The sequence below is a fragment of the Bradyrhizobium sp. NBAIM14 genome, assembly GCF_020193895.1.
In the GTDB taxonomy this organism is placed as follows: domain Bacteria; phylum Pseudomonadota; class Alphaproteobacteria; order Rhizobiales; family Xanthobacteraceae; genus Bradyrhizobium; species Bradyrhizobium yuanmingense.
Genome location: NZ_JADYVQ010000025.1, coordinates 1 through 55,108, shown reverse-complemented (window position 1 = coordinate 55,108; position 55,108 = coordinate 1). Strand labels below are relative to the sequence as shown.

The 55,108-nt window shown below is 65.1% G+C and carries 58 protein-coding genes and 1 pseudogene (1 of these 59 cut by a window edge); 37 read left to right on the top strand and 22 right to left on the bottom strand.

What is annotated here, in order from left to right; genetic code table 11:
• Nucleotides 1–224: the final stretch of an aldo/keto reductase gene (locus tag I6F28_RS33755; RefSeq protein WP_225113049.1), read on the top strand. 754 nt of this gene lie to the left of the window's left edge; 224 of the gene's 978 nt are visible here — the last part of the coding sequence; its start codon lies off the left edge, out of view; it ends in the stop codon at nt 222–224.
• A 3-nt stretch (nt 225–227) separates the two neighbouring features.
• The gene (locus I6F28_RS33750; RefSeq protein WP_109142195.1) at nt 228–1,070 is read left to right on the top strand and encodes an amidohydrolase family protein; all 843 of its coding nucleotides are present in this window, start codon (nt 228–230) and stop codon (nt 1,068–1,070) included.
• A 182-nt stretch (nt 1,071–1,252) separates the two neighbouring features.
• Here the strand turns inward: I6F28_RS33750 and I6F28_RS33745 are convergent, their stop codons facing one another.
• Together I6F28_RS33745 and I6F28_RS33740 are read right to left on the bottom strand one after the other, a co-directional pair.
• On the bottom strand, nt 1,253–2,482 hold the full coding sequence (locus tag I6F28_RS33745; protein ID WP_225143202.1) for an ABC transporter substrate-binding protein: 1,230 nt from the start codon (nt 2,480–2,482) through the stop codon (nt 1,253–1,255).
• A gap of 115 nt (nt 2,483–2,597) precedes the next feature.
• Nucleotides 2,598–3,524 (bottom strand): class I SAM-dependent DNA methyltransferase, encoded by a 927-nt coding sequence (locus tag I6F28_RS33740; RefSeq protein WP_109142197.1) that lies wholly within the window; start codon nt 3,522–3,524, stop codon nt 2,598–2,600.
• A 66-nt stretch (nt 3,525–3,590) separates the two neighbouring features.
• Here I6F28_RS33740 and I6F28_RS33735 point away from each other — a divergent pair, with 66 nt between their 5' ends.
• From I6F28_RS33735 to I6F28_RS33715, 5 genes are all read left to right on the top strand, one after another.
• Nucleotides 3,591–4,628: a ligase-associated DNA damage response exonuclease gene (locus I6F28_RS33735; protein ID WP_225143200.1), complete on the top strand. Its 1,038-nt coding sequence runs from the start codon at nt 3,591–3,593 to the stop codon at nt 4,626–4,628.
• On the top strand, nt 4,625–6,286 hold the full coding sequence (locus I6F28_RS33730; RefSeq protein WP_225143198.1) for an ATP-dependent DNA ligase: 1,662 nt from the start codon (nt 4,625–4,627) through the stop codon (nt 6,284–6,286). The genes I6F28_RS33735 and I6F28_RS33730 overlap by 4 nt, the downstream gene beginning before the upstream one ends.
• Before the next feature lie 135 nt (nt 6,287–6,421).
• Nucleotides 6,422–6,727, top strand: coding sequence for a DUF6460 domain-containing protein (locus I6F28_RS33725; RefSeq protein WP_035996474.1), 306 nt, complete (start codon nt 6,422–6,424; stop codon nt 6,725–6,727).
• A 27-nt stretch (nt 6,728–6,754) separates the two neighbouring features.
• Entirely contained in the window at nt 6,755–7,489 is a 735-nt protein-coding gene (locus I6F28_RS33720) for an MBL fold metallo-hydrolase (protein WP_225143196.1), read from the top strand.
• Nucleotides 7,490–7,491: 2 nt separating this feature from the next.
• Nucleotides 7,492–8,817, top strand: a complete 1,326-nt coding sequence (locus I6F28_RS33715; RefSeq protein WP_225143194.1) for an MATE family efflux transporter — start codon at nt 7,492–7,494, stop codon at nt 8,815–8,817.
• Between the two features lie 123 nt (nt 8,818–8,940).
• On the opposite strand, the gene I6F28_RS33710 is transcribed toward I6F28_RS33715, so the two are convergent.
• Both I6F28_RS33710 and I6F28_RS33705 read right to left on the bottom strand, forming a co-directional pair.
• A complete protein-coding gene (locus tag I6F28_RS33710; protein WP_225143192.1) occupies nt 8,941–10,038 on the bottom strand; it encodes a quinone-dependent dihydroorotate dehydrogenase in 1,098 nt (365 codons plus the stop codon).
• Complete coding sequence (locus I6F28_RS33705; RefSeq protein WP_035996479.1) at nt 10,035–10,379, bottom strand: DUF952 domain-containing protein; 345 nt, start codon at nt 10,377–10,379, stop codon at nt 10,035–10,037. Before I6F28_RS33705 ends, I6F28_RS33710 begins: the two co-directional genes overlap by 4 nt.
• 292 nt (nt 10,380–10,671) lie before the next feature.
• On the opposite strand from I6F28_RS33705, the gene I6F28_RS33700 reads away from it, so the two are divergent.
• Nucleotides 10,672–11,328, top strand: coding sequence for a S24 family peptidase (locus I6F28_RS33700; protein WP_225143190.1), 657 nt, complete (start codon nt 10,672–10,674; stop codon nt 11,326–11,328).
• Nucleotides 11,329–11,337: 9 nt separating this feature from the next.
• Here I6F28_RS33700 and I6F28_RS33695 read toward each other — a convergent pair whose 3' ends face one another.
• From I6F28_RS33695 to I6F28_RS33685, 3 genes are all read right to left on the bottom strand, one after another.
• On the bottom strand, nt 11,338–12,981 hold the full coding sequence (locus tag I6F28_RS33695) for a lysine--tRNA ligase (protein WP_225143188.1): 1,644 nt from the start codon (nt 12,979–12,981) through the stop codon (nt 11,338–11,340).
• 350 nt (nt 12,982–13,331) lie between these two features.
• Nucleotides 13,332–16,760, bottom strand: coding sequence for a tetratricopeptide repeat protein (locus I6F28_RS33690; protein ID WP_225143186.1), 3,429 nt, complete (start codon nt 16,758–16,760; stop codon nt 13,332–13,334).
• 369 nt (nt 16,761–17,129) lie between these two features.
• Nucleotides 17,130–17,717 (bottom strand): PadR family transcriptional regulator, encoded by a 588-nt coding sequence (locus tag I6F28_RS33685; protein ID WP_036020538.1) that lies wholly within the window; start codon nt 17,715–17,717, stop codon nt 17,130–17,132.
• A gap of 197 nt (nt 17,718–17,914) precedes the next feature.
• Between I6F28_RS33685 and I6F28_RS33680 the strand changes: the two genes are divergently transcribed.
• The 4 genes from I6F28_RS33680 to I6F28_RS33665 are packed head-to-tail and all read left to right on the top strand — an operon-like array spanning nt 17,915 to nt 23,626.
• Nucleotides 17,915–18,301: a nuclear transport factor 2 family protein gene (locus I6F28_RS33680; RefSeq protein ID WP_035996505.1), complete on the top strand. Its 387-nt coding sequence runs from the start codon at nt 17,915–17,917 to the stop codon at nt 18,299–18,301.
• Between the two features lie 39 nt (nt 18,302–18,340).
• Nucleotides 18,341–20,131 carry an acyl-CoA dehydrogenase C-terminal domain-containing protein gene (locus I6F28_RS33675; RefSeq protein ID WP_225143184.1) on the top strand — a complete coding sequence of 597 codons (1,791 nt, stop codon included), beginning with the start codon at nt 18,341–18,343 and terminating at the stop codon, nt 20,129–20,131.
• Between the two features lie 53 nt (nt 20,132–20,184).
• Nucleotides 20,185–21,393 (top strand): acetyl-CoA C-acetyltransferase, encoded by a 1,209-nt coding sequence (locus tag I6F28_RS33670; RefSeq protein WP_157285676.1) that lies wholly within the window; start codon nt 20,185–20,187, stop codon nt 21,391–21,393.
• Nucleotides 21,394–21,412: 19 nt separating this feature from the next.
• The gene (locus tag I6F28_RS33665) at nt 21,413–23,626 is read left to right on the top strand and encodes an FAD-dependent oxidoreductase (protein ID WP_225140707.1); all 2,214 of its coding nucleotides are present in this window, start codon (nt 21,413–21,415) and stop codon (nt 23,624–23,626) included.
• 129 nt (nt 23,627–23,755) lie between these two features.
• Here I6F28_RS33665 and I6F28_RS33660 read toward each other — a convergent pair whose 3' ends face one another.
• The 3 genes and pseudogenes from I6F28_RS33660 to I6F28_RS37930 form a co-directional block, all read right to left on the bottom strand.
• On the bottom strand, nt 23,756–24,100 hold the full coding sequence (locus I6F28_RS33660) for a hypothetical protein (protein WP_225143182.1): 345 nt from the start codon (nt 24,098–24,100) through the stop codon (nt 23,756–23,758).
• A 374-nt stretch (nt 24,101–24,474) separates the two neighbouring features.
• Nucleotides 24,475–24,783, bottom strand: a complete 309-nt coding sequence (locus I6F28_RS33655; protein WP_225143180.1) for a hypothetical protein — start codon at nt 24,781–24,783, stop codon at nt 24,475–24,477.
• A gap of 254 nt (nt 24,784–25,037) precedes the next feature.
• Nucleotides 25,038–25,255: pseudogene (locus I6F28_RS37930) on the bottom strand (thioredoxin domain-containing protein); the annotation flags it as partial.
• Nucleotides 25,256–25,391: 136 nt separating this feature from the next.
• On the opposite strand from I6F28_RS37930, the gene I6F28_RS33650 reads away from it, so the two are divergent.
• The 3 genes from I6F28_RS33650 to I6F28_RS33640 all read left to right on the top strand — a co-directional run bounded on the left by I6F28_RS33650 (nt 25,392) and on the right by I6F28_RS33640 (nt 28,036).
• Nucleotides 25,392–25,886 carry a MarR family winged helix-turn-helix transcriptional regulator gene (locus I6F28_RS33650; protein ID WP_035996519.1) on the top strand — a complete coding sequence of 165 codons (495 nt, stop codon included), beginning with the start codon at nt 25,392–25,394 and terminating at the stop codon, nt 25,884–25,886.
• Nucleotides 25,887–25,985: 99 nt separating this feature from the next.
• Nucleotides 25,986–27,356, top strand: a complete 1,371-nt coding sequence (locus tag I6F28_RS33645) for a glutamate--cysteine ligase (protein ID WP_036020556.1) — start codon at nt 25,986–25,988, stop codon at nt 27,354–27,356.
• Nucleotides 27,357–27,469: 113 nt separating this feature from the next.
• A complete protein-coding gene (locus tag I6F28_RS33640) occupies nt 27,470–28,036 on the top strand; it encodes a PAN domain-containing protein (RefSeq protein WP_035996547.1) in 567 nt (188 codons plus the stop codon).
• A 109-nt stretch (nt 28,037–28,145) separates the two neighbouring features.
• Here the strand turns inward: I6F28_RS33640 and I6F28_RS33635 are convergent, their stop codons facing one another.
• The 4 genes from I6F28_RS33635 to I6F28_RS33620 all read right to left on the bottom strand — a co-directional run bounded on the left by I6F28_RS33635 (nt 28,146) and on the right by I6F28_RS33620 (nt 31,573).
• Entirely contained in the window at nt 28,146–28,712 is a 567-nt protein-coding gene (locus I6F28_RS33635) for a nucleotidyltransferase family protein (RefSeq protein ID WP_225143178.1), read from the bottom strand.
• 11 nt (nt 28,713–28,723) lie between these two features.
• Nucleotides 28,724–29,503 carry a signal peptidase I gene (lepB, locus tag I6F28_RS33630; protein WP_225128513.1) on the bottom strand — a complete coding sequence of 260 codons (780 nt, stop codon included), beginning with the start codon at nt 29,501–29,503 and terminating at the stop codon, nt 28,724–28,726.
• Nucleotides 29,500–30,927, bottom strand: coding sequence for a metalloprotease TldD (gene tldD, locus I6F28_RS33625; RefSeq protein ID WP_109145594.1), 1,428 nt, complete (start codon nt 30,925–30,927; stop codon nt 29,500–29,502). Before tldD ends, lepB begins: the two co-directional genes overlap by 4 nt.
• Before the next feature lie 112 nt (nt 30,928–31,039).
• Nucleotides 31,040–31,573 carry an invasion associated locus B family protein gene (locus I6F28_RS33620; RefSeq protein ID WP_035996576.1) on the bottom strand — a complete coding sequence of 178 codons (534 nt, stop codon included), beginning with the start codon at nt 31,571–31,573 and terminating at the stop codon, nt 31,040–31,042.
• Between the two features lie 458 nt (nt 31,574–32,031).
• Here I6F28_RS33620 and coxB point away from each other — a divergent pair, with 458 nt between their 5' ends.
• The 9 genes from coxB (at nt 32,032) to I6F28_RS33575 (ending at nt 39,131) form a co-directional block, all read left to right on the top strand.
• Nucleotides 32,032–32,886 (top strand): cytochrome c oxidase subunit II, encoded by an 855-nt coding sequence (gene coxB / locus I6F28_RS33615; protein ID WP_035996579.1) that lies wholly within the window; start codon nt 32,032–32,034, stop codon nt 32,884–32,886.
• Between the two features lie 83 nt (nt 32,887–32,969).
• Nucleotides 32,970–34,586: a cytochrome c oxidase subunit I gene (ctaD, locus tag I6F28_RS33610; protein ID WP_036020563.1), complete on the top strand. Its 1,617-nt coding sequence runs from the start codon at nt 32,970–32,972 to the stop codon at nt 34,584–34,586.
• A 61-nt stretch (nt 34,587–34,647) separates the two neighbouring features.
• On the top strand, nt 34,648–35,592 hold the full coding sequence (locus I6F28_RS33605) for a heme o synthase (protein WP_035996584.1): 945 nt from the start codon (nt 34,648–34,650) through the stop codon (nt 35,590–35,592).
• Nucleotides 35,589–35,765: a cytochrome c oxidase system small membrane protein gene (locus I6F28_RS33600; protein WP_035996586.1), complete on the top strand. Its 177-nt coding sequence runs from the start codon at nt 35,589–35,591 to the stop codon at nt 35,763–35,765. The genes I6F28_RS33605 and I6F28_RS33600 overlap by 4 nt, the downstream gene beginning before the upstream one ends.
• Nucleotides 35,766–35,770: 5 nt before the next feature.
• Entirely contained in the window at nt 35,771–36,424 is a 654-nt protein-coding gene (locus I6F28_RS33595; RefSeq protein ID WP_225113005.1) for a cytochrome c oxidase assembly protein, read from the top strand.
• A 78-nt stretch (nt 36,425–36,502) separates the two neighbouring features.
• Nucleotides 36,503–37,399 (top strand): cytochrome c oxidase subunit 3, encoded by an 897-nt coding sequence (locus I6F28_RS33590; RefSeq protein WP_035996590.1) that lies wholly within the window; start codon nt 36,503–36,505, stop codon nt 37,397–37,399.
• A 97-nt stretch (nt 37,400–37,496) separates the two neighbouring features.
• Nucleotides 37,497–37,898 carry a DUF983 domain-containing protein gene (locus tag I6F28_RS33585; RefSeq protein WP_035996593.1) on the top strand — a complete coding sequence of 134 codons (402 nt, stop codon included), beginning with the start codon at nt 37,497–37,499 and terminating at the stop codon, nt 37,896–37,898.
• A complete protein-coding gene (locus I6F28_RS33580) occupies nt 37,895–38,650 on the top strand; it encodes an SURF1 family protein (RefSeq protein WP_225113006.1) in 756 nt (251 codons plus the stop codon). Before I6F28_RS33585 ends, I6F28_RS33580 begins: the two co-directional genes overlap by 4 nt.
• 115 nt (nt 38,651–38,765) lie before the next feature.
• Nucleotides 38,766–39,131 (top strand): nuclear transport factor 2 family protein, encoded by a 366-nt coding sequence (locus tag I6F28_RS33575; RefSeq protein WP_035996598.1) that lies wholly within the window; start codon nt 38,766–38,768, stop codon nt 39,129–39,131.
• 1 nt (nt 39,132) lies between these two features.
• Here I6F28_RS33575 and I6F28_RS33570 read toward each other — a convergent pair whose 3' ends face one another.
• A complete protein-coding gene (locus I6F28_RS33570; protein ID WP_036020569.1) occupies nt 39,133–40,470 on the bottom strand; it encodes a histidine kinase in 1,338 nt (445 codons plus the stop codon).
• An 86-nt stretch (nt 40,471–40,556) separates the two neighbouring features.
• Here I6F28_RS33570 and I6F28_RS33565 point away from each other — a divergent pair, with 86 nt between their 5' ends.
• The 6 genes from I6F28_RS33565 to I6F28_RS33540 all read left to right on the top strand — a co-directional run bounded on the left by I6F28_RS33565 (nt 40,557) and on the right by I6F28_RS33540 (nt 46,044).
• Nucleotides 40,557–41,201 (top strand): response regulator transcription factor, encoded by a 645-nt coding sequence (locus I6F28_RS33565; protein ID WP_028178165.1) that lies wholly within the window; start codon nt 40,557–40,559, stop codon nt 41,199–41,201.
• Between the two features lie 553 nt (nt 41,202–41,754).
• Nucleotides 41,755–43,173: a threonine synthase gene (gene thrC / locus I6F28_RS33560; protein ID WP_225143176.1), complete on the top strand. Its 1,419-nt coding sequence runs from the start codon at nt 41,755–41,757 to the stop codon at nt 43,171–43,173.
• Entirely contained in the window at nt 43,170–44,459 is a 1,290-nt protein-coding gene (locus tag I6F28_RS33555; RefSeq protein ID WP_036020577.1) for a M16 family metallopeptidase, read from the top strand. The genes thrC and I6F28_RS33555 overlap by 4 nt, the downstream gene beginning before the upstream one ends.
• 35 nt (nt 44,460–44,494) lie before the next feature.
• Complete coding sequence (locus tag I6F28_RS33550) at nt 44,495–45,082, top strand: GNAT family N-acetyltransferase (RefSeq protein WP_035996611.1); 588 nt, start codon at nt 44,495–44,497, stop codon at nt 45,080–45,082.
• Between the two features lie 100 nt (nt 45,083–45,182).
• Nucleotides 45,183–45,833 (top strand): hypothetical protein, encoded by a 651-nt coding sequence (locus tag I6F28_RS33545; protein ID WP_035996613.1) that lies wholly within the window; start codon nt 45,183–45,185, stop codon nt 45,831–45,833.
• Nucleotides 45,834–45,849: 16 nt separating this feature from the next.
• On the top strand, nt 45,850–46,044 hold the full coding sequence (locus I6F28_RS33540) for a hypothetical protein (protein ID WP_128265946.1): 195 nt from the start codon (nt 45,850–45,852) through the stop codon (nt 46,042–46,044).
• 18 nt (nt 46,045–46,062) lie between these two features.
• Here the strand turns inward: I6F28_RS33540 and I6F28_RS33535 are convergent, their stop codons facing one another.
• The 5 genes from I6F28_RS33535 to I6F28_RS33515 form a co-directional block, all read right to left on the bottom strand.
• Nucleotides 46,063–46,548 carry a F0F1 ATP synthase subunit B family protein gene (locus tag I6F28_RS33535; RefSeq protein ID WP_035996616.1) on the bottom strand — a complete coding sequence of 162 codons (486 nt, stop codon included), beginning with the start codon at nt 46,546–46,548 and terminating at the stop codon, nt 46,063–46,065.
• Nucleotides 46,549–46,553: 5 nt separating this feature from the next.
• The gene (locus tag I6F28_RS33530; RefSeq protein ID WP_036020580.1) at nt 46,554–47,114 is read right to left on the bottom strand and encodes a F0F1 ATP synthase subunit B; all 561 of its coding nucleotides are present in this window, start codon (nt 47,112–47,114) and stop codon (nt 46,554–46,556) included.
• A gap of 60 nt (nt 47,115–47,174) precedes the next feature.
• Nucleotides 47,175–47,405, bottom strand: coding sequence for a F0F1 ATP synthase subunit C (locus tag I6F28_RS33525; protein ID WP_008541273.1), 231 nt, complete (start codon nt 47,403–47,405; stop codon nt 47,175–47,177).
• Between the two features lie 52 nt (nt 47,406–47,457).
• Nucleotides 47,458–48,207: a F0F1 ATP synthase subunit A gene (locus I6F28_RS33520; RefSeq protein WP_035996621.1), complete on the bottom strand. Its 750-nt coding sequence runs from the start codon at nt 48,205–48,207 to the stop codon at nt 47,458–47,460.
• Between the two features lie 98 nt (nt 48,208–48,305).
• The gene (locus I6F28_RS33515) at nt 48,306–48,680 is read right to left on the bottom strand and encodes an AtpZ/AtpI family protein (protein WP_225143174.1); all 375 of its coding nucleotides are present in this window, start codon (nt 48,678–48,680) and stop codon (nt 48,306–48,308) included.
• A gap of 359 nt (nt 48,681–49,039) precedes the next feature.
• On the opposite strand from I6F28_RS33515, the gene I6F28_RS33510 reads away from it, so the two are divergent.
• Nucleotides 49,040–49,555: a hypothetical protein gene (locus I6F28_RS33510; RefSeq protein WP_225143219.1), complete on the top strand. Its 516-nt coding sequence runs from the start codon at nt 49,040–49,042 to the stop codon at nt 49,553–49,555.
• Nucleotides 49,556–49,568: 13 nt separating this feature from the next.
• Nucleotides 49,569–50,042, top strand: coding sequence for a secondary thiamine-phosphate synthase enzyme YjbQ (locus I6F28_RS33505; RefSeq protein ID WP_036020587.1), 474 nt, complete (start codon nt 49,569–49,571; stop codon nt 50,040–50,042).
• Between the two features lie 63 nt (nt 50,043–50,105).
• On the opposite strand, the gene I6F28_RS33500 is transcribed toward I6F28_RS33505, so the two are convergent.
• Nucleotides 50,106–51,731 carry an MFS transporter gene (locus I6F28_RS33500; RefSeq protein ID WP_225128591.1) on the bottom strand — a complete coding sequence of 542 codons (1,626 nt, stop codon included), beginning with the start codon at nt 51,729–51,731 and terminating at the stop codon, nt 50,106–50,108.
• 344 nt (nt 51,732–52,075) lie between these two features.
• Between I6F28_RS33500 and I6F28_RS33495 the strand changes: the two genes are divergently transcribed.
• The 3 genes from I6F28_RS33495 (at nt 52,076) to I6F28_RS33485 (ending at nt 53,403) form a co-directional block, all read left to right on the top strand.
• Nucleotides 52,076–52,747, top strand: a complete 672-nt coding sequence (locus I6F28_RS33495) for a response regulator transcription factor (RefSeq protein WP_036020594.1) — start codon at nt 52,076–52,078, stop codon at nt 52,745–52,747.
• Nucleotides 52,748–52,938: 191 nt separating this feature from the next.
• On the top strand, nt 52,939–53,148 hold the full coding sequence (locus I6F28_RS33490; protein WP_036020622.1) for a hypothetical protein: 210 nt from the start codon (nt 52,939–52,941) through the stop codon (nt 53,146–53,148).
• 18 nt (nt 53,149–53,166) lie between these two features.
• Nucleotides 53,167–53,403 carry a hypothetical protein gene (locus tag I6F28_RS33485; RefSeq protein WP_225143172.1) on the top strand — a complete coding sequence of 79 codons (237 nt, stop codon included), beginning with the start codon at nt 53,167–53,169 and terminating at the stop codon, nt 53,401–53,403.
• 24 nt (nt 53,404–53,427) lie between these two features.
• On the opposite strand, the gene I6F28_RS33480 is transcribed toward I6F28_RS33485, so the two are convergent.
• Nucleotides 53,428–53,601, bottom strand: a complete 174-nt coding sequence (locus I6F28_RS33480) for a hypothetical protein (protein WP_157785976.1) — start codon at nt 53,599–53,601, stop codon at nt 53,428–53,430.
• A 349-nt stretch (nt 53,602–53,950) separates the two neighbouring features.
• On the opposite strand from I6F28_RS33480, the gene I6F28_RS33475 reads away from it, so the two are divergent.
• Complete coding sequence (locus tag I6F28_RS33475; protein WP_036020596.1) at nt 53,951–54,490, top strand: TRAP transporter small permease subunit; 540 nt, start codon at nt 53,951–53,953, stop codon at nt 54,488–54,490.
• Nucleotides 54,487–55,108 (top strand): TRAP transporter large permease subunit (locus I6F28_RS33470; protein ID WP_225143170.1); only part of this gene is annotated, 622 nt, incomplete at its 3' end. The genes I6F28_RS33475 and I6F28_RS33470, both read left to right, overlap by 4 nt.

The window sequence follows — 55,108 nt, the reverse complement described above, 5'->3', positions numbered from 1 at the left end:
TCGACGAACTTTGCCGCGGGCACGGCACCGAGCTGAAAGCCGCCGCGCTGCAATTCTGCATGGCCCATCCGGCGGTGACGGTCGCCGTGATGGGCGCGCGCAATGCCGCCGAGGTCGCCGACAACATCGCGATGTCCGAGAAGGCGGTGCCGCCGGCATTCTGGCAGGAGCTGCGGGCACGAAAGCTGGTCGATACGCGCGCGCCGCTTCCTGGCGGAGGTTGAGGCATGATCGTCGATGCACACCAGCATTTCTGGGATCCGGCGCGCGCCGATTATCCCTGGATGGAAGGGGACGAGCTGGCGCCGATCCGCCGTGCCTTCGGCCCGGCCGATCTCGCGCCGCTGCTACAGGCGAACGGCATCGAGGCCAGTATCGTGGTGCAATGCCGCTCCGCGCTGGAGGAGACCGAGGAGTTTCTGCGTATCGCGGCTGCGACGCCCTCGGTGGTCGGCGTGGTCGGCTGGGCCGATCTCACCGATGCGGCGCTCGGCGAGACGCTCGACCGGCTGCGCGCTCTGCCTGGTGGCGACAAGCTGGTCGGCATTCGCCACCAGGTTCACGACGAGCTCGATGCGGATTGGCTGCTGCGCGAGGACGTCCAGCGCGGACTCACGGCCGTGTTCGCCCACGATCTCGCTTACGATTTCCTTGTCCGCAGCCGCGAGCTGCCCGCGGCGGTCGCAACCGCGCAGGCCTTTCCGCACGCGCGTTTCGTGCTGGATCACGCCGCCAAGCCGCCGATTGCCGCCGGCGGGAGCGCGGAATGGACCGAGCGCATCGCAGCGCTGGCTGCCTGCGGCAATGTCTGGTGCAAGATCTCGGGATTGGCGACCGAGGCGGTCTGGGACGACTGGAATGCAGAACGGCTGTTTCCGTTCGTGGAGCACGCCGCGAAATGTTTCGGCGAAGACCGGCTGATCTTCGGATCGGATTGGCCCGTATGCCTGCTCGCGGGAAGCTACGGCGAGATCAAGACCGCGCTGGAGACCTGCCTGGCGAGGCTCGGCCCGCGCGTGCGGGGCAAGGCTTTCGGCGTGAATGCCAAGGCTGTGTATCGCTTGGGTTAATCTGCAGTGGATGTGCGCTCTTACCCTCTCCCCTTGTGGGAGAGGGTGGCTCGCCGCGAAGCGGCGAGACGGGTGAGGGGTCTCTCTCCGCGAGCTCGCGTGTGGATAGATACCCCTCATCCGGCGCTTCGCGCCACCTTCTCCCACAAGGGGAGAAGGAAAAGGCGACGGGGCCCGCCTCGCTACTCCGACATCGGCTTGTCGGAGATGTCCCAGTCTTTCCCGGTGAAGGTGGAGATGAACAGCGTCTTCATCGGTGTGTAGTCCTCGGGCGTGTAGCTGTAGGTGACGCCATCGAGGAAATACGGCGAGTGGAAACCTTGCAGGTTCGATGCCTGCTTCAGCACGTTGGCGCGGGTGAGCTCGTTGCCGCAGCGGCGCAGGATCTCGGCCATGGTGGCGGCCTGCCCGTAGCCGGCGAAGGCGATGGTGTTGTCGGGATCGATCGCCGGCGTGTACTTCTTGCGCAGCTCCTCGAACGCCATCACGTCCGGGTCCTTCTCCCATTTGGGCAGGCCGACCTCCTTGTTGTAGCGGATCGCGACGATGCCGGTGGCGTTCTCGAGCCCCGCGGCATTGAGGATCGAGCGGCCGGTGGAGCCGGCGGACAGGAGGTGCAGCGGCTTCCAGCCGAGCTCGGCCACTTTCCGGATCGACTGCGACGAGGCCTTGCCGGTCGAGATGTTGTAGAAGACGTCGGCTCCGGACTTCGAGAGATTGATGAGCTGGGAATCGACGGTCGGCTCGGTGAGATCGTAGGTCTGCTCCATGATCACTTGCGCGGTGCCGCCGGCGTCCGCCAGTACTTTCTTGAACGGACCGAGGAAGTCGCGGCCGAAATCGTCGTTCTGGTAGAGGATGCCGATCTTCGCGTTCGGCTTCACGCTGATGACGTGCCGCGCCAGGATGCGCGCCTCGGTCGGATAGAGCGGCAGGCCCGCCATCGTCCACTTGAACTCTTTCGGATTATTCCACTTCGACGCGCCGGTGTTGAGCAGGAGCTGCGGCACGCCCTTGGAGTTCAGGTATTTGTGCACGGCGGTCTGCGGCGCGGTGCCGAGCGAGCCGTACAATGCGAGCACTTCCTCCTGCTCGACCAGCCGGCGCGTGGCCTCGACGCATTTCGGCGCGCTGTAGGCGTCATCCATGGTGAGGAACTTGACCTTGCGCCCGTTGATGCCGCCCTTCTCGTTTAGCATCTGGAAATAGGCTTCGCCGACGCGGCCGAGCACGCCGTAGAGCGAGCCGGGGCCGGAATGCGGCACGGTCTGACCGATCTTGATCTCGGTGTCGCTGGCGCCCGCATCGTATTTCTTCTCCGCGGCCCAGACGTAGGGCGCGGGCAATGTCGATGCGGCGATGGTGGCGAGCGCGCCGGCGCTGAAATCGCGCCGTGATGGATTCTTGGTCATTGTTGTTTTCTCCCTGATGCGCGCATTGTGCTGACATCGCAGCTCGGCTCGCAAGTGGGAAGTCGCAGCTTTGCGACGCAATGACGCTCAAATCATGAGACGTTAGCGCCTAGACTCAAGTTTTCTCGGCGACGACGACGAGGCCACGCACCGGCTCGTTGTTCTCGTTGCGTGGCGAGGCCGGCTCCAGAGTCAGCAGCTTCATCCCCGCCTTCGCGATGGCGCTGCGCACATATTCCGCGGAATGGGCATAACGCAGGCCATCGCCGAGCACGATGCCGTCGCCCGCATGCGTCTCCACCGTGAAGGCGAGCACGCCGCCTGAGACGAGCACGCGCCTTACTTCGCTCAGCACCGGCGCGAGATCGGAGAGATAGACGAACGCATCCGCGGCCACGACGAGGTTCGCGCTCGCGTCGGCCTTGCCGCGCAGGCCCTCGATCATATCGGCGACTTCGAGTTCGGCATAGAGGTTCGTCGCCCGCGCCTCCTTGATCATGCCGGATGACAAATCGATGCCGGTGAAATGGTCGACCTGCTTGGCGAAGGCAGCGGCCGCGAGCCCGGTGCCGCAGCCGAGATCGATGGCGCGCTTGAAGTAGGCGGGCTTCTTGGCGGCGACGCGCGCCGCCAGCACCGCCTTGAAGATCAGCGTCGGGGCACGATAGCCGAGATCGTTGATCAGCGCGTGCTCGAACCGCGGCGCGTATTGATCGAACAAGGCCTGCACGTAGGCCTTGGGCATCTCCGCCATCTCGGTATCGCCGAGCCGCATCAGGTGCAGGCCGGCGCCGTGCTGATCCCCGGGGTCGCATCGCCGCGCTTCACGAAAGGCCGCGATGGCCTTGTCGCGCTCGCCGAGCTGCTGACGAATCTCGCCGAGCGTGAACCAGGCCGAGGTGAAATCAGGTGCAAGCTCGATCGCCTGCTCCAGGAGGTCGGCCGCGGCGGGAAGGTCGCCCTTGAGCTGGAGATCACGCGCGAACTCGAAACGGCGGTCGGCCATGAGATCGCCGGAGGTCAGGAACAGGCGGAGCGGCATTGAGGAACCAGGAAACGAAACGGGTAAGTGACTCGAAGATGTGATGGCTCGACTTATATAACAGGCATGCGTCCGCAAGACATCCTGCTGCCAAATGCTGCCGGCCTGTGCTGCAAGCCCGGCGGCTTCCATATCGACCCCGTCCGCCCCGTGGAGCGGGCCGTGATCACCCACGGCCATTCCGACCATGCCCGTGCGGGCCATGGCGCGGTGCTGGCGACGCAGGAAACGCTGGACATGATGCGGCTGCGTTACGGCGAGAACTTCGCCGGTTCGACCCAGGCCATCCGCTATGGCGAGGAGATCCGGCTCGGCGACGTCAAGATCAAGTTTCACCCGGCCGGCCACGTGCTGGGCTCCGCGCAGATCGCCGTCTCGTGCAAGGACACGTGCATCGTCGCCTCCGGCGACTACAAGGACGCGCCGGACCCGACCTGCGCGCCGTTCGAGCTGGTGCCCTGCGATGTCTTCATCACCGAGGCGACGTTCGGCCTGCCGGTCTTCAGGCATGGCGATGCGAGCGACGAGGTCAAGAAGCTGCTGGCTTCGGTCGCGCTGTTTCCGGAGCGCGCGCATCTCGTCGGCGCCTACTCGCTCGGCAAGGCGCAGCGCGTGATCAAGCTGCTGCGTCTGGCCGGCTATGACGCGCCGATCTACCTGCATGGCGCGATGGAGACGATTACGCATTACTATCAGAGCCGCGGGATCGACCTCGGCGAGCTCAAACCAGTGAAGGGCATGAAGAAGGCGGCGCTCGCCGGCACCATCACGCTGGCACCGCCCTCGGCCACCTCCGATCTCTGGACGCGGCGCTTTCCCGATCCCGTCACCGCCTTCGCCTCGGGCTGGATGCGCGTGCGCGCCCGGGCGCGGCAGCGCGGCGTCGAGCTGCCGCTGGTGATCTCCGACCACGCCGATTGGGACGGCCTCACCGCGACCATCGCGGCGACCGGCGCCGGAGAGATCTGGGTCACCCACGGCCAGGAAGATGCGCTGGTGCATTGGTGCCGGAGCAAAGGCCTGAAGGCACGGCCGCTCGACCTCGTCGGCTATGGCGACGAGGAGGAGAGCGAGACGCCGATTCAAGGCGAGGCCGAAGCATGAACCGCTTCGCCGAGCTGCTCGACCGTCTCGCCTATGAGCCCGGCCGCAACAACAAGCTGCGGCTGATCACCGGTTATTTCCGCGAGGTCGGCGATCCCGACCGCGGCTATGCGCTGGCTGCGCTGACCGGCGCACTCAGCTTCAAGCACGCCAAGCCCGCGCTGATCCGCGACCTCATCGCAGCACGCACGGACGAGGTGCTGTTCGGGCTGAGCTACGACTATGTCGGCGATCTCTCCGAGACGGTGGCGCTGATGTGGCCGAAGGCCGCGCTCGCCGCCCACAACAACCCGCCGCCACCGAGCCTCACCGAGGTCGTTACCACGCTGCGCACGCTGGGCAAGACCGAGCTGCCCAAGCAGCTCGAGCGCTGGCTCGACGAGTTAGATGAGACCGGGCGCTGGGCGCTGCTGAAGCTCGTCACCGGGAGCTTGCGCATCGGCATCTCCGCGCGCCTTGCCAAGACTGCGGCCGCAGCGCTCGGCGACAAGGACCCGCACGAGATCGAGCTGATCTGGCCGGGGCTCGTCCCGCCCTATCTCGACCTGTTCGCCTGGCTGGAAGGCCGCGGCGACAAGCCCGTCAACCGCGATCCCGCGCCGTTCCGCCCGGTGATGCTGGCGCATGCGATCGAGGACAACGATTTCGCCGCGCTCGATCCCGCCGACTACATCGCCGAATGGAAATGGGACGGCATCCGCGTGCAGGCGGTGGCCGGGCGCGACGAGCGCGGCCATATCACCGCGCGGCTCTATTCGCGCACTGGCGAGGACATCACGGGAAGCTTTCCGGATCTCGTGCCGTCGCTGCGCCTGCCGGGCGCGATCGATGGCGAGCTCTTGATCCTGTGCGAGGGCCGGGTGCAGAGCTTCAACGTGTTGCAGCAGCGCCTCAACCGCAAGGTCGTGTCGCCGAAGCTGATCAAGGAGTTTCCGATTCACCTGCGTGCCTACGACCTGCTCGGCGACGACGAGAACGATCTGCGCGAGCTGCCTTTTGCCGAGCGGCGCGAGCGGCTGGAGCGATTCATCGCAAAGCTCGACGATCCCCGCATCGATCTCTCGCCCACCGTACCCTTCGATAGCTGGGAGGCACTCACCGCCGCACGCGCGGATCCTGCGAGCGCCGGCGCCGGCGAGGACGCGGACGCCGTCGAAGGCGTCATGCTGAAGCGGCGCGATGCGCCTTATCTGCCGGGGCGGCCGAAGGGGCAATGGTGGAAGTGGAAGCGCGACCCGCACATCATCGACGCCGTGCTGATGTATGCGCAGCGCGGCCACGGCAAGCGCTCGTCCTATTATTCCGACTACACCTTCGGCGTCTGGACCGAGACCGAGAATGGCGAGGAGCTGGTGCCGGTCGGGAAAGCCTATTTCGGCTTCACCGACGAGGAGCTCTTGCAGATCGACCGCTTCGTCCGCCGCAACACCACGGAAAAGTTCGGCCCCGTGCGTCATGTCGTGCATGAGGGCGACAAGGGGCTGGTGCTGGAGGTCGCTTTCGAAGGATTGCAGCGCTCGCCCAGGCACAAATCCGGCGTCGCCATGCGTTTCCCCCGCATCAGCCGCCTGCGCTGGGACAAGCCGCCGCGAGAGGCCGACCGGCTGGAGACGCTGGAGAAGATGCTGAAGGCCGAGGCGGCGGAGATCGAGGTGTGAACTGTTGCCACGAGGACGGTGCGCTCCCTCTTCCGCCCGAATTAAACTCCCGTAACCCGATTGACGGCCCCTTGCGGGTTCCCCATGTCCCCCGCCGTGCCTATAATGGGCTCGAATCCGCTTCAGGAGTTTGCGATGGTCCAAGACGTCAGAGATTTGCCGGCCGGCCGCAGCGACGGCCTGCACCGCTTTCTCGGCGGCTCGCCGCTGGCGGTCGCGTTCCGCCTGGTGCTGCTCTCGATCCTGGTCGGCGTCGTGCTGGCGACGATCGGCTTCGACCCCTGGAACATCATCCACAGCATCCGCCTGTTGTTCCAGCGGCTGTGGGACCTCGGCTTCGATGCGGTGAACTGGCTGTGGCGCTACTTCCTGCTTGGTGCGGTCATCGTGATTCCGATCTGGCTGCTGTCGCGCGTGTTCGGCGCGCCGCGCGGCCGGTAAGGATCGGATTGAGGGGGTGCGCAGCCGATGCAATTGCGGTTCGTCGGCTGCGGTGATGCTTTCGGCTCCGGCGGCAGGCTCAACACCTGCTTCCACGTCTCGGGGCGCAAAGCGAACTTCCTGATCGACTGCGGTGCGTCGGCGCTGCCGGCGCTGAAGCGGCTCGAGATCGATCGGGGCGACATTGACCTGATCCTGATCACGCATTTCCATGGTGACCATTTTGCCGGCCTGCCGTTCGTTCTGCTCGACGCGCAATTCTCGCGGCGAACGCGGCCGCTGACGATCGCGGGCCCGCAAGGCATCGAGAGGCGGCTGCGCGAGGTGATGGAGGCGCTGTTCGAGCATTCCTCGAACACCAAGCGGCGCTTCGAGCTGAACGTGGTCGAGCTCGCGCCCGGGCAAAGCCAAAGCTTCGGCGCGGTGAATGTGACGCCCTATCCGGTCGTGCACGGCGAATCAGGCGGACCGTTCCTGGCCTATCGCGTCGCGGCCGAGGGCCGCACGCTCGCCTACAGCGCCGATACCGAATGGACGGAGACGCTCATTCCGCTGGCGCATGGCGCGGACCTTTTCATTGCCGAAGCCTATATGTACGAGAAGGTGGTAAAGAACCATCTCAGCCTGAAGACCTTGGAACAGCATCTGCCCGACATCGGCGCCAAGCGGCTCGTCCTCACCCATATGAGCGACGACATGCTGTCGCGCCTGGGCGAGGTCGAGCACCTCGCCGCCGAAGACGGCATGGTGCTCGTGTTCTGAAGATGCACGCACCCGTCCATCACCGCGTCGGTAGCCGGCAGGTCTTCGCCATTGCAGGTCCGGCGATGGTCGCGAACCTCACGACGCCGCTGATCGGCGTGGTCTCGACCACCGCGATCGGGCGGCTCGACGATGCCGCGCTGCTCGGCGGCGTCGCGATGGCCTCCGTCATCTTCGACTGCCTGTTCTGGTTGTTCGGCTTCCTGCGCATGAGCACGCTCGCCTTCACCGCGCAGGCGCTCGGCGCGGGCGAGACGCGCGAGCAGACCGTGATCCTGGTGCGCGGTTTCATCGTCGCCGGCCTGATCGGTGCGGCGCTGATCGTGCTGCAGCTGCCGCTGGCAGGCGCACTGTTCGACCTGATGGGCGGCAGCGAGGGCGTGACGCAGGCCGCAAAGACCTATTTCATGATCAGGATCTGGTCCTCGCCCTTCGCCTTCGCCAATTACGTCATCCTCGGCTGGCTGGTGGGGCAGGCCCGCGCCAATCCGGCCCTTGCGCTCCAGGTCGTCATCAACCTCATCAACATGGTGGCGACGATCCTGCTGGTGCTGGTCTACGACACCGGCATTGCCGGCGCGGCGATCGCCGCGCTTCTGTCCGAGACGATCGGCTTCATGCTCGGCGTGATCGTGTGCAGGCGCCATGCACTCGGCGGTTTTGCCATACCTCGCGCAACGCTGTTCGATCGCGACAAGCTGATGCGGCTCCTGGCGGTGAATACCGACATCCTGATCCGCACCGCGGCGCTGATCGCCGTGTTCCTGTTCTTCACCGCCAAGGGCGCGCGGGCCGGCGACGTCACGCTGGCCGCGAACTCCGTGCTCAACAATTTCCTCCTGGTCAGCGCCTTCTTCCTCGACGGCCTTGCCAATGCGGCCCAGCAGCTCTGCGGCCGCGCCTTTGGCGGCCGCGACGCCAAGGGATTTGCGGATTCGACTAGGCTGGTGCTGCTCTGGGGGCTCGGCTTCGCAATTGTCGTCGCCGTGCTGTTCGCAGCCTTCGGCCCTGCTATCATCAACGTCATGACGGCGAGCGAGGACGTCCGCCGCGCCGCGCGCGAGTTCCTGCCCTTCATCGTGCTGGCGCCGCTCCCCGGCGTGTTCGCCTTCGGTTTCGACGGCATCTATGTCGGCGCGACCTGGGCGCGGGAGATGCGCAATCTGATGCTGCTCTCGCTCGCGATCTTCTTCGCCGCCTGGCTGGCGCTGCAATCGTTCGGCAATGCCGGCCTGTGGAGTGCGCTGATCGCGTTCTACGTCGCGCGCGGCGGCTTGCAGGGCGCGAGGTATCCGGCGCTGTATCGCGCGACGTTCGTGAAGCCGTAGAAGAACCGTAGCCCGGATGGAGCGCAGCGTAATCCGGGGGCTTTGTCCATGCCGATAGCTTCCCGGATTGCGCTGCGCTCCATCCGGGCTACGAAGTCTGCGCAGGCGGGGAGAGGCGAAGAGCTACATCCCCGGCCAGTCTTCCGCCGTCAGCGTCGCCGCATCGGCGCCGACGATTTCGGCCAGCGAATCCCGCCCCGTTCTGAGCAGCGTGGAGGTCAGGTCGCGCTTGATCTCGTCGACGAGGCCGAGGCCCTTGTAGACCAGCGAGGAATAGAGCTGGATCAAACTGGCTCCGGCGCGGATCTTGGTCAGCGCGGCGCCGCCCGAATCCACGCCGCCGACGCCGATCAGCGGGAATGCGCCCTCGACGCGCACATAGGTTTCCGCGACCATGCGCGTCGACAGGCGGAACAGCGGCCGGCCGGACAGGCCGCCTTGCTCCTTCGCCCGCGTCTCTTCACGCAACGTGCTCGGCCGCGCGACCGTGGTGTTCGACACGATCATGCCGTCGACCCGGCGCGAGCGCGCGACCTGCACGACATCGTCGAGCTGGGCGAGGCTTAAATCCGGCGCGATCTTGAGCAGCACGGGCGTGTCGCCGGCCTTCTGCCTGACACGCTCGCGGGCCTCGATCACGCGCGCGAGCAGATCGTCGAGCAGCGCGCCTTCCTGAAGGTTGCGCAGGCCCGGCGTGTTCGGCGAGGAGACGTTGACGGTGAAATAGCTCGCCACCGGCGCGAAGGTCTCGATGAGCTTGACGTAGTCGCCGGCGCGGTCCGGCGAATCCTTGTTGGCGCCGACATTGACGCCGACGATGCCGCCGTGCTGCGCGCGCGCGGCAAGCCGGCGCAGAGCCGCCTCCGCGCCGTCATTGTTGAAGCCCATGCGGTTGATGATCGCCTCGTCGCGCTCGAGACGGAAGAGCCGCGGCCGCGGATTGCCGGCTTGCGGCTTCGGCGTCACCGAGCCGATCTCGACGAAACCGAAGCCGAGCCGCAGCAGCGCGTCCGGCACCTCGGCGCTCTTGTCGAAGCCCGCGGCCATGCCGATCGGATTGGGAAAGTTCAGCCCGAAGGCGCGCACCGCGAGCTTGGGATCATCGGCGCGCGGCTTGACCGGCGGCAGGAAGCGTAGGCCCTGGATCGCGAGGCGATGCGCGTCCTCGGGATCGAGCCAGCGCAGCACCGGCAGCGAAAAGGCGTCGAACGCGCGGATCACGGCAACAGCTCCGGAACATCGTGACTGCCGTCAGAGCGCATGTTGAGGTTCATCACCGCCAGGACCGCGCCGAGATCGAGCTCGCCATAGAGATGCGGGAAGAGCTCGTCATTGCGCGAGCGTTCCCAGCGCAACTCGCTGCCGAGCGCGTCGCCATCGACCTCGACCAGGAACAGCGCGCGCTGCCCGAAATAGTGCTTGCGCAGGGTCTCGGGAACCTGGGCCGCGGTCGAGAAATGGATGAACCCGTCGCGCGCGTCATCTGCGCTGCCCCGGTAGACACCCTGCCGTTCCGCCTCGCGCCAGGCCGAGGCCGGACAGATTTTGTAGATCTTGACCACCGCTACCGCAGCCTTGTTTGTTCTTTGAGTCTCTTGGGTTTTTTCGCTTTTCGCGGGTCCTCGAAACCCGGGCGCGACCGTAAAGGCCGCCCCTTCCGAACTCAAGGCTTAGAGCCTTTTCCGCGCCGATGAAATCGGCACGGGGCTCCAGATTCCCGTTTTGCGCGCTTTCCTGACGCGAACGGCTACCCGTTTCGTTTGCGAACGCCGCCTCGGTCGCCTCTTGCGCGAAAAACGGAAAACCGGTTGATTTGAGGACAGTTTTCCTGAGTTGCGACGGGCTGGGCCTTCCATGGTCAGACAGGCCAAAGCGCAGAGGATGCTGACTCACGACCAGATCTGGGCCGCGCTGGACCGGCTGGCGGCGCGCACCGGACTGTCGCCGTCCGGCCTTGCCAAGCGTGCCGGGCTCGACCCCACCACCTTCAACAGGTCCAAGCGCGTCACCGCCGACGGCCGCGAGCGCTGGCCCTCGACCGAATCGATCGCAAAGGCGCTGGCGGCGGCCGACGCCTCGATCGACAGCTTTGCGAAGCTGATTGATGACGACGGTGGAAGCGGCCGCGGCTCGGTGCCGCTGCTCGGCTTTGCACAGGCCGGAATGAGCGGTGCTTTCGATGAGGCCGGTCTACCAACCGGCAGGGGCTGGACCGAGATCGCGCTTCCGATCGGAGAGGACGGTCAAGTCTTTGCGCTGGAGATTTCCGGCGCTGCGCTACTGCCTGCCTATCGCGACGGTGACATCATCCTGGTCTCGCCTGCGGCGCCGATCCGCAAGGGTGATCGCGTGGTGGTCAAGATCAAGACGGACGAGATCACGATTGCGACCCTGAAGCGCCGCACGGCAAAGACCCTGGAGTTGACGCCCCTCGATGCGTCACAGGCGGCGCGAACGGTCGCGGCGAGCGATGTCGCCTGGGTTGCGCGGATCCTCTGGGCGAGCCAGTGATGGCGCCGCTCACGCACTCCTCGCCAGGGCGCCGTCGATCATGTTGACCGCGTTCTGCACGCCGTAGACCGCGACGAAGGAGCCGAAGCGCGGGCCCTTCTCCTGGCCGAGCAGGACCTGGTAGAGCATGTTGAACCAGTCCAGCGTCACGCCGGGGCGGCCGTCCTTGCCCTTCTTGACCTGGTCGAGGAACGGCTCGCGGCGGCCGATCTCGTAGACGACGTTCTGGATGTCCTCGGCGGATGCGTCCTGCGCCAGCTGCGACAGCGCATCGCGCAAATCCTGCAGCGCGGCGCGCTCGCTGTCCGTGGGTACGCGGAACTGCTTCGTCGGCGCGACGAAGTCGCGATAATAGTTGATGGCATAGCCGACCATCGCATCCAGCTTCGGATGCGTCTGCGGACTCACGCCGGGCCGATAGCGGCCGATGAAGCCCCACAGCGTCTCGGCGTTCTCCGCGTTCGACGACGACACCAGCGTCAGGAGCAGCTGGAAGGTGACGGGCACGTCGCCCGTCGGCGGCTTGCCGTTGTGGATGTGCCAGACCGGATTGCCGAGCTGCTGCTTGCCGTCCTGCTTCGGAAAGCCGTCGAGGAATTGCTGGTAGTCGTCGACATTGCGCGGGATGACGTCGAAATACAGCCGCTTGGCCGCCTTCGGCTCGCGGTACATGAACAGCGAGAGCGATTCCGGCGAGGCGTAGCGCAGCCATTCGTCGATGGTCAGGCCGTTGCCCTTCGACTTCGAGATCTTCTGGCCCTTCTCGTCGAGGAAGAGCTCGTAGTTGAAACCTTCGGGCGGCGTGCTGCCGAGCGCTCTGGCGATCGCGCCGGACAGCTTCACGGAATCGATCAGGTCCTTGCCCGCCATCTCGTAGTCGACCCCGAGCGCGACCCAGCGCATCGCCCAGTCGGCCTTCCACTGGCACTTGACGTTGCCGCCGGTGACGGGTGTCTCGACTTCCTGGTTGGTGTCGGGATCGACATAGGTCACCGTGCCGGCCGCGACGTCGCGGCGGATCATCGGCACCTGCAGCACGACGCCCGTGGTCTTGCTGATGGGCAGGAACGGCGAATAGGTCGCGCGGCGATCCGGGCCCAGCGTCGGCAGGATGATCGCCATGATCTTGTCGTAGGCGGCGAGCATCTTCAGCAGCGTGGCATCGAAGCGGCCCGACGTATAATAGTCCGTCGAGCTCGCGAACTCGTAGTCGAAGCCGAAATGATCCAGAAACGCGCGCAAGCGCGCGTTATTGTGCGCGCCGAACGACGGATATTCGTTTGAAAACGGATCCGGCACCCGCGTCAGCGGCTTGCCGATATGAGCGGCCAGCATCTCCTTGTTCGGAACGTTGTCGGGCACCTTGCGGAAGCCGTCCATGTCGTCGGAGAACGCCAACAGGCGCGTCTTGACCTTGTCCTCGGTGAGCACGCGGAAGGCGTGGCGCACCATCGAGGTGCGCGCCACCTCGCCGAACGTGCCGATATGCGGCAAGCCAGACGGACCATAGCCGGTCTCGAACAGCACCTCGTCCTTCGGGCTTTTCTTCAGCCGCGCGACAATGGCCTTCGCCTGCTCGAACGGCCAGGCGTTGGATTGTTCGGCGAGCGCACGCAACTCGCTCGGGTTTGCGGCTAGATCAATAACGGACATCAGGGGCCTCCGGGCCGCGGAAAATAGCGATTTCCCGGCAGAATGCAAAAGCTGCGAGCTAATACCCCCAGCCGTCTCCCGGTTGCGCAGGGCTATCGCATTTGGGAGCTTTTTCCTGCGGCCATCCTTCGAGACGCCCGCTTTGGGCGGGCTCCTCAGGATGAGGGCGGAGTGCGCGGCAGCAGGTTCAGTGAGCACTGATGCCGATTAGCCTCATCCTGAGGAGGCGCGTCAGCGCCGTCTCGAAGGACGAGGCGTGCGCGCAGCCGCCGCCACAGGTCATATGCGGTAGCCCAGCGCTTGCGGAGAGGGTTGGGGGTGTCTCAGCGTTGGATCGAATGCGATGCGGCTCAATGCGCCGCTGAGGCCGAGCGTTTCGTCGCCACTTGCTTGGGGGCCGGCTTCGCGCTGGCCTGCGGTGCGCTGTCCCAGCCGCCGTTCGGGGTCGCAACGTTGACGGCATCGTCGGGCTGCGGCTCGGCGCTGAAGGTCTGGATCGCGAGCTTGGCGGCCGCCAGCGATTGCGGGTCGAGACGCTTGGCGACATCGTCGCGCTTGCCGGCGGCATCCGCATCGCCCTGGGCAGCTGCCAGATTGAACCATTTGTAGGATTCGGCGAGGTTCTGCTCGACGCCGATGCCGCGGGCATAGAGGATGCCGAGGTTGAACTGGCTGTCGGCGACGCCGCGATCGGCCGCTTTCCGGAACCACTGCGCCGCGCTCTTGTAATTGGCGCCGCGACCGCCGCCGTCGGCATCGAGCACGGCGAGATTGTGCATCGCCTTGGCGTTGCCGCGCTCGGCGGCCTGGGTGTAGTAGCGGCGCGCGATGTCGGCGTCCTTCTTCACCCCTAGGCCCTTTTCGTAGAGCGTGCCGAGGCGGAAGATTGCGGGGACGACCCCGGCCTGCGCCGCGCGGTCGTACCACTTCGCCGCTTCGTCGTAATTCGTGGCAACGCCCTTGCCTTCGGCAAAGCGCACGCCGATCTCGTAGGCCGCGGTCGCATCGCCCTTCATCGCGGCGCTGCGCAAGGCCGGGCCGCCGATGCCGTCAGGCAGCTTCTCGCTCGGCGGCACCTGAACGACGCCGAGCTTGGCGCGGCTCGTGCCCGACAGCGCGCCGGTGACGTCGCTTGAGGCCGGCGGCATCGCCGCGGCAGGCGCTTGCGGGATCTCGACGGAGGCCGAGCCGCCGGAACCGGGAAGAGGCGCCGGCGCGGCATTGTTCTGCGACTGCCGTCCGATCGGTGTCGGCGATGTCATCGACGGGGTGACCTGCTCGGGCGCGGCTGGCTTGGTCTCGACCGGCGGCGGCGCCGGCTGCGGTGCCGGCTCGCTCGGGATGTTTTGCATCGCCTGCGGCGTCGGTGACGAGCTGCCGCCTTCGAGCAGGTTCATCGCCATCTTGAAGGTGCCGAGCACGATCACGACCACGCTCGCGCCGACCAGCAGCGAGCGGATCTTCGAGGTGATGGTCGAGCCGCCTTCCTGGCCCTTCTCCTTGGCGCGGGCGATCGCGGCCTTGGCGCCGCGGGCCGGCTTCTCGGGCGGCTGTGCGGCGGCAGCTTGCGCCGCGCGGCGGGCGGCGGCGATGAAGCTCGACGACGACACCGGCTCCTTCGGCGCGGCGGCAATTCCGCTGATCGCGTCCTCGGAGGCGGCGATGCGCTCCGACGGCGTGGCGAGGCGTCCGCCCGGCCGTGTGCCCGGCTCGAGCGGGTGATCCGGCGGCAGTTCCGGCGCGAGTGCAGCGCGCGCCGTGTGCGGCTCCAGGATCTCGCTGATCGCGCGCGGGGGAACCGGCGGCGCCGCCGGCACGGGCGGCGGCGCGGCGGGGGTGGCGGCGTGGAACTCGCGCGGTGCGGCGACGAAGGCAGCCGGCGGCGCCTGCGCGGCAGCTGGATTGGGCAGCTCGGGCTTCGGATCGTATTTCGGCGGCTGTGCTGGCGGTTGCGGCCGCGGCTCGCGCGCCATCGGCGCCGGCTCCATCGCCGCTGCCATCGGCATCGACATCGGCTGTGGGGCGGGAGGAGGCGGCGCGGTGCGCACCGCGCGCAGATCGCCCTCGATCATCGAGAGGCGATCGACGACGTGACCGAGCGCGCTGTGGACGGCCTCGAGCGAGTCCTGGGTGTGCCGGTTGGTCTCGGCCTGACTGAAGCGGATGTCGGAGAGCTCGCGCTTGACGAGGTCGACCATGCCGGAATCGGGCGGCGGCGCGGAGCTGCGGCTCTCGGCGAGGGCCGCATAGGTCGCCTGCTGCCGTTCCAGGTGCCTGAGGATGTCGTGCAGTCCGTCCTCGACGCGGCTCAAATTGCCGTTGCGCGGATCGGCGGCGGCCTCGATCCGCTCCAGGAGATAGGAAACACGCTGCTCGAGATGGGCGAAGGTCGAGGCGGAATCGTTGCCGACCTGCATGCGGTCGAAACGGTCCGACAGCGCGCGGATCGCAGCTTCGAGATGCTCGATGCTCTCGGACGGCTGCGGCCGCTCGCGCGTTTCCAGCGCCGCCGTGAGCGCCGCGATGCGCTGCTCCAGCGCCGCAAAGCTGTCGCCGTGGCCGGAGGCGCGAGTGATCTGGTCGACCTTGGACGACAGCAGCTGCACGTCTTCGGACAGCCGCGCCAGCGCCTCGTTGGACGCGACGTTGGAGACGATGGCGCGCAGCGCCGCGATCGCGCCTTCGAGCTGCTGCACGGTTGAGGGATCGTCATTGGCGCGCAGGATCAGGTCGAGCTTGGCGCCGAGATTGCGGATCGCCTCGTCGTAGCCGGTGAGCTGCTCGGCCGGCGTCAGTGTGCGCAGCACCTGCTTGATGTCGGAGAGTGCGCGCTCGATGCCGGCAAGAACCTGCCCGTCGGTGCCGTTGGAGCGGGTCTCGTCGATCCGGCGATGCAGCGAGCGGATCTCGTTCTCGATCGATTCGATCGCGCGCCGCGGCATCGCCTCGGTGATGGCGGCGCGGATTTCGGCCAGCTCGCTGCGGAAGGCGTTGATGGCCTGCTCGGTATTGTCAGGCCGCTGCAGCGATTCGATCTGGCTCGTGATCTTGAGCAGATGGCGCTCGAGCGCGGAGAAATCCGGCCCCGGCTGCGGTGGCGGCGGCGCATAGCCAGGGGCGGGCGGTGCCATCGGCGGCGCGTAAGGAGCCGTTGGCGCAAGCGGCGGCGCGGCACGCGGCGGCATCTGCCGTGGCGCAAAGCCGTCGAGCTCGCTCTGGCGCGCGGTGATCTCGGCGACCGCGACGTCGAACGAAGCCGGGCTCAGGGGTGGTGAGCCGCGATAGACCTGCGCGGCGGCGCGCTCGACGGCATCGGCCTGGCGCTGGCGCGTCTCGGCCGGGGTGGGGCGAGGGGCCTGCGGCTGCGGCGCTTGCCGCTGTGGACGGGAGATCTGCGACAGGCGCGCGTCGAGCCGCGAGATCGCATCGTTGAGCTGGCGCGCGACGCCCTGCTCGCGCGAGACGTCTGGTCTTGAGGCGTCTTGTCTTGAGGCGTCTTGGCGCGGGGCGGGTTTTGAGATCCGCTCGATCTGCTGGGTGATCGCGTCGAGCCGCTGGTGGATGTCGGCGACTTCGCGGCTCTCCTGACTCGGTCCTTGGCTCGGCACGTGCTGCGGACGCTGATCGTAGGATCCGCGGAAATTAGGCGGGGCAGTTTCGCCGAGCGTGGAGTTCAGCCAATCGTTGAGCGACATGCCGGCACGGCGCGCAGCAGCCTCGGCCCGCTCCCGGACGGATGGATCGATGCCGTCGACACTCCACGATACGCGCGAATTCATGACTCTGTCCGGTTCCGACTTCGGCACCCCACCCCGGCGCCTCCAGCTTCCCCACGCGTGCCGGTTGCAAAGACAATCGAATTTGGCGCGGGTCGTCTGCCTCGAAAACCGACTTTTTCCTGTTACGGTAAATAACGAGTTAAGGAATGCGGCGTGGCTGTCTTAAAGTTGGGCGGCGGGAACTGGGGGCGGTGTTGTGTCGCGCATCCGGGCCCCGAAACAAACCGGTGTCATGCCCCGCGAAGGCGGGGCATCCAGTACGCCGCGGCTCCTCGGTTCTAGCCGCGCCGTCTCTGGAATACTGGATCGCCAGCCTTCGCGGGCGATGACAGCGGGGAGGCGGAAAGGGCTCGCGTAACGTCGGCGCCCTCAGCCCTTCTCGCGCTTGCCATCCTCGATCGGCACCACCGTCGCCTTGCCGCTCATCGCCGACAGCGCTTCCAGCGCCTCCTCGCAGAAATCGGCCACCATCTGCTCGTGGCGGGCGCCGAGCTGGAGCAGCAGCAGATTGCCGAGATCGAGCCGTCCCTCCGCCGTGCCGTCGGGAAAGCGCTTCTTCAGGATGCGCTCGTAATTGGCGTGGCGGTCGCGGTGGTGCTCCAGGCGGGCCATCAGGTCGGTGCGCATGGGCTCGATGTCGATGCTGTCGAGCGCATGCAGCCGCACCAGGAGGTCGTCCTTGATCGAGGGCGGCGTGCTTGGCCGCGCGGCCCAGTGCCGCAGTGCTGTTCGGCCCTCGGGAGTCAGCGTATAGATCAGTTTATTGGGCTTGCCCGACTGCACCACCTCGCGGCCCTGGATGTAGCCGCGGTCCCGCAGCTTGGAGAGCTCGCGGTAGATCTGCTGATGGTCGGCCTTCCAGAAGAAGCCGATCGAGGAATCGAACGTCTTGGCGAGTTCGTAGCCCGTCATCGGGCGTTCCGTCAGGCATGCGAGGATTGCGTCGCCCAGTGCCATGACTGGCCCCCTTCTTTAGGTTTGACCAAGCTGCTTGACTTTATGCGCATCGGCGCATATGCGTCAATGTGCATATGAGGCAGCGTGCAGGCGGGCCACAGGCCCGACTGAATAATCAAGTGAAATCAATCTCCTCGCTACTGTGCATGGGGTTGTTTTCGCACTTTTTGCCCTGGCCTTGAGGGAGGCACCCGACAATGACCGGCCTCGATTCCTGGTACGCCTACATGAAGTCTCACGACCGCGCCGCGCTCTGGGACCTCCTGCATCCCGACGCCGTGTTCGAAAGCCCCGTCGTGCATACGCCGCAACGCGGCCGCGACATCACCTTCAAATACCTCTCCAGCGCCGAGAAGGTGCTCGGCGGCCCCGGCTTCACCTATGTCGGCGAGTGGCGCAGCGACAACGGCGCGGTGCTCGAATTCAAGAATGTCATCGACGGCATCGAGATCAACGGCGTCGACATCATCAGCTTCGATAGCGAGGGGCGCATCACCCACTTCAAGGTGATGGTGCGTCCGCTCAAGGCGATCAACATGCTGCACCGCCTGATGGCGGAGCAGCTTGCCGCCGCCCAATCATAAGCCCAACATCCTCCTCAAGCCCCATGCCGGGAGACCACCATGCCGATCTATAAAGCCCCCGTCGAAGACGTGAACTTCCTGCTCAACGACGTCTTCCAGATCGATCGCTACGACAATCTCGCCGGCTTCTCCGATGCGTCCAGCGACGTGCGCGAGGCCATCCTCGGCGAAGCCGCCAAGCTCGCCGAAGAGGTGCTGCAGCCGCTCAACCGCGTCGGCGATCTCGAAGGCTGCAAGCGCGCGGATGATGGCAGCGTCGCCACGCCGAAGGGGTTCAAGGAGGCGTTCAAGCAGGTCGCCGAGGGCGGCTGGCTCGGCCTGTCGGCGCCGACCGAATATGGCGGCCAGGGCCTGCCGGTGACGCTGAGCCAGGCGGTCAATGAATTCCAGATCTCCGCCAACATGGCGTTCTCGATGTATGGCGGCCTCACCATGGGCGCGACCGCGGCGCTCTTGGTGCACGGCACGCCCGAGCAGAAGAAGACCTACGTGCCGAAGATGGTGGCCGGCGAATGGACCGGCACCATGAACCTCACCGAGCCGCATTGCGGCACCGATCTCGGCATGCTCCGCACCAAGGCAGTGCGGCAGGCGGACGGCAGCTTCAAGATCACGGGCACCAAGATCTTCATCTCGGCCGGTGAGCACGACTTGGCCTCCAACATCATCCACCTCGTGCTCGCCCGCATCGAGGGCGCGCCAGCCGGCATCAAGGGCGTGTCGCTGTTCGTGGTGCCGAAGTTCCTCGTCAACGCCGACGGTTCGGTCGGCGCGCGCAACGGCGTCGTCTGCGGCTCGATCGAGCACAAGATGGGCATCCATGGCAATTCGACCTGCGTGATGAACTACGACAACGCCACCGGCTGGCTGATCGGCGAAGAGAACAAGGGCATGCAGGGCATGTTCGTGATGATGAACGAGGCCCGGCTCGGCGTCGCCGTGCAGGGCCTCGCGCAGTCCGAGGTCGCCTATCAGAACGCGGTCGCCTATGCCCGCGAGCGCATCCAGGGCCGCGCGCTCACCGGCGCCAAGGCGCCGGACAAGCAGGCCGACCCGATCATCGTGCATCCCGACGTGCGCCGCACGCTGCTCTCGATCCGCGCGTTCAACGAGGCCGCGCGAGCCTTCGTGATGTGGACCGCGCTGAAGAGCGATGTCGCCCACCGCTCCGAAGACCCCAAGGACCGCCAGGCCGCCGACGACCACATGGGTCTGATGACGCCGGTGTTGAAGGGCTTCCTCACTGACTATGGTTTCGCCAACGCGGTGCAGGCGCAGCAGATGTATGGCGGCCACGGCTACATCGCCGAGCAGGGCATGGAGCAGTTCGTGCGCGATGCGCGCATCGCCATGATCTATGAAGGCGCCAACGGCATCCAGGCGCTCGACCTCGTCGGCCGCAAGCTGCCGCGCGACGGCGGCCGCGCCATCATGGCCTTCTTCGGCGAGGTCATGGCGTTCGCCAAGGAGAACGGCGGCGACGAGGCGCTGAAGCCCTTCATCACGCCGCTCTCAACCTCGCTCGGCCATCTGCAGCAGGCGACGACTTGGCTGATGCAGAACGCGATGGCAAAGCCCGACAATGCCGGTGCCGCCGCAACCGATTACCTGCATCTCTTCGGCTTCGTCGCGCTCGGCTACATGTGGGCGCGGATGGCCAAGGTGACGAATGCCAAGATTGCCGAGAGCGGGGCGACGCCCTATCTCTCCACAAAACTCGTCACCGGCCGCTTCTTCATGGAGCGGATGCTGCCGGAGACCGCCGCCAATCTCGCGCGCATCCAGGCCGGTTGCGCCACCATCATGGAACTGCCGGCGGAAGCGTTCTGAGCCTGCTTCCGCTGCCTGCTCCCAATCGTACAACATCACATCAGGAGGGCGTCATGCCTGAGGCATTCATCTACGACCACGTTCGTACCCCGCGCGGCCGCGGCAAGCCGGACGGCGCGCTGCACGAAGTCACCGCCCTCGCGCTCGCGACCGTGCCGCTGAAGGCGCTGAAGGACCGCAATAATTTGCCTGAGGATTCGGTCGATGACGTCGTGCTCGGCGTGGTCGATCCGGTTGGCGAAGCCGGCTCCGACATCGCGCGCTTCGCGGCGCTGAAGGCCGGCCTCGGCGAGGCCGTGCCCGGCGTGCAGATCAGCCGCTTCTGCGCCTCCGGCCTCGATGCCGTGAACTTCGCCGCAGCGCAGATCATGAGCGGCCAGCATGAGCTCGTGATCGGCGGCGGCGCCGAGTCGATGAGCCGCGTCGGCATCGGCGCCTCCGGCGGGGCCTGGCCGATGGATCCCTCGATGGCGGTGCCGGCCTATTTCATGCCGCAGGGCGTGTCGGCCGATCTGATCGCCACCAAATATGGCTTCTCGCGCGACGACGTCGACGCCTACGCCGTGCAGAGCCAGCAGCGCGCCGGCAAGGCCTGGGACGAAGGCCGCTTCAACAAATCCGTGGTGCCGGTGAAGGACATCAACGGCCTCACCATTCTCGCCAAGGACGAGCACATGCGCCCCTCGACGACGATGCAGTCGCTGGCGCAGCTGCAGCCGTCGTTCACGATGATGGCGCAGATGGGCGGCTTCGACGGCGTCGCGATCCAGTCGCACCCGGAGATCGAGCGCGTCAATTACGTGCACCATGCCGGCAATTCCTCGGGCATCGTCGACGGCGCCGGCGCCGTGCTGCTCGGCAGCAAGGAAGCTGGCAGCAAGTACGGCCTGAAGCCGCGCGCCAAGATCCGCGCATTCGCCAACATCGGCTCGGAGCCGGCGATGATGCTGACCGGTCCGGTCGACGTCACCGAGAAGCTGTTCGCGCGCTCCGGCATGAAGAAGTCGGACATCGACCTGTTCGAGCTGAACGAGGCTTTCGCCTCGGTCGTGCTGCGCTACATCCAGGCCTTCGACATCGACAATGCCAAGATCAACGTAAATGGCGGCGCGATCGCGCTCGGTCACCCGCTGGGGGCCACCGGCGCAATGATCCTCGGCACCGTGCTCGACGAGCTCGAGCGCACCAACAAGTCCACCGCCCTGGTCACGCTGTGCATTGGCGGCGGCATGGGCACCGCGACCATCATCGAGCGCGTCTAAGGGTTGAGGAGCAACCAACATGTCGTACAAGAACTTCAAGGTTGAGACCGATTCCGACGGTATTGCGCTCGTCACCTGGGACATCCCAGGCCGCTCCATGAACGTGCTCGACGAGACCTCGACCAACGAGCTCGAGGCGATCGTCAAGGCGACCACGGCGGATGCCGCGGTGAAGGGCGTCGTCATCACCTCGGCCAAGGAAGCGTTCTGCGCCGGCGCCGACCTGTCCATGCTCGAAGGCATGAACCAGGCCTATGCGAAGGTTTTCAAGGAGCAGGGCGAGACCGCGGCGAACCAGATGCTGTTCGACCAGAGCCGGCGCTTCTCGCAGGTGCTGCGCGGAATCGAAACCTCAGGCAAGCCGTGGGCGGCGGCGATCAACGGGCTCGCGCTCGGCGGCGGCTTCGAGATCACGCTGTGCTGCCATTATCGCGTCGCGGCGGAGAATCCCAAGACGCGCCTCGGCCTGCCCGAGGTCAAGGTCGGCCTATTCCCCGGCGCCGGCGGCACGCAGCGCGTGCCGCGCCTGGTGCCGCCGCAGGACGCCATGACCATCCTGCTCAAGGGCGACCCCGTCACGGTCGACAAGGCCAAGGCGCTGAACCTGATCCACGCCATCGTTCCCGCCGCCGACCTCATCAAGGCGGCGAAGGACTGGATCAAGGGCGGCGGCAAGGCCGTCGCGCCGTGGGACGAGAAGGGCTTCAAGCTGCCCGGCGGTCCGGTGTTCTCCAAGGCCGGCATGATGATGTTCCCGGCCGGCAACGCGATCTATCGCCGCGAAACCTACGACAATTACCCGGCCGCGCGGGCGATCATGAGCTGCGTCTATGAAGGCCTGCAGCTGCCGATCGATGCGGCGCTGCGCGTGGAGTCGCGCTACTTCACCTCGGTGCTGCGCTCCAAGGAAGCGGCTGCGATGATCCGCAGCCTGTTCCTGTCGATGCAGGAGCTCAACAAGGGCGCGCGTCGTCCCAAGGATGTGCCCGCCACCAAGGTGAAGAAGATCGCCGTGATCGGCGCCGGCTTCATGGGCGCGAGCGTCGGCTATGTCTCGGCCCGCGCCGGCCTCGACGTCGTCCTGATCGACCGCGACCAGGAGAGCGCCGACAAGGGCAAGGCGCATGCCCAGAAGGTGATCGAGGAGCAGATCAAGAAGGGCCGCGCCAAGCCTGCGGACGCCGAAGCGCTGCTCGCGCGCATCACGCCGACCGCGGACTACGCCGCGCTGAAGGACGTCGACCTCGTCATCGAGGCCGTGTTCGAGGACCGCAAGGTCAAGGCGGAGACTTTTGCCAAGGCGCAGCAATATCTGAAGCCTGATGTGATCTTCGCCTCCAACACTTCGACGCTGCCGATCACCTCGCTGGCCGAGAGTTTTAAGGATCAGGGGAAGTTCATCGGCATTCACTTCTTCTCGCCGGTCGAGAAGATGATGCTGGTCGAGATCATCCTCGGCAAGAACACCGGCGACGTCGCGCTCGCGACCGCGCTCGACTACGTCCGCCAGATCGGCAAGACGCCGATCGTGGTCAACGACTCCAGAGGCTTCTTCGCCAATCGCTGCGTCGGCCGCTACGTCGCCGAAGGCAACGAGATGTTCCTGGAGGGCGTGCCGCCCGCGATGATCGAGAACTGCGCCAAGATGGCCGGCATGCCGGTCGGCCCGCTCTCGCTCTCGGACGAGGTCGCGCTCGATCTCGGTCTCAAGATCATGAAGGCGACCGAAGCCGATCTCGGCCCCAACGCGATCAATCCCGAGCAGAAGAAGCTGATGGTGGAGATGGTCGAGAAGCAGGGCCGGCTCGGCCGCAAGAACAGCAAGGGCTTCTACGATTATCCCGAGAAGGGCAAGGGCCAGAAGAGCCTGTGGCCGGGCCTCTCGGCCTTGCAGCCGAAGCAGCTCGATCCCGATACGCTCGATATCGAGGAGCTGAAGCAGCGCTTCCTGGTGGTGCAGGCGGTGGAAGCGGCGCGCACGGTCGAAGATCACGTCATCACTGATCCGCGCGAAGCGGACGTCGGCTCGATCCTCGGCTTCGGCTTCGCGCCGTTCACCGGCGGCACCCTGTCCTACATCGACTTCATGGGCACGAAGAAGTTCGTCGAGCTCTGCCACAAGCTGGAGGCCAAGTACGGCTCGCGCTTCACCCCGCCGAAGCTCTTGGAAGAGATGGCCGCGAAGGGCGAGACCTTCTACGGCCGCTTCGCGCCGAAGAAGGCGGCGGCCTGACGAGAGGCTTGTAGCCCGGATGGAGCGCAAGCGAAATCCGGGAGCAGTCCTTCAACGCGAGAACCCCGGATTGCGCTTCGCTTCATCCGGGCTACGCAAATAAAGGCCGGATCATCGATCCGGCCTTTTTCATTTTCTGTCGCCGAACGGCGAGAAGGCGCGGCCCCCGACCGCATCGTCGGCGAGGCTGGCCTTCCAGCTGCCTTCGTCGCCGCGGCCGATGCGCACCTCGAAACGCCAGCCATTCTGGTTGGTGAAGGCGACGTCCGCGCCGCTCTTCGTCCTGGCGTAGCGGCAGGGATATTCGGTCGGCCGGTCCGGAAAGACGATCTTGCCTTCCTTGCTCTCGAACACAGCCGAGGTGATCTGCGGATGGATCATGAAGATGCAATTGCGCTGCGACGCGACCGGCGTCGAGAGCCCGAGCATCGCGAGCGGCGCGCCGGCGGCGGTCATGAGGACGATCATGTTCATGGAGGCAATTGTCTCCTGGAGATGCTCCTTCGACGTCGCCGCGGATCAGATGGTTCACAAAAGGAAGGGCTGGATCATCGCTTGGGCGCTCTGCCTTGAGCCTTGTCACATCGATTGATGCGCTTTCGTCTCACCCCAGCACCCAATCCCTCCACCCCGGCCACGCTCGCTTCGCCCTGGCACCGCTCTTGCTGATGATCCACCGGATGGCCCATCGGCATTGAAGGTGTCCCGCAATGATCCCCACGGTGTCTCAAGACAGCGCAGCCGGCGTTGCGGTAAGATACGCCCCCTTGTTGCTGCTGGATCGGCCGTGGCGCCGCCGCAGGCTCCTCCAGTGGCGCAGAAAAATTCCTTCGTGGTTTGGCCTGGTCTTACTCGTCCTCGTCTTTGATGTTGCGCTGGCCGTGCTTGCCTGGTTCGCCGTCGATCTCGTCCTGCACTGAAAGCTCACCTCTGTGCACGTAGAACGTCGCCGCCAAATAGGTGACCTGGCCGGCAATCAGGCAGCCGACGACGATTGGAACGCCCGTCCAGAATCCAAAGCCCGAGGTCTGAAGCACCGTCGCGGCAAGGATCGCAGTCGCCGGCGAGACCAGCAATAGAGTCCAGACTCGGAAGAATAGACCCGTCGCCAAGCCGGTGATTGCGCTCGCGAGCAGGAGGAGGATTACAGTCGTCACAATAGCTTTCCGGTCCGACGGTTAGCGTCCTGTCCCGCGCTGAAGTTGAGGCACAGGAGGATTGCTCTCACAAGGATGGCGACGTCCGCGGAGCGCAAAAGGCGGAGTTATTGTTAACCCGGACAATGCTCGTAAAATCCCCGTCAGCGCATCGCGAATCATCGGATTAGCGAATGACGCAAGCAAAGAGCCGAATCATCGGTCCGGCTCTTCGTCGACCCCGCCCGTCACGCTTCGCGAACGGCGGACCAGAGCTGACGGGCGATCATCTGGACAATCACTTGGCCTTCCGTCACGATCTGATTGCCGTCGAGGCCCAGCGCAGGGACTTGGCCCGAAGGAGGCCCCAACTTCAGATAATCCTCACCATTTCGGGCTTCTTTGCGCCGCTATCGACCTCGACCAGGCCACAGAGCGGGCTGGCCTCCAGGAGCACGAGGCGGGGACGGCGGGCACACACCGGGGAAACCATCCGGTTTCGAGGAATTTCCTTCCCCTGACGCTTGGCTCGGCCGAAAGAACGACTACATGCACCTGCTTGAAATAGTCAAGATTGATGCAGGTGCATCGAATGGAGTAAGAGACGGGCGACGAGCTTGAGCGGGACCATGAAACGCAAACCATCGACCGAGGCAACCGCCGCCTGGATCCGCCTCATGCGGGTGCAGAGCCGCGTGCTCGATTGCGTCGAGCAGGACTTGAAGAAGGCCGGCTTCCCACCGCTGGCCTGGTATGACGCGCTGCTCGAACTGTCGCGGGCGCCCTCGGGCGAGCTGCGGCCGGTCGAGCTCGAGCGGCAGATGCTGATCCCGCAATATTCGACCTCACGCCTGATCGACCGCCTGGTCGACGAGGGCCTCGCCTCGCGGCGCGAATGCAAGATCGACAAGCGCGGCCAGTTCGTCGAGATCACCGAAGCCGGCCGCGAGCTGCAGAAGCGGATGTGGGGCGCCTATTCGGCCGCGATCGAGAAATATGTCGGCTCCAAACTGTCGGACGCCGACGCCGTCAAGCTCAGCAATCTGCTCGATCGCCTGGGCTGCTCGTGCGGCGAGATGAAACTGCCGCCCGCGGCCGCGAACGAAACCATGCCGTCGCGATGATCGCGCGGCAATCCCGCTCGCCCGTGCAACCGGTGGGTTCGCGGGCCGTCCCTGTCACCCGCGCGCGTTCGGTCGAAGCGCTTTTGATTAGAGTTTGATATGGCGCGAGACCAGATCGACATGACGCCGCTGCAATCACGCGACGAGCTCGTCGCGTGGTTCGAGGCAGGCTGCAAGGACCCGTCCGAGTTCCGCATGGGCACCGAGCACGAGAAAACGCCGTTCACGCTCGACGGCCATCGTCCGGTGCCTTACGAGGGCGCGCGCGGCATCGGCGCGCTGCTCGAAGGCATGAAGCTCCTGCTCGGCTGGGAGCCGATCATGGAGCAGGGCAACATCATCGGCCTCTACGACGTCACCGGCGGCGGCGCCATCTCGCTCGAGCCCGGCGGACAGTTCGAGCTGTCCGGCGCGCCGGTCGAGAACGTGCACCAGACCCAGAGCGAGCTGATGGCGCACTTGGCGCAGGTGCGCGAGATCGCAACCCCGCTCGGCATCGGCTTCCTCGGCCTCGGCATGACGCCGTCCTGGTCGCGCGCCGATATCCCGGTGATGCCCAAGGGCCGCTACAAGATCATGACCAATTACATGCCGAAGGTCGGCCAATACGGCCTCGACATGATGTACCGGACCTGCACGGTGCAGACCAATCTCGACTTCTCCTCCGAAGCCGACATGGTCAAGAAGCTGCGCGTCTCGCTCGCGCTTCAGCCGGTCGCAACTGCACTGTTCGCTAATTCACCGTTCACCGAGGGCAGGCCGAACGGCTTCCTCTCGTTCCGGTCCGAGATCTGGCGCGACACCGACAATGCGCGCGCGGGCATGATGCCGTGGGCGTTCGAGGACGGCATGGGGTTCGAGCGCTATGTCGATTATGCGCTGGACGTGCCCATGTATTTCGTGAAGCGCGGCGAGGAATACATTGACGTCTCGGGCTCCTCGTTCCGCGCCTTCTTCGACGGCCGCAACAACAACCTTCCCGGCGAGCGTCCGACCTTGTCGGACTGGGCCAACCACCTCTCGACGATCTTCCCGGAAGTGCGGCTCAAGCGCTATCTCGAGATGCGCGGCTCGGACGGCGGCCCGTGGGGCCGCTTGCCGGCGCTGCCGGCGTTCTGGGTCGGGCTGCTCTACGACGATGCCTCGCTCGATGCCGCCTGGGAGATCGTCAAGCACTGGAGCGCGCATGAACGCCAGGCCCTGCGCGACGACGTGCCGCGCATGGGCTTCAAGGCGCGGATCAAGGACCGCTATCTGTTCGAGATCGCCAAGGAATGCCTCGTTCTTGCCCATGCCGGCCTGCGCCGGCGCGGCCGGATCGACCAGCTCGGCCGCGACGAAACCCGGCATCTCGAGCCGCTCGATCGCATCATCGATTCCGGCCGGACGCCGGCCGAGGAGATGCTGGATAAATTCAACGGACCCTGGAAGGGTTCGGTGGAACCGGCCTACGCGGAATACGCGTTCTAGACCTCTGAAGCCGGGCACCGAGGATTCAGTCGTTCATCGCCCATACAGGTTTGCGGCGATCAAATGACCGGCTGAAAAACCTGAGCGTCGTCAATAACTCGAAAGCTGTTCCGATGTGGAAGGGCCGCCTGTCCGGGGCCATCATGGCCAGCGCCGCGGCATGTGTCACGCTGCTTTCGCTTGCGTTTGCGAGCGCGCCGGCGCTTGCCCAGACGGCGTTCGACCGGCCCGGCGGCGACTATTTCAGTACGCCCGTCACCTCCGGCGATCCCGAGGATTGCGCGCTGCTGTGCGAGCGCGATCGCCGTTGCCGCTCCTGGAGCTTCAACTATCCCGATGTCGAAGGCGGCTCGGCCGTGTGCTGGCTGAAGAACACCGTGCCGGCCCGCGTGCCGGGTAGCTGCTGTATCTCCGGGGTGCGCGGCGCCGGCGTGATCGAGCCGCGCGTCGAAGGCGTCGAGACGTCGATCGACCGTCCCGGCGGCGACTTGCGCAATTTCGAGCTCAAGGACGGCGAAAGCGTCGAGGCCTGCAAGGCCGCCTGCACCGCCGACAACAAATGCCGCGCCTTCACCTATGCCCGCCCCGGCTACACCGGGCGCGAGGCGCGCTGCTTCCTGAAGAAGGAAATCAAGCCGCCGCGAAGGAAGGCCGGGTTCACGTCGGGCGTGGTGCGGTAGCATCCATACTCGTGCCCCGGACGCCATCAGCGCGTTTACGCGCGTCTTCGACGCGCTATGGCGGCGCTTCTTCAGCGCCGCACTGCAGAGACGGGACGCGTGAGGCACCTCACTCCGCCGCGATCACCGTGATCTCCGGCCACAGCGCTTTCCAGCGCTTAGCCTTCGCTTCGTAGTTCGCCGCGGAAAAATTCGGTCCTGGATTTGGCCGCGCGATCAGTGCCGCAATGTCGTCAAACCCGCGCGGTGCGTAGACCTCGTGGCCATCGCTTGCGCGCCTGACGCCGACCTGCGTGTTCTGCGTGAGGAAGCGGTCGATGCCTTCCCTCGAGCTTCTCAGCGGCGGATAGGGCAGGCCGTGCTTGGCCGGGTACCACATGTGCACGCGGGCCTGGTTGCGGACCTCGATCTTGGCGCCGAGATGCGCGAGGCGCGTATGGAGGGTGCGGATCACCGCGTCCTCGGCCTCCCACGATGTGTCGGCGTCGAAATAGAACACGTCGTAATCGGCGATGCCGTGGTCGATCGGGCGCCCCGTGACCACGTTCCACACCGTCTGCACCAGGCACCCCGACACCAGCCACGCATCCGGTAGTGCAAGCCGGTGCAGCTCGTCGACGATCGCAGCGTTGACCGGATTGCGTAAGGCGAGCGCGAGGAATTCATCCTTGCTCACCCTGCGGCCGGTCAGTGCACGGCGGTGAAGAACCGCGACAGCCTGAATCCGGACAGCCAGGTCCACACCGGCTGGCTGCGCATGCCGAGGTCCCAGGAGCCGACCACGGCGTCCGCACGGCCAATCAGATTATCGATCGGCAACAGGCCGACGCCGCCGGAGCGCAGCGGCACGCGGCTGTCGGCGGAATTGTCGCGGTTGTCGCCGAGCACGAACAGATGCCCGGTCGGGACCGTCACCTCGGGCGTGTTGTCGAGCGGACCGCTGTCGCGCATCTTGAAGATCAGATGCGAGACGCCGTTCGGCAGCGTCTCGACATAGCGATAGGCGGGCTCGCTGCCGCCGCTGTCGTTCTCGGCGGCGCCGACGCCGTCCGGCTTCAGCTCGGCCGGACGGTCGTTGATGAAGAGCTGGCCCTGCCGCATCTGGATGCGGTCGCCGGGCAGGCCCACGACGCGCTTGACCCAGGCCTGCGAACGATCGCCGGGCCAGCGGAAGACGACGACGTCGCCGAGCTTCGGCGTCTCCGCGAACACGCGGCCGCTTTCCGGCAGGCTGATCTGGATCGGCAGCGACGAGGTGCCGTAGCCATAGGGGAATTTCGAGGCGAGCAGCGCATCACCGATCAGGAGCGTCGGCTCCATCGAGCCCGACGGCACGTAGAACGGCTCGGCGAGCGCGCCCTTGGCGATGAAGACCGCGGCGACGATGCCGGCGAGCTGAGCGATCTGTCCGCCCCAGCCGCTGCTTTTGCGCTTGGGGCTGACCGTGACCTTGTCTTCAACGCTCATGCGCCGGTTCCACCCACGGTGATGCGTTCCATCAGCAGCGACGGCTGGCCGACGCCGACAGGCACGCCCTGGCCGTTCTTGCCGCAGGTGCCGATGCCGGTGTCGAGCGCGAGGTCGTTGCCGATCATGCGGATGCGATGCAGGTCGGTCGGTCCGTTGCCGATCAGCATGGCGCCTTTCAGGGGCGCCCCGATCTTGCCGTTCTCGATTTTGTAGGCCTCGGTGCACTGGAACACGTATTTGCCCGAGGTGATGTCGACCTGTCCGCCGCCGAAATTCGCGGCGAACACGCCGTTCTTAACCGAGGCGATGATCTCGGCCGGATCGCGGTCGCCGGCGAGCATGTAGGTGTTGGTCATGCGCGGCATCGGCACATGGGCATAACCCTGGCGACGGCCGTTGCCGGTCGGCTTCATGTTCATCAGCCGTGCGTTCTGGCGGTCCTGCATGTAGCCGACCAGGATGCCGTCCTCGATCAGCACGGTGCGATTGGTCGGCGTGCCCTCGTCGTCGATCGACAGCGAGCCGCGGCGCGAGGCGATGGTGCCGTCGTCGACCACGGTGACGCCCTTGGCCGCGACCTGCTGGCCCATCAGGCCCGCAAAAGCAGATGTCTTCTTGCGATTGAAGTCGCCCTCGAGGCCGTGGCCGACCGCTTCATGCAGCATCACGCCGGGCCAGCCGGCGCCGAGCACGACGTCCATCTCGCCGGCGGGCGCCGGAATCGACTCCAGATTGACCAGCGCCTCGCGCAGCGCGCCGTCGGCGGCCTCGCGCCAATTCCTGCTCTCGATGAACTCGGCATAGCCGGCGCGGCCGCCATAGCCCTTGCTGCCGCTCTCCTGGCGGTCGCCCTGGCCGGCGACGACGGAGATGTTGACGCGCACCAGCGGACGGATGTCGCGATAGCTCTCACCGTCGGGCCGCAGGATCTCGACGACCTGCCAGGTCGCGCCGAGACTGACGCTGACCTGCCGCACCCGTGGATCCTTGTCGCGCAGGTAAGCGTCGATCTCGGCGAGCAGTTTTACTTTTGTCTCGAAGCCTGGGGCATCCAGGGGATTGTCGTCGCCATAGAGGCGGACATTGGTATGCGGCGGCGGCGCCGAGAAGCTGCCGGAGTAGCCGCCGCGCACGGCGGCAACCGCATCGGCAGCGCGGATCAGCGCCGGCAGCGAGACGTCGGAGGAATGCGCGTAGCCGACCGCATCGTCCTTGACGGCGCGCAGGCCAAAACCCTGCGAGGTGTCGTAGGTCGCCTGCTTCAGCCGCCCATTGTCGAACATCAGCGCTTCGGTCTGGCTGTATTCCAGGAACAGCTCGCCGTCGTCGGCGCCGGAAAGCCCACGCGCGACCTCGCTGCGAACCTGGTCGCGGTCGAGATTGGCACGGTCGAGCAGGGAGGTCGTGGCAGGATTGGTCATGCGTCCGTCCATTAGCCGGGGATGTGGGGCAAGATAATGGTTTCGGATCGGTTCCGCGAGAGCGCGAAGCCTCACATTACGGAAACAAAAGGATTGTCAAGGTTAGCCGCTGCTACGGCAGCTTGTCATAGCCCTCACCCAGTCCGTTCAGGCTGAGCGGGAAGCCGATGCCTTCTTCCGGCGTCTCGAAGATGATGAAGGTCGCGGTCTTGGCGCTGCGGAGCTGGCCGAGCAGCTTGTCTTCCAGCACGACCTCGGCGACGCAGCCATTGGGCAGGCAGCGGACGAAGCCGGCGCGGCCGACGTCCTGGTTGTCGAGCTTGAGCCCGAGGCCGGAGGGCAAGAGGACCCCGAGCGGAGCGACCACGCGCATCAGCCGGCTCTTCTGGTCGGCGGTCTTGAGCACGATCACGGTCAGGCCGGCATTGGAGCGGTCTTCGGCCACCACGCTCTGGATCAGGGCGCATTGCTCGGTCTGGGCGCCGGGCGGGGTGTCGCAGCGGATCTGCCAGTCGCCATGGACGGAGCGCACCGCGCCCTGCGCATGGGCGAGCCCCGGCAGCGCCAGCAGGACCATCGCAGCCACGAGGCCGGCGAGCGCCGGGAGGCCGTTCGCCGGCCTTGCCATCGATCTCGAAAGCCCCATCGGGTCGGTCCCTCTGCTCGCCTGGGTTGCTCACGCTTGGCGGACTGATCTGGCGGACTGATACGGAATGACGGCGTCTTGAAGGCGATTCCCAAGCAAATTCCGCGCCGCCCACACCGCCATTGCCCGCACGAATCAGGCTGCCGCGTGGCAGTCTTCCAGTGCCTACCGCGGGCAATTCCGCTGTCAAGCCGCAGCGTCCCGGGAAACGGTATTTTTGTCTGATCTTGCTGGGAAATATCTTGCCGGTGATGGCTGGCAGGCGGGGCTCAAGACTGCATTGCGATAGATCAAGAATTATGGTTTGAGAGGCTTGATTTCGCGTTCTAGCGATCTGGCCCCAATTCCTCTTAGAGGTATTCTTGCGTGGCGGTTTGTCGGACTGGCGGATCGAATAAGCGTTTCCCGCAAGCAGGGGAATGCACGTGGGGTGATCTCGGAAGGGGAGCGCGAACGACATGAGGATGTCGATGGGTCGGGTGGGCCGGCAATTGCTGGGATTGGCCACCATCGCCTTGGTGGCGACTGGAGTCACGCTGGCGACGGGTGGTGCGGCCTTGGCCGAGCTCGGGCAGCCGGCGCCGTGGGAGTGGACGCTTCAGCAGTCCGGTTCCCCGGTGATGGACAACATCGTCTGGTTCCATAACTTCCTCTTCGTGCTGATCACTCTGATCACGCTGTTCGTCCTGGCGCTGCTCGTGATCGTGGTCGTCAAGTTCAACGCGAAGGCCAATCCGGTGCCGTCGCGGACCACCCACAACACGCTGATCGAGGTGGCTTGGACGCTCGTCCCGGTGCTGATCCTGGTCGGCATTTCGGTGCCGTCGTTCCGGCTGCTGTTCCTGGAGCTCGACATTCCGAAAGCGGACCTGACCGTGAAGGCGACCGGCAAGCAGTGGTACTGGTCCTATGCCTATCCGGATAACGGCAAGTTCGAATTCGATTCGCTGATGGCGCAGGACAAGCAGCCCCGTCTGCTCGGCGTCGACAACGAGATGGTGGTGCCGGTCAACAAGGTGATTCGCGTCCAGACCACGGGTGCGGACGTCATCCATGCGTTCGCGCTGCCGGCTTTCGGCGTCAAGATCGACGCCATTCCCGGCCGTCTGAACGAGACCTGGTTCAAGGCTACCAAGACCGGCATGTACTACGGTCAGTGCTCGGAACTGTGCGGCAAGGATCACGCCTTCATGCCGATTGCGATCCGCGTGGTGAGCGACCAGGAGTTCGCCTCCTGGGTCGAGACGGCGAAGAAGAAATTTGCGAGCGGCGGCACCAGCACCTACGCCTCCGCGGCCGGCCCGACGCAGTAAGCGCCGGGGGCGGCCTGAGGGACTGAAAGCGATAAGGGTGGGACCTCCAAAGGTCCGAATGGGACGCAAGGCAGGATTTGAAAATGGCAACGAGCGCAGCGGCACACGGCGATCACGCGCATCATGACGAGCATGCCCATCCGACCGGATGGCGGCGCTACGTCTATTCGACCAATCACAAGGACATCGGCACGATGTACCTGATCTTCGCGGTCGTCGCCGGCATCATCGGTGCGGCGATGTCGATCGCGATCCGGGCCGAGCTGATGTATCCGGGCGTGCAGGTCTTCCACGAGGCCCACACCTACAACGTGTTCGTGACCTCGCACGGCCTGATCATGATCTTCTTCATGGTCATGCCCGCGATGATCGGCGGCTTCGGCAACTGGTTCGTGCCGCTGATGATCGGCGCGCCAGACATGGCGTTCCCGCGCATGAACAACATCTCGTTCTGGCTGCTGCCGGCATCGTTCGCGCTGCTCTTGATGTCGACCTTCGTCGAGGGCGAGCCGGGCTCCAACGGCGTCGGGGCGGGTTGGACCATCTACGCGCCGCTGTCGACCTCGGGCCATCCCGGCCCGGCGGTCGACTTCGCGATCCTGTCGCTGCACCTCGCCGGTGCTTCCTCGATCCTGGGCGCGATCAACTTCATCACCACCATCTTCAACATGCGCGCGCCGGGCATGACCCTGCACAAGATGCCGCTGTTCGTGTGGTCGATCCTGGTGACGGTGTTCCTGCTGCTGTTGTCGCTGCCGGTGCTCGCCGGTGCGATCACCATGCTGCTCACCGACCGCAATTTCGGCACGACGTTCTTTTCGCCCGACGGCGGCGGCGACCCCGTGCTGTTCCAGCATCTGTTCTGGTTCTTCGGTCACCCCGAGGTCTACATCCTGATCCTGCCCGGCTTCGGCATGATCAGCCAGATCGTCTCGACCTTCTCGCGCAAGCCCGTGTTCGGCTATCTCGGCATGGCCTATGCCATGGTCGCGATCGGCGGCATCGGCTTCGTGGTGTGGGCGCACCACATGTACACGGTCGGCATGTCCTCGGCGACGCAGGCCTATTTCGTCGCCGCCACGATGGTCATCGCGGTTCCGACCGGCGTGAAGATCTTCTCCTGGATCGCCACGATGTGGGGCGGCTCGATCGAATTCCGCGCACCGATGATCTGGGCGGTGGGCTTCATCTTCCTGTTCACGGTCGGCGGCGTGACCGGCGTCGTGCTGGCGAACGCGGGTGTCGATCGCGTGCTCCAGGAGACGTACTACGTCGTCGCCCACTTCCACTACGTGCTGTCGCTCGGCGCGGTATTCGCGATCTTCGCCGGCTGGTACTACTGGTTCCCGAAGATGTCGGGCTACATGTACAATGAGGGCCTTGCCAAGCTGCACTTCTGGGTCACCTTCGTCGGCGTCAACCTGGTGTTCTTCCCGCAGCACTTCCTCGGCCTGTCCGGCATGCCGCGCCGCTACATCGACTATCCCGATGCGTTCGCGGGCTGGAACCTGGTCTCGTCGGTCGGCTCATACATCTCCGGCTTCGGCGTGCTGATCTTCCTCTACTGCGTGCTGGACGCCTTCATGAAGAGGGTGCCGGCAGGCGACAATCCCTGGGGTGCCGGCGCGACCACGCTGGAGTGGACGCTGTCCTCGCCGCCGCCCTTCCACCAGTTCGAAGTGCTGCCCCGCGTGCAGTAACCAATCCCCCGCGGCGCCCGTGACGGGCGCCGCGGCGCTGTAACGAAGCGAGTAGATCTAAGTGTCCGTCCTCGACCACAACGCCATCGACATCAATCCCCACATCTCCGAAGCGGAGGTTGGCGATTATCTCGCATTGCTCAAGCCGCGGGTGATGTCGTTGGTGATCTTCACTGCGCTGGTCGGGATGGCGATGGCCCCGGGGCATTTCCACCCGGTGCTGGCGATCACCTCGCTGCTCTGCATTGCCGTCGGCGCCGGTGCCTCCGGGGCGCTCAACATGGCGCTCGAAGGCGACATCGACGCCAAGATGTCGCGCACGGCGAACCGGCCGATCCCGCGCGGCCGCATCACCCGCCCCGAGGCGATGGCGTTCGGCATGACGCTCGCCTTCTTCTCGGTGATGACGCTCGGCATCCTCGTCAACTGGATCGCGGGTGCGCTGCTCGCCTTCACCATCTTCTTCTACGTCGTGATCTACACGATGTGGCTGAAGCGCTGGACCGCGCAGAACATCGTGATCGGCGGCGCCGCCGGTGCGCTGCCTCCGGTGGTGGCCTGGGCCTCGGTGACGGGCACGGTCGATGTCGAGCCGCTGCTGCTGTTCGCCATCATCTTCTTCTGGACCCCGCCGCATTTCTGGGCGCTGGCGCTGTTCCGCTCCGACGACTACGCGCGCGCCGGCATTCCGATGCTGCCGAACGTCGCCGGTCCCGACGCCACGCGTCTGCAGATCCTGCTCTACACCATCGTGCTGATCGCGGTCGCCGCCGCGCCCTGGGCGCTCGGCTATTTCGATGCCGTCTACGGCGTGGTCTCGCTGATTCTCGGTGCCGGCATGCTGGTGCTCGCCATCAACGTCTATCTGCGCCGCGAGCGCAGCCAGTCGCTGCGCGCGACCCGCAAGCTGTTTGCCTTCTCGATCCTGTACCTGTTCGCGCTGTTTGCGACCCTGCTGGCCGAGGTCGTGTACCGGGCGCTTGCTCCGATGGTTGGGGGCGCATGATCACCGCGATGGCCGACAAACCCGAGCCGGAAGGAATCGTCCTCACCGAGGCGCAGCGGAAGAGCCGTCGTCAGCGCTCCATCGCGATCGCTTTGGCGCTCGGCGTGCTCGTGGTGCTGTTCTTCGCCGTCACCATGGTCAAGGGGCCGGCCGTGCTCGTGCGGCCGATGTAGGAAACATGGATCACGAGCCCACCATATCGCAGGACGTCAGCGCCAAGCCGGGCCATCGCAACGTGGGCAAGGGCCGCGGGCTGGGGCGCGATGTGGTGGTCGCGTCCATCTGCGGCGGCGTGGTCGCGCTGATGGTCGGCGCCTCCTACGCGGCGGTGCCGTTCTACAATTGGTTCTGCCGCGCCACCGGATTCAACGGCACGACGCAGGTGGCGACCTCTGCGCCGGCCACGGGCCCGATCGCGCGGAAGATCTCGGTGCGCTTCGATTCCAACGTCGCGCCCGGCCTGCCCTGGAAGTTCGAGCCGGAGCAGAGCGAGATCGAGGTCAATATCGGCCAGGTCGTGACCGTCTTCTACACCGTGACCAACCAGGCGGCGCGCGCCACCGCGGGCCAGGCCGCCTATAACGTCGCGCCCCTGACGGTCGGCGCCTATTTCCAGAAGATCAACTGCTTCTGCTTCACCGAGCAGACCATGGCACCCGGTGAGAAGCGCGAGATGCCGGTCGTGTTCTACGTCGACCCGTCGATCGCCGCCGACCACGAGAACGACGGGCTGAGCACGATCACGCTGTCCTACACGTTCTATCCGGTGCGCGATCCCGTGGTGAAACCGCTGGCATCGGGCGAAGCCGACAAGCGCAAGGGAAATCTTTGACCGCAGGGCTCACGCGCAGGCGGTTGGACGCAAGGGGATAAGTGCCGGACAGGCACGGGATTGAGGAGAGAGACGGAAATGGCCACGGCGCACACCAAGCATCACGACTATCACCTGGTCGATCCCTCTCCCTGGCCGGCGGTCGGCTCGCTCTCGGCCTTCATCATGGCGGTCGGCGCGGTCGCCTGGATGCACCACATGTTCTCGGCGGCGCCGATCGTATTCGGCGTCGGCACCGTGGGCGTGCTCTACACCATGGCGAGCTGGTGGGCCGACGTGATCAAGGAGGCCCAGTACAAGGGCGATCACACCCGGGTCGTGCAGCTGCATCACCGCTACGGCATGATCCTGTTCATCGCCTCCGAGGTGATGTTCTTCGTCGCCTGGTTCTGGGCTTATTTCAACGCGGCGCTGTTTCCGGCCGACGCCGTCCACGCCACCCGCGATGCGGTGTTCGGTTGCGGCCTCGGCACGCAGCCCGGCGCCTGCGCGGTCCCGGGCACCTGGCCGCCGAAGGGCATCGAGACCTTCGATCCCTGGCATCTGCCGCTGCTGAACACGCTGATCCTGCTCACGTCAGGTACCACCGTGACCTGGGCGCACCATGCGCTGCTCGAGAACGACCGCCAGGGCCTGAAGTATGGCCTGATCCTCACCGTCGTGCTCGGCGCGCTCTTCACCTGCGTGCAGGCCTATGAGTACGCCCACGCGGCGTTCTCCTTCGGCGGCAACGTCTATGGCGCGACGTTCTTCATGGCGACCGGATTCCACGGCTTCCATGTGCTGGTCGGCACCATCTTCCTGCTGGTGTGCCTGTTCCGCGCCTATGCCGGCCACTTCACGCCGAAGCAGCATCTCGGCTTCGAGTTCGCGGCCTGGTACTGGCACTTCGTCGACGTGGTCTGGCTGTTCCTGTTCCTCTGCATCTACGTCTGGGGACGCGGCGCCGAGACCATGGCCAGCGCCGCGCACTGAGCCCGATCGAACCGATCAGGAAGGGCGGCCGCAGGGCCGCCCTTTCGCTTTCCGGCCGCCGGAAGTTTCGTCGGAAACTGTGATAGAGTCCGCCATCATGAACGACAGTGCCGGCACACCCCCGTCCGAAACCACCGTCCTGCAAAGCGCGCTGCGTGGGCTTGCCTGCAAATGCCCGCGCTGCGGCCAAGGCAAGCTTTATGCGGGCTTTCTGACGCTCGCGCCGGCATGCGACCGTTGCGGGCTCGACTATGCCTTCATCGATACCGGCGACGGCCCGGCGATCTTCATCATCATGCTGGCCGGCGGCATCGTCGTCGCGTGCGCCCTCATCGTCGAAGTCAAATACCAGCCGCCATATTGGCTGCATGCGGTGCTCTGGCTGCCGCTCATCCTCGCCACCACGCTGTTGCCGCTGCGCTCGATGAAGTCGTTGCTGATCGCGCTGCAATTCCACCACAAGGCGGCGCCGGGCCGGTTGGTCGATCGCGCGAAATGAATGAGCCTGCGTCGCGCAAGGCCCCCGTGGCCGGCTTCGCGCTGTTCACGCTGTTCCTCACGGCTGTGTTCGTGGCGCTCGGTGTCTGGCAGCTGCAGCGCCGCACCGCCAAACACGAGTTGATTGCGGCGCTCACCGAGCGGCTTGCGGCCGCGCCGGTTGCGCTGCCGCCGTCCGCGCAATGGGTCGCGCTCAATCCCGCCCGCGACGAATTCCGCCGCGTCAGCTTCACCGCGACCTACGCAGCCCTCCCCGATGCAATGGTCTATTCCTCCGGCTCGGCGGTGCGCAAGGACGCCTCCGGCCCCGGCACCTGGGCGTTCCTGCCGGCGCGGCTTCCCGGCGGCGACATGGTCGTGATCGACGCGGGTTTCGTCGAGAACACGATGCAGGACCGCGGCGTCGAGGATCGCGCGGTGAACAAGCTTATCACGGGCCAACCGGTTGAGCTCACCGGCTATCTGCGCTTTCCCGAGGCGCCAAGCTGGCTGACTCCGGCGGAGAATCGCGGCAAGCGGCTCTGGTTCGTGCGCGATCATCTGGCAATCGCAAGCGTGCTGGGCTGGGGCACGGTTGCGCCGTTCTATATCGATCTCGAACGGCCCGCGCCGGCGAACGGCATCCCGCGTCCGGGACCGCTCCAGGTGAATCTCAAGGACGACCATCTGCAATATGCAATCACCTGGTTCACGCTTGCAGGCGCCGTGCTCATCGCCTTCGGCGTGTGGGCAAGAGGCCGGCGGCAGAGCTGAGCTCATTGGCAGGTCCATCGAGGGAACCCGGTATCGCCCGGGGTTTATTATTCAGCGCATATTCACGAGGGTGGTTCTAAGCCGCCAATATTGTCCGCGGCAGATTGGGTGCGGCGTGAGTGATTTCGACCAGATGGGAATTATCGTCGACTGGGTGGATGCCTGCCGTAAGGGCGACCTCACAGCCCTGCTCGACCTCTATGCCGACGACGCGCAGCTCGAATGCACCTGCGACGGCGCGCGGCGCTTTCGTGGCCGGAGCGAGATCGAGGCCTATTGGCAGCCGCGGCTCAGCGCCTTCTCCTCGGCGGGGTTCGGGCTGGAAGAGATCAATCCCGCGCCCCACGGCGTCCACCTCGAATATTCCGTCGCCGGCGCGCTGCGCATTCAGGCCTCGTTCCGCTTCAGCCCGGATGGCAAGATCCGCAGCACGCTGTGCGAACCGGCGCGACAGAATGCGCATGATGGTTGCGCCTGCTGAATTAGCCTGGTGACGGAACGTCCCGCATCGTCTCCGCCGGAAGGCGGCAGCGCACGTAGGTTCGGTCATCCACGCGCAACAGCGATAGCGATCCGCTGAGCGCGCGCACGCGCTCATGCATGCCGGTCAGGCCCCGGCCGAAGACGTTGTCCGCAGGGAAACCGCCGCCATCGTCGGAGATCTCGACGACGAGCGTCTTGTCGGCAACCGTCGCCTGCACATGTGCGTTGCCCGCGTTGGCATGTCGCAGCACGTTGGTCAGTGCCTCCTGGATCACTCGATAGACGGTCTGCGCCAGCGGTCCGCCGATTGCGCTGAGATCGCGATCGATCGCGTCCGTCAGCACGATATGAGGTGCCTGCTTGCGAAAATTCCGGAGCAGCGTTTGCACGCTCCTCGAAAGGCCGAGCTCCTCGATATAGAGCGGCCGCAGCCGGTCCAGGATGCGGCGGTTGGTCTGCTGCAGGGCCTCGACCGATTGCAGCAGGTCCTGTGCCGAATTGCCGAGATGTCCCGTTGGCTCGGAGGCATCGGTCAGCGCGATCGTGCCGGCGCGGATGCTGAAGAGGAGGGGCCCGAGCTCGTCGTGCAGTTCGCGGGCGAGATCGCGCCGCTCGTCATCCTGCAGCGACACCAGGCGGTGCATCAGATCGCGATTGTCCTGGCTGAGTTGCGCCAGTGTCGCTGCCAGCGCATTGGCTTCCTCGCAGCTCTGCCGGATCTCCGGCGGTCCTCCGACCGGGATCGGCCTTGCGTAGTCGCCGCGCCGAATCCGCGTAAGACCGTCGCCGAGATGTTGCAGGGGGCGCAGGGCCGAACCGGCGAAGACATAGGCAACGGTGCCGGTGAGCACCATCAGGACAGCGACCAGGCTGGTCAGCGCAAGGAAGCCGATCCACTTCTCGAACAAGTCGGCCGATATGTCCGGGAAGAACACGATATCGCCGACATGTCTGCCGTCTATGACGATCGGAAACGCCGCTTCCATCTCTGGTATGGTGATGAGGTTGACGAACCATTGCGGAACCTTCTTCAGGTTGCGCAAGTCTTTCGGAGAAGGCGGGGGACCTCCGTCCATGCGGCGGAATTGAATATCCGTGGAGGCGTCCAAGGACTGAACAAATGCATCGAGGGTCTTTTGCGGATTGTCCGATGCGCGCAGGGTGCTGTTGAGCGCGGCGGCGATGGTCTGGATCGAGCGTCGAGCCGGCTCGTGTTCATCAGCTACCTGACCTGGTGCAAATATCTGCAGTAATATGCCGCCCAGGATCAGGGCTGCGAGAAGGCTCGCGCCGAGCGGGAGAAACAATTGCGTTCGGAACGAAAGTCGTCGCCACATTAGGTCAATTCTAACGCGTATCGGCCGGATTTGCTCTTTCCATTTATTCCCGGCGGGCTATGAGTCGAAAAACAAGAGAGTGCGCGATGCAAGATACCGCCAAGCTGGCGACGAGGGTCCTGATCGTCGACGACCATCCCGTGGTGCTGTCCGGCTGCCGCACCCTGTTCGCATCCGACCATTCAATCCGCATTGACGAGGCGAGCGATGCCAAATCCGGGCATCGCGCCTATGTCAGCAAGCGGCCCGACGTCACCGTGATCGACATCAGCCTGCCCGACGTCTCCGGGTTCGAGCTGATGCGGCGCATCCGCAAGGACGACCCCGACGCCAAGATCATCATGTTCAGCATGAACGACGATCCGGCGTTCGTCGTGCGGGCCGTCGAGCTCGGGGCGCAGGGCTATGTCTCCAAAGGCGACGATCCCAGGATCCTGCTCAAAGCGGTGCGCAAGGTGGTCGCGGGTGACAACTTCATCTCGCCGCAGCTTGCGGAAGCCGTGACGTTTTCCGGCGCGGCGATCAAGGCCAACCCCGCGTCACAAATGACGCCGCGGGAGCTCGAAATTCTTCGCTTGCTCGGACGCGGCGACAAGATCGTCGAGGTCGCCGAGGCGCTCGGCATCTCCTACAAGACGGTCGCCAACACCACGTCCCTGCTCAAGCAGAAGCTTGGCGCCAAGAACCATTCCGACCTGATCCGGATCGCAGTGGAAATCGGGATGAACTGACTTTCGCCAGCGACCGAACCGGCTGCTCCGGGATGCAGCGGTTCGGCCGACGGATCGACGCCGCCGTTGGCCGGGCAATGCATGGACAACGGGCTGACACCCATCCGCCGACACAATGGGCCGAGGCTGTATTCGTTCCCGCGACTGATTCGGGAAAAAGCGGAATTCAGGGTCAGGATCACGGCCGGGACTTGGCTGCAACTGCCAAAAGCGAACCAGAGCCGGATCGGGAAGAATAGGAACATTTTCGATACGCGCGGGGTTTTGGACTTGACGATTTCGTGACAGGCGACGAAAGCTTGCCGGAACAGTTTTGAGGGTTCGGCGACCCCGACGAGGCAACTGGTCTGCACACAACGACAGGCCTTCCAAGAGAAGGGCTGCGGCAATGCCGCAGCCCTTTTTCATTGGGCGAGGGGGGTACGCCGGAAGCGGTTTCCCGATGCCGCAAAACACTCTATGGTGGTTCAAAGCCACCGGCTGTTGACAAGTAATTACGTAAAATCAAAGGCTTAAGGGTCGAGCTCCGGCCCGGCCGCCTTTGGAGGGCAGTTTGACTCGCTATATCTCGACCCGGGGCGAAGCCCCCGAACTCGGCTTTTGTGACGTGATGCTGACCGGGCTTGCCCGCGACGGCGGCCTGTATGTGCCGGCGGTGTGGCCACAGTTTCCGAGCGAGACGATCGCCGGCTTCTTCGGCCGCCCCTATTGGGAGGTCGCGGTCGACGTGATTCGTCCCTTCGCCGGTGGCGAGATTTCCGACGCCGAGCTCGGGCGGATGGCGAACGAGGCCTATGCCACCTTCCGCCATCCTGCGGTGGTGCCGCTGCGCCAGATGTCCCCGCACCAGTTCGTGCTGGAGCTGTTCCACGGTCCGACGCTCGCCTTCAAGGACGTAGCGATGCAGCTGATCTCGCGGCTGATGGACCATGTGCTCGAAAAGCGCGGCCAGCGCACCACCATCGTGGTCGCGACGTCAGGCGATACCGGCGGCGCCGCGGTCGAAGCCTTTGCGGGCCTCGAGAACGTCGATCTCGTCGTGCTGTTTCCGCACGGCCGCATCTCCGAGGTGCAGCGGCGGATGATGACCACGACGGGCGCGGCCAACGTCCATGCGCTCGCCATCGAAGGCACCTTCGACGACTGCCAGGCGCTCGTGAAGGGGATGTTCAACAACCATCGCTTCCGCGATGCGACCTCGCTCTCCGGCGTCAATTCCATCAACTGGGCGCGCATCGTCGCGCAGGTGGTCTACTATTTCACCTCCGCCGTCGCGGTCGGTGCTCCGGCGCGCGCGGTCGATTTCGTCGTTCCGACGGGCAATTTCGGCGATATCTTCGCCGGCTACGTCGCCAAGCGCATGGGGCTGCCGGTGCGCACCCTGCGCATCGCCGCCAACGTCAACGACATCCTGGCGCGCACGCTGAAGACCGGCATCTACGAGGTGCGCGAGGTGCACGCGACGGCATCGCCGTCGATGGACATCCAGATCTCCTCGAACTTCGAACGGCTGCTGTTCGCGTCCGGCCGGCGCGATGGCGCCGGCGTGCGGCGCCTGATGGAACAGCTGAAGCAGTCCGGCCGCTTCGTGCTACCCGATGCGACACTCGCCGCGATCCGCGAGGAGTTCGATGCCGGGCGCGCCGACGAGACCGAGACTGCGGCTGCGATTCGCGCCGCCTGGCGCGAAGCGGGCGAGCTGGTCGATCCTCATACCGCCGTGGCGCTCGCCGTCGCGGACCGCGACACCACCGATACGAAGGTGCCGAGCATCGTGCTCTCCACCGCCCATCCGGCCAAGTTCCCCGACGCCGTCGAGGCGGCTTGCGGCCAGCGGCCGCAACTGCCGGCCTGGCTCGACGGCCTGATGACCAAATCCGAACACATGAGGGTGATGAAGAACGATCAGGTCGAACTCGAGCGGTTCGTGCTGTCCGCCAGCCGCGCCGCAAAGCAGGGAGTTGCCGGATGAGCGTCGAGATGTCCAAGCTTGCCTCCGGCCTCACCGTCGTCACCGACGAGATGCCCCACCTCGAGACGGCGGCGCTCGGTGTCTGGGCCGGCGTCGGCGGACGCGACGAGAAGCCGAACGAGCACGGCATCTCGCATCTGTTGGAACACATGGCGTTCAAGGGCACGACCAGGCGCTCCTCGCGCGAGATCGTCGAGGAGATCGAGGCGGTCGGCGGCGACCTCAATGCCGGCACCTCGACCGAGACCACGTCCTATTACGCGCGGGTGCTAAAGGCCGACGTGCCGCTCGCGCTCGACGTGCTCGCCGACATCCTTGCCAATCCCGCCTTCGAGCCCGACGAGCTGGAGCGCGAGAAGAACGTCATCGTGCAGGAGATCGGTGCCGCGCAGGACACGCCCGATGACGTCGTGTTCGAGCATCTGAACGAGCTCTGCTATCCCGACCAGCCGATGGGCCGTTCGCTGCTCGGCACCGCCAAGACGCTGCGCGCCTTCAACCGCGACATGCTGCGTGGCTATCTGTCGACGCATTATCGCGGGCCCGACATGGTGGTGGCCGCGGCCGGGGCGGTCGACCACGGTCAGGTCGTCGCCGAGGTCGAAAAGCGTTTTGCGAGCTTCGAGGGGACGCCCGGGCCGAAGCCGCAGGCCGCTCGGTTCGGCCAGGGCGGCGCCAAGGTGGTGCATCGCGAGCTCGAGCAGGCGCATCTGACGCTGGCGCTCGAGGGGGTGCCGCAGACCGATCCTTCGCTGTTCTCGCTGCAGGTCTTCACCAATGTCCTTGGCGGCGGAATGTCGTCGCGCCTGTTCCAGGAGGTGCGCGAGAAGCGCGGCCTCTGTTACTCCATCTACACCTTCCACGCCCCCTACACCGATACCGGCTTTTTCGGCCTCTATACCGGCACCGATCCCGCCGATGCGCCGGAGATGATGGAGGTCGTGGTCGACATCATGAACGAATCGGTGGAGACGCTGACTGAGGCCGAGATCGCCCGAGCCAAGGCACAGATGAAGGCGGGGTTGCTGATGGCGCTGGAGAGCTGCTCCTCCCGCGCCGAGCAGCTCGCCCGGCATGTGCTGGCCTACGGGCGGCCGCAGACAGTGCAGGAACTGGTTGCCCGGATCGACGCCGTCAGCATCGAATCGACGCGGGACGCGGCCCGTGCGCTGCTGTCGCGCAGCCGGCCTGCGGTCGTCGCATTGGGCAGCGGCAGGGGTCTGGACACGGCGGTGTCTTTTGCGGAAGGATTGACACGGGCGCGCGCCAAGGCGCGGCTGCATTAGGAGCCGCGCGCGGGCCTCGCCCCGGGAAGCATCACATGGCCCTCTTTCGCCTGCCATCCAGTGGACCCGCCGCCCTGGCGCCGCGCGGCAACGGGCTGCTCCTGCGCGCGCCGCAAATGTCCGACTTCCTGCAATGGGCTCATTTGCGCGAGACCAGCCGCGACTATCTGACGCCTTGGGAGCCGATCTGGCCGTCCGACGATCTCACCCGCTCCGGCTTCCGCCGGCGCCTGCGCCGCTATGCCGAGGACATTGCCGCGGACCGCTCCTATCCCTTTCTGATCTTCCGCGAGCTCGACGGTGCCCTGGTCGGCGGCATCACGCTCGCCAATGTCCGGCGTGGCATCGTGCAGGCCGGCACCATCGGCTATTGGGTCGGCCAGCCTTATGCCCATCGCGGCTACATGACGGCCGCACTGCGGGTGCTGCTGCCGACGCTGTTCGGCGAGCTCAATCTGCACCGGGTCGAGGCCGCCTGCATCCCGACCAATGCGCCGTCGATCCGGGTGCTGGAGAAGTGCGGCTTCTCGCGCGAGGGCTTGGCGCGCCGCTATCTCTGCATCAACGGGGTCTGGCAGGATCACCTGCTGTTCGGCCTGCTGCACGAGGACTTCCGCGGCTGAGCAGCCTGATGGATGCAGCCAAATCCCTTTTTGCCGCCTTGGGTTCGCCGATATTGGCGATATAACCCGGCCGGAACATTGTCATGGAGTACGGGTGTTGATGGTGCAGGAGCTTCGGTCATCGCGGACGAGGTTGCGGCGGGGCGCAGCGGTCGTGCTGGCATTATCGGTCGGGCTCGCCTCCGTCTCGCCGGTGGCGGCACAGTCGTTGACCGACCGCTTCAAGAGCCTGTTCGGCGGCAAGTCCGACGAGCCGGCGGAGCCGAAGCCGGCGCCTGCGCCCGGGCAGCCGGCCGAAGACGACCTCGATTGCCCGCAGGTCACGGTGCGCGCGGGCGCCTCGACCTACGCGGTCGGCGCCAGCGGCAAGCCGGCGGTCGGCAATGACATCCGCTTCCAGGCCTCGATCACCAAGATGGCGCGCGAATGCTTGCGCAGCAGTGCCGGCATCACCGCCCGGATCGGCATCCAGGGCCGCGTCATCGCCGGCCCCGCCGGGGCGCCTGCCTCCGTCGAGGTGCCGCTGCGCATCGCCGTCGTGCAGGGCGGCGTCGGCGAGAAGGTGATCGCCTCGAAGGCCTACCGGACCACGGTGGCGATGTCGGAAGGCGGCAGCGTGCCCTTCACCTTCGTCGCCGAGGATCTGGCCTATCCGGTGCCGGCGCCCGCGGTCGCCGATACCTACATCTTCTATGTCGGCTTCGACCCGCAGGCGCTCTCGCCGGAGCCGAGAGGGAAGAAGAAGAAGTAGGGGAGATCTTGCGGCAATGTCAGCTGTCATTGCCCGCGAAGGCGGGCAATCCAGTATTCCAGAGGCCGCAGTGCTTGAATTGAGAAGCCTCGGCGTACTGGATCACCCGCCCCAGTGCGCAAGTGCGCACAAGGTGGGTGATGATACCGCACTTGTGGATGCTGTTACCCGACAGACAAAAAAGCCGGCGCTCGTCGCGCCGGCTTTTTGATTGGGTAAGGCAAATCCCTCAGTTCAGCTTCTGCCTGACTTCGTTGATGCCCTTGGCGAGCAGGTCGTCGGCGATCTGGCCCTTGACTGACTGCGACAGGATCGTGGAGGCAGCCTGCACGGCGGCTTCCGCGGCGGCTGCCCGGACGTCCGCGAGAGCCTGAGCCTCGGCGAGTGCGATCTTGCCCTCGGCGGTCTTGGTGCGGCGGGTGACGAAATCTTCCAATTTCGCCTTGGCCTCTGCTGCGATGCGCTCCGCTTCGGCATTCGCGTTGGCGATGATGTCGGCGGCCTCGCGCTCGGCACCGGCAGTGCGCGCCTTGTAGTCGGCGAGCACCTTGGTGGCCTCCTGCTTGAGGCGCGCCGCCTCGTCCAGCTCGGCCTTGATACGAGCGGCGCGATGATCGAGCGCCGACATCGCCGTCTTGAACACCCCCACATAGGCGAAGATCACCATCAGGATCACGAAGGCGACGGCGACCCAAAACTCAGGTGTGAAGAACATCGAGACTAACCCTTCAAGGTCGCGTCAACGGCGGCATTGACCGACGTTGCATCCGGAACGACGCCCGTGAGCTGCTGAACGATGGTGCCGGCTGCATCGGCCGCGATGCCGCGGACGTTGCTCATGGCGGTCGCGCGGGTCGAGGCAATGGTCTTCTCCGCCTCGGCGAGCTTGGCGGACAGTTGCTCTTCCAGCGCCTTGCGTTCGGCTTCCGCCTGCGCATTCGCCTTCTCGCGGGATTCGTTGCCGATCGCCTGTGCACGTGCGCGCGCCGACGCGAGCTCGCCTTCATAGGCCTTGAGCGCCGCCTCGGACTGGTCCTTCAGCTTCTGCGCTTCGGCGAGATCGCCCTCGATCTTGTTCTGACGCGCCTCGATCGCACCCCCGACACGCGGCAGCGCGAACCGGGAGACGATCAGATACAGCGCGACGAAGGCGATCGCGAGCGACACCAGTTGCGAAGCAAAGGTGCTGCTCTCGAAAGGCGGAAAGCCACCGCCGTGGTGACCGCCATCGGCCTCCGTGTGAGCGCCGGTACCTTTGGCGCCGCCATGACTTTCAGCCATGGAGTTCTCCTGTTGCTGTCAGACGCGCCGCCTCCCACCTGGAAGCGGCGCGAAACGCGTTCAGAGCGGGACGAACAGCAGCAGCAGAGCGATCAGCAGCGAGAAGATGCCGAGCGCTTCGGTCACGGCGAAGCCGAAGATCAGGTTGCCGAACTGGCCCTGAGCAGCTGCCGGGTTGCGCATGGCTGCGGACAGATAATTGCCGAAGATGAAGGCCACGCCGATGCCGGCGCCGCCCATGCCGATGCACGCGATGCCCGCGCCGAGAAACTTAGCTGCTTGCGGATCCATTTTTGACTCCTTGGAAGAAAGACAGGTGTGGGTGGAAAAGCACCCGGATCACTCAGTGTCCAGGGTGAATGGCGTCGTTGAGGTAGATACAGGTCAAGATCGCAAACACATAGGCTTGCAGGAACGCGACCAGCAGTTCGAGCGCGGTGAGCGCGACGGCGAGCGCCAGCGGCATGACACCGCCGATCCAGCCGACCACGCCAAGAGACGCGCCGAGCATGGCAACGAAGCCGGCGAACACCTTCAGCGCGATGTGGCCCGCGAGCATGTTCGCGAACAGTCGAACGCTGTGCGAGACCGGCCGCAGGAAGAACGACAGCACCTCGATCGCCATGACCAGCGGCAGGATGTAGCCGGGAACGCCCGAGGGCACGAACACTTTCAGGAACTTCAGGCCGTTCTTGTAGAGGCCGTAGATCAGGACCGTGAAGAACACCAGCAGCGCCAGCGCCGCAGTGACGATGAGATGGCTCGTCACGGTGAACGTGTACGGAACGATGCCTACGAGGTTCGAGACGCAGATGAACATGAACAGCGAGAAGATCAGCGGGAAGAACCGCATGCCATCCGCTCCGGCAGTGCTGCGGATCATGCTGGCCACGAACTCATAGGAGAGCTCGGCCACCGACTGCAGACGCCCCGGAACCAGCTGCTTGCCGCTGGTGAGCAGAAGCAGCGCAATGATCCCCACCGCGACGAACATGTAGAGAGAGGCATTGGTGAAGGCGATCGTGTGATCGCCGATACGGCCGATCGTGAAGAGCGGTTCGACGTTGAACTGATGGATCGGGTCGATTTTCATCCGCGCGGCATCTCTCGTCTGCTGGACAAGCCGACCAGTGAAGATTGGTCGGCCGGCTGTGCCGGCGAGCGGCACGACAGTTAACCCGGCTAGGCCAATTACGAACCACCGCGCCTGTTCGGACCCGCGCCTGCCGTTCTCACCACATTCACCACGCCGGCGATGAAGCCCAGCAGCAGGAACGCGATGAATCCGAAAGGCGACGTCGACAGCAAGTGGTCGAACCCCCAGCCAATCCCCGCTCCGACAGCGACGCCGGCGATCAACTCCGAGGATAGTCGGAAACCAAGCGCCATCGCCGAGGCTCTGGCCGCTTTGTCTCCATCGCCACCTGCGGGTTGCTCGGTCTTGGCCCGGCGGTCGCGAAATTCGGACAACCGCTGATCAAGATTTCCGAGCCGATCGGAAAGCGCGGCTTCCTCGGGCGATCTATCGCGATCTCCATCCTCGCCGTGTCCCGTGCCCTGTGTCATGCAACGAAGACCCGAAACGCTGCGGCTGAATGGAAATTGCGCCCGTCACCCTCAAAAGCCGCGCGGACCATACTGATGGCCTATAATCAAGTCAAGCTAAGTCACGATTGCGTCCCTTCCGATTATGTATTTGATTTACTTGATGATATTGACGCGCACAGCAGCGCTGCACACAGCGTGACGCCGCACCGCAGCAGGTCTGCTTGCGAACGGCGGACGCAGCCGTGCTTTCGCCGCGCTCGCGGGATCAAAGAAGCCGCCGCGTTCGTTGATTTCGGGGCGGCTTTTTGGCGGCGGGTTACCGGCTGAGGGTGTAGAATTGCAACCGCAGCCGCAGCAGTGCCGGGGCGGAGACAATGATGAGACCTGCGACGTCATCCACGACATCATGGCTCGCGGCGGCGGCCGCGGTGATGGTAGTCAGCGGCGGCCTCGCGGCCGCGCAATCTACGCCCGACGGCGAAAATGGCCGCTACAGCATGACGCCCATCCCCGAGGGCGTGCTGCGGCTCGACACGCGCACCGGCACGGTGTCGACCTGCACCAGGAACGGCCCCGGTTGGGCCTGCTACGCGGTGCCCGACGAGCGGACCGCACTCGACGCCGAGATCGGCAGGCTCCAGGCCGAGGTCGAGCGGCTGAAGGCACAGCTCGCGGCGGGGCCAACGGTATCGGGCAAGATCGACGAGGCGCTGCCGAAATCCGATCCACTCAGGAAGCCCGAGCCCAAGGTCGCCGAGGGCGAGCGCAAGATCGAGATCCCGCTGCCGAGCGAGCAGGACGTCGACCGCATGATGTCGTTCCTGGAAAAGGCCTGGCGGCGGCTGATCGACATGGCCAACCGCGTGCAGAAAGACGTGTCGGGGAAGATCTGATGCGGGCCCCTCCATGACATCAGCCAGATCCGTCACCCGCTCCGCACCATCGTCCGTACAGGCCACGACCGTCACATCGGCACTGCTCACCGTGCAGACGCCTGGCCGCGGCTTCACCGATCTGACCAGCGAGGCCGCGAGATTCATCGCCGAGGCGCACGCGGGTGAGGGCGCGTTGACGCTGTTCATCCGCCACACCTCGGCCTCGCTGACGATCCAGGAGAACGCCGATCCCTCCGTGCTGGTCGATCTTACGACGGCGCTGTCACGGCTCGCGCCGGAGAACGCGGGGTGGACCCATGATACCGAGGGGCCGGACGACATGCCGGCCCATATCAAGACCATGCTGACGCAGACTTCGCTTCAGGTCCCGGTCCTGAGCGGCAAGCTCGCGCTCGGCACCTGGCAGGCGATCTACCTGATCGAGCATCGCAGCCGCCCGCACCGCCGTGAGATCGTGCTGCAATTCATCGGCAGCGATCGATAACCACACAAAGCAAAACCGGCCGCGGAGACCGCGGCCGGTTGGTGTCGTCGATTGCTGCTGCGATCAGGTCGCCTTGATGTCGACGTCCTTGGTTTCCGGCAGGAACAGGAAGCCGATCACCACGGTAATCGAGGCGAAGATGATCGGGTACCACAGACCGGCATAGATGTCGCCTGTCGAGGCCACGATGGCGAAGGCGGTGGCAGGCAGGAGGCCGCCGAACCAGCCGTTGCCGATGTGGTAGGGCAGCGACATCGAGGTGTAGCGGATGCGGGTTGGGAACAATTCGACCAGCATCGCCGCGATCGGGCCGTACACCATGGTCACGAACAGGACCAGGACGAACAGCAGGCCGATGATCGCCGCCGGCTGCGGACGGAAGACGTCGAACGGATGCGACATCTTCACGATGCCGGTGTCACCCGCCTTGGGATAGCCGGCCGCCTGCACCGCGGCGAGAACCGCCGGGTTGCTGTCCTTGGCGTTGGCGTAGGGCACGTCCTTGCCGTTGACCACGACCTTCACGCCCGAGCCGGCCGGACCCGAACTCGTCGTGTACCTGACCGACGATTGCGACAGGTAGGCGCGTGCGGTGTCGCAAGGCGCGGTGAACACGCGGGTGCCGACTGGGTTGAACAGATCGCCGCAGCTGGCGGGATCGGCCACCACCTCGACCTTGACCGACTCGATGGCCTTTTCCAGCGCCGGGTTGGCGTTGGACGTGATCATCTTGAAGATCGGGAAGAAGGTCAGCGCCGCGATCAGACAGCCGCCGAGGATGATCGGCTTGCGGCCGATCTTGTCGGAGAGCGCACCGAATACGATGAAGAAGCCGGTGCCGAGTAGCAGCGACCACGCAATCAGGAGGTTGGCGGTGTAGCCGTCGACCTTCAGGATCGATTGCAGGAAGAACAGCGCGTAGAACTGGCCGGTGTACCAGACCACGCCCTGGCCCATGACGCCGCCGAGCAGGGCGAGCAGCACCAGCTTGCCGTTCTGCCAATTGCCGAAGGCTTCCGTCAGCGGCGCCTTCGAACTCTTCCCCTCTTCCTTCATCTTCTGGAAGATCGGTGATTCGTTGAGGCGGAGCCGGATCCAGACCGAGATGCCGAGCAGCAGCACCGAGACCAGGAACGGAATGCGCCAGCCCCACGCTGCGAAATCGGCCTCACCGAGCGCGGTGCGGGTGAACAGAATCACCAGCAGCGACAGGAACAGGCCGAGGGTTGCCGTGGTCTGGATGAAGGAGGTGTAGAAGCCGCGCTTGCCGTTCGGCGCATGCTCCGCGACGTAGGTCGCCGCACCGCCATATTCGCCGCCGAGCGCCAGACCTTGGGCGAGGCGCAGCACGATCAGGATGATCGGGGCCGCGATGCCGATGGTCGCCGCGTTGGGCAACAGGCCGACGATGAAGGTCGACAGACCCATGATCAGGATGGTGACGAGGAAGGTGTATTTGCGGCCGACGATGTCGCCGACACGGCCGAACACGATCGCGCCGAACGGACGCACCAGGAAGCCCGCGGCAAACGCCAGCAGCGCGAAGATATCGCGGGTTGCCGGCGGATAGGCCGAGAAGAACTGCGCGCCGATGATGCCGGCCAGCGAGCCGTAGAGATAGAAGTCGTACCACTCGAAGACGGTACCGAGCGAGGAGGCGAGAATGACGAACCGTTCGTCCTTCGTCATCCCCTGCGCGCTCGATTGAGACACAGCCATTGTCGACATGTTGGATCGCTCCCCAAAAATGCGTTTCCCTCGCGCCCCGGACGTCCGGACATGCCGGATCGCCCCAGGTCTTGGCCACAAGGTAACATCGGCGTGAAACCGGCCCCAATACGACTTTCGGCCCTGCGCACTGTCGCGCAGGTGACGTCGCGGTATCGGGGGCCGGCGCGCGGGCCATCAGGGCGGGGATTAACCCCTTTGCAGCAAAGGAATAATGTGCACTTGCATGCCACGGCCGCTCGGGGGAAGAATTGACGTACCCGGGATCTGTTCGCCGACCCGGCGCGAACGACAGCAAGAGAACGATGAACGCTCCTTCGACCCATCTCGTCATCGCCGATGATCATCCCCTGTTCCGCGATGCGCTGCGGCAGGCGGTGGCGGGCGTTCTCCCCTCGGCCCGGATCGACGAGGCCGGAACCTTCGAGGATCTGACCAAGCTCCTAGAGCAGACCTCCGAGGTCGATCTGGTCATGCTCGACCTCTCCATGCCCGGGATCTCCGGCTTTTCCGGCCTGATCTATCTGCGCGCGCAATACCCGGCGATTCCGGTCGTGATCGTCTCGGCATCCGACGACAGCGCCACGATCCGCCGCTCGCTCGATTTCGGCGCGTCCGGCTTCATCCCGAAGCGGTTCGGGGTCGAAACCTTGCGCGATGCCATCCTCAAGGTGATGGAGGGCGACGTCTGGGTTCCCGCCGACACCGACCTGTCGGCTGCGGCCGATCCCGACATGACCCGCCTGCGCGACCGCCTGGTGACGCTGACGCCGCAGCAGGTCCGGGTCCTGATGATGCTGTCGGAAGGCCTTCTCAACAAGCAGATCGCCTACGAGCTCGGTGTCTCAGAGGCCACCATCAAGGCGCATGTCTCGGCGATCCTGCAAAAGCTCGGCGTCGAGAGCCGGACGCAAGCGGTGATTGCCGCGGCGAAGATCGCCGGCAGCCAGTGGAAGCAGGGCACGCCGACGGGGTAGCGCTTGCGCGTCAACTGGCGGATGTCCGGGCCCGCGGCAGAGCGCAATCATTCGGTGCGATGAGAGCTTCGGCGGTTTTGACCCGTGTGGGCATGTCGATCGATGGATTAGCTGGACCGCCAAGCCGCCGTTTGGAATAGACCGCCAGTAGCTGACGCGGCTAAGTTGGGGTCAAACCCCGGAGGATGAAGATGCCGTACTTCACAGCCAACCAGACCCAATCCGATCGCACGTCTAAGGTGCTTGCAGATGTCTTCTGTGCGCTTTTACTAGGGACCTTTTCCATCGTCTTTTTCGGCCTGGTTGGCGGCCTTATTGCTTTAGTTCTGCTGGAAGCTTGCTTGCTCGCCCTCGATTGGGTGATGCCGAGCGACGATGATGCCGCTGGGGTTGTCCGCTAGGAGATCAAGGGCCAACGAATGAGCAAGCCCGTAAAATCTGAAAGCGAACTCGTCGCCATGGCGAGAGCCGAGTTGAAGGTCCACGCCGACTGTCCCGATGGAATGACGATTTCCATCCTCCGCGACGGGAAATCCTGGGAGTTTCGGGCCAGCGCTGATCAGGCGACCTCTGATCGGCCGGACTATCCTGAATGCGTTGCCATGCTGGTCCAGATTGGGGATCACCTCTGCAGGCAGTACGACGTCGAGGGTTAGGCGCGCCTCGACAGCCGACACCGGTCAGAAGATGCGGTCGATCACCATCGTCAGGCCAGCTGAGAAGGCCATGATGATCACCAGGGGGACTCCTGTCTCAAAGAATGGCAGCTCCATCCACCGATGTGACTGCCCGTTGCGAGGCAGGAAGACCCAGAGGAGAGCGATCGACAAGACGACCAGGAATGCGCCGATCACGAAATCCTCCTCTGGAGCAGTGATATCTCGCTGGAGGTTGTCCTCCGCCGGTCGCGTCGCCGGTAAGCCCCGAAGGTCAACCCAATTAAGCCTAGTGACGCTAACTTAGACATTGCTGCGGCAAACTGTCCATTTTCCTGTTGACCGGGAATTGGCCGACGGTAAAGGTGGCCCTGCTTCACGCGGCGGCTGAGACCTGAACGTGTCTTGCCGAAAACCGACAGCAAGAACGGGCGGAAGCATCAGGAGGGGTCAACTAGCTCCCGCGCAGACGTGGCAGGCAGCTGATGCAGCGCCATGGTCCTGCTCGCCTGGGGGATAGTACTCAGCGAGCGGGGACAAGGCATCGATGCGCCCATTGTTGGCGATGAGTACGGCTATCGACTGGCTGAACGAAAAGGTCGGCAACGTCTGCAATATTCTGGTGCTCGCGGCCTGCGTCGTGAGTGCTGTCAATGCGATGATCCGCTACGCCTTCAGCTACAGCTCGAACAGCTGGCTAGAGACACAGTGGTATATGTTCGCCGTCATCGTGATGTTCGGCGCGTCCTACACCTTTAAGCGCAACGAGCACGTCCGCGTCGAGATCCTTTATCTCATGCTCACCGAACGCGGCCAGCTGTGGCTGGACCTGATCGGGACATTGGTCTTCCTCGTCCCTGCCTGCCTGCTCCTCAGCTACCTCTCTTGGGGGATGTTCTACAATTCGTTCGTCATCGGCGAAATGTCCAACAATGCAGGCGGCCTTCTGCGGTGGCCGATCAAGTTCGTCCTGCCGGCCGGCTTCTTCATGGTGGCTTTGCAGGGTATCTCGGAGGTCATCAAGCGCGCCGCCGCCTTACGCGGTGAAGTCACCATCGATGCGAAATACGAGCGGCCGACCCAATGATCACGATCGAGATGATGCCGCCGCTGATGTTCGGCGGACTTGTGCTGGCGATGCTCATCGGCTTTCCGGTCGCCTTCACGCTGGCCGCCCTCGGGCTCTCGTTCGGATTTCTCGCGATCCATTTGGGATTTTTCGAGTTCAGCTTCCTCCAGGCGATCCCGGAGCGCATCTACGGCAGCGTTCTGTCCAACGAGCTGCTGCTGGCCATCCCATTCTTCACGTTCATGGGCGCGATCCTCGAACGATGTGGCCTCGCAGAGGACATGCTGGATTCGATGGGACAGCTGTTTGGCCCCGTTCGCGGCGGTCTCGGCTATTCCGTGATCATCGTCGGCTTCATCCTTGGGGCCATCACAGGCACAGTGGCGGCGCAGGTCATCGCCATGGCGCTGATCTCGATGCCGGTCATGATCCGCTACGGCTACAACGTGCGCTACATCACCGGCGTGCTCGCAGCCTCCGGCACGATAACCCAGCTGGTGCCTCCCTCGCTGGTTTTGATCGTGCTCGCGGACCAACTCGGAAAGTCGGTGGGTGACATGTATCTGGGCGCCTGGGGGCCATCGATACTCCAGATCGCGCTGTTCGCGGGCTACACCTTCGTTCTGAGCATCGTCA

Coding starts and splice junctions, on each gene's coding strand:
- I6F28_RS33750 (WP_109142195.1), top strand. CDS start 228: ATGATCGTCGATGCACACCAGCATTTCTGGGATCCGGCGCGCGCCGAT.
- I6F28_RS33745 (WP_225143202.1), bottom strand. CDS start 2,482: ATGACCAAGAATCCATCACGGCGCGATTTCAGCGCCGGCGCGCTCGCC.
- I6F28_RS33740 (WP_109142197.1), bottom strand. CDS start 3,524: ATGCCGCTCCGCCTGTTCCTGACCTCCGGCGATCTCATGGCCGACCGC.
- I6F28_RS33735 (WP_225143200.1), top strand. CDS start 3,591: ATGCGTCCGCAAGACATCCTGCTGCCAAATGCTGCCGGCCTGTGCTGC.
- I6F28_RS33730 (WP_225143198.1), top strand. CDS start 4,625: ATGAACCGCTTCGCCGAGCTGCTCGACCGTCTCGCCTATGAGCCCGGC.
- I6F28_RS33725 (WP_035996474.1), top strand. CDS start 6,422: ATGGTCCAAGACGTCAGAGATTTGCCGGCCGGCCGCAGCGACGGCCTG.
- I6F28_RS33720 (WP_225143196.1), top strand. CDS start 6,755: ATGCAATTGCGGTTCGTCGGCTGCGGTGATGCTTTCGGCTCCGGCGGC.
- I6F28_RS33715 (WP_225143194.1), top strand. CDS start 7,492: ATGCACGCACCCGTCCATCACCGCGTCGGTAGCCGGCAGGTCTTCGCC.
- I6F28_RS33700 (WP_225143190.1), top strand. CDS start 10,672: ATGGTCAGACAGGCCAAAGCGCAGAGGATGCTGACTCACGACCAGATC.
- I6F28_RS33695 (WP_225143188.1), bottom strand. CDS start 12,981: ATGTCCGTTATTGATCTAGCCGCAAACCCGAGCGAGTTGCGTGCGCTC.
- I6F28_RS33690 (WP_225143186.1), bottom strand. CDS start 16,760: ATGAATTCGCGCGTATCGTGGAGTGTCGACGGCATCGATCCATCCGTC.
- I6F28_RS33685 (WP_036020538.1), bottom strand. CDS start 17,717: ATGGCACTGGGCGACGCAATCCTCGCATGCCTGACGGAACGCCCGATG.
- I6F28_RS33680 (WP_035996505.1), top strand. CDS start 17,915: ATGACCGGCCTCGATTCCTGGTACGCCTACATGAAGTCTCACGACCGC.
- I6F28_RS33675 (WP_225143184.1), top strand. CDS start 18,341: ATGCCGATCTATAAAGCCCCCGTCGAAGACGTGAACTTCCTGCTCAAC.
- I6F28_RS33670 (WP_157285676.1), top strand. CDS start 20,185: ATGCCTGAGGCATTCATCTACGACCACGTTCGTACCCCGCGCGGCCGC.
- I6F28_RS33665 (WP_225140707.1), top strand. CDS start 21,413: ATGTCGTACAAGAACTTCAAGGTTGAGACCGATTCCGACGGTATTGCG.
- I6F28_RS33660 (WP_225143182.1), bottom strand. CDS start 24,100: ATGAACATGATCGTCCTCATGACCGCCGCCGGCGCGCCGCTCGCGATG.
- I6F28_RS33650 (WP_035996519.1), top strand. CDS start 25,392: ATGAAACGCAAACCATCGACCGAGGCAACCGCCGCCTGGATCCGCCTC.
- I6F28_RS33645 (WP_036020556.1), top strand. CDS start 25,986: ATGGCGCGAGACCAGATCGACATGACGCCGCTGCAATCACGCGACGAG.
- I6F28_RS33640 (WP_035996547.1), top strand. CDS start 27,470: ATGTGGAAGGGCCGCCTGTCCGGGGCCATCATGGCCAGCGCCGCGGCA.
- lepB (WP_225128513.1), bottom strand. CDS start 29,503: ATGAGCGTTGAAGACAAGGTCACGGTCAGCCCCAAGCGCAAAAGCAGC.
- tldD (WP_109145594.1), bottom strand. CDS start 30,927: ATGACCAATCCTGCCACGACCTCCCTGCTCGACCGTGCCAATCTCGAC.
- I6F28_RS33620 (WP_035996576.1), bottom strand. CDS start 31,573: ATGGGGCTTTCGAGATCGATGGCAAGGCCGGCGAACGGCCTCCCGGCG.
- coxB (WP_035996579.1), top strand. CDS start 32,032: ATGAGGATGTCGATGGGTCGGGTGGGCCGGCAATTGCTGGGATTGGCC.
- ctaD (WP_036020563.1), top strand. CDS start 32,970: ATGGCAACGAGCGCAGCGGCACACGGCGATCACGCGCATCATGACGAG.
- I6F28_RS33600 (WP_035996586.1), top strand. CDS start 35,589: ATGATCACCGCGATGGCCGACAAACCCGAGCCGGAAGGAATCGTCCTC.
- I6F28_RS33595 (WP_225113005.1), top strand. CDS start 35,771: ATGGATCACGAGCCCACCATATCGCAGGACGTCAGCGCCAAGCCGGGC.
- I6F28_RS33590 (WP_035996590.1), top strand. CDS start 36,503: ATGGCCACGGCGCACACCAAGCATCACGACTATCACCTGGTCGATCCC.
- I6F28_RS33585 (WP_035996593.1), top strand. CDS start 37,497: ATGAACGACAGTGCCGGCACACCCCCGTCCGAAACCACCGTCCTGCAA.
- I6F28_RS33580 (WP_225113006.1), top strand. CDS start 37,895: ATGAATGAGCCTGCGTCGCGCAAGGCCCCCGTGGCCGGCTTCGCGCTG.
- I6F28_RS33570 (WP_036020569.1), bottom strand. CDS start 40,470: ATGTGGCGACGACTTTCGTTCCGAACGCAATTGTTTCTCCCGCTCGGC.
- I6F28_RS33565 (WP_028178165.1), top strand. CDS start 40,557: ATGCAAGATACCGCCAAGCTGGCGACGAGGGTCCTGATCGTCGACGAC.
- I6F28_RS33555 (WP_036020577.1), top strand. CDS start 43,170: ATGAGCGTCGAGATGTCCAAGCTTGCCTCCGGCCTCACCGTCGTCACC.
- I6F28_RS33550 (WP_035996611.1), top strand. CDS start 44,495: ATGGCCCTCTTTCGCCTGCCATCCAGTGGACCCGCCGCCCTGGCGCCG.
- I6F28_RS33545 (WP_035996613.1), top strand. CDS start 45,183: ATGGTGCAGGAGCTTCGGTCATCGCGGACGAGGTTGCGGCGGGGCGCA.
- I6F28_RS33540 (WP_128265946.1), top strand. CDS start 45,850: ATGTCAGCTGTCATTGCCCGCGAAGGCGGGCAATCCAGTATTCCAGAG.
- I6F28_RS33535 (WP_035996616.1), bottom strand. CDS start 46,548: ATGTTCTTCACACCTGAGTTTTGGGTCGCCGTCGCCTTCGTGATCCTG.
- I6F28_RS33530 (WP_036020580.1), bottom strand. CDS start 47,114: ATGGCTGAAAGTCATGGCGGCGCCAAAGGTACCGGCGCTCACACGGAG.
- I6F28_RS33525 (WP_008541273.1), bottom strand. CDS start 47,405: ATGGATCCGCAAGCAGCTAAGTTTCTCGGCGCGGGCATCGCGTGCATC.
- I6F28_RS33520 (WP_035996621.1), bottom strand. CDS start 48,207: ATGAAAATCGACCCGATCCATCAGTTCAACGTCGAACCGCTCTTCACG.
- I6F28_RS33515 (WP_225143174.1), bottom strand. CDS start 48,680: ATGACACAGGGCACGGGACACGGCGAGGATGGAGATCGCGATAGATCG.
- I6F28_RS33510 (WP_225143219.1), top strand. CDS start 49,040: ATGAGACCTGCGACGTCATCCACGACATCATGGCTCGCGGCGGCGGCC.
- I6F28_RS33505 (WP_036020587.1), top strand. CDS start 49,569: ATGACATCAGCCAGATCCGTCACCCGCTCCGCACCATCGTCCGTACAG.
- I6F28_RS33500 (WP_225128591.1), bottom strand. CDS start 51,731: ATGACGAAGGACGAACGGTTCGTCATTCTCGCCTCCTCGCTCGGTACC.
- I6F28_RS33495 (WP_036020594.1), top strand. CDS start 52,076: ATGAACGCTCCTTCGACCCATCTCGTCATCGCCGATGATCATCCCCTG.
- I6F28_RS33490 (WP_036020622.1), top strand. CDS start 52,939: ATGCCGTACTTCACAGCCAACCAGACCCAATCCGATCGCACGTCTAAG.
- I6F28_RS33485 (WP_225143172.1), top strand. CDS start 53,167: ATGAGCAAGCCCGTAAAATCTGAAAGCGAACTCGTCGCCATGGCGAGA.
- I6F28_RS33475 (WP_036020596.1), top strand. CDS start 53,951: ATGCGCCCATTGTTGGCGATGAGTACGGCTATCGACTGGCTGAACGAA.